53 protein-coding genes, 1 tRNA gene and 1 riboswitch (2 of these 55 cut by a window edge) are annotated in these 54,992 nt (G+C 73.3%); of the genes, 28 read left to right on the top strand and 26 right to left on the bottom strand.

The annotated features are described in order from the left end of the window. From cysS to AB0F03_RS07080, 3 genes are all read left to right on the top strand, one after another. Nucleotides 1–799 carry the 3' portion of a cysteine--tRNA ligase gene (cysS, locus tag AB0F03_RS07090; protein ID WP_361987318.1) on the top strand. 605 nt of this gene lie to the left of the window's left edge, so the window shows 799 of its 1,404 coding nt (coding positions 606–1,404); its start codon lies beyond the left edge, outside the window; the stop codon is at nt 797–799. Between the two features lie 94 nt (nt 800–893). Beyond that, complete coding sequence (gene rlmB, locus AB0F03_RS07085; protein ID WP_361987316.1) at nt 894–1,835, top strand: 23S rRNA (guanosine(2251)-2'-O)-methyltransferase RlmB; 942 nt, start codon at nt 894–896, stop codon at nt 1,833–1,835. A 158-nt stretch (nt 1,836–1,993) separates the two neighbouring features. After that, nucleotides 1,994–3,661, top strand: coding sequence for a DoxX family membrane protein (locus AB0F03_RS07080; protein WP_361987314.1), 1,668 nt, complete (start codon nt 1,994–1,996; stop codon nt 3,659–3,661). Nucleotides 3,662–3,804: 143 nt separating this feature from the next. Here the strand turns inward: AB0F03_RS07080 and AB0F03_RS07075 are convergent, their stop codons facing one another. From AB0F03_RS07075 to msiK, 3 genes are all read right to left on the bottom strand, one after another. Further along, complete coding sequence (locus tag AB0F03_RS07075) at nt 3,805–4,536, bottom strand: nucleotidyltransferase family protein (protein WP_121788140.1); 732 nt, start codon at nt 4,534–4,536, stop codon at nt 3,805–3,807. Between the two features lie 82 nt (nt 4,537–4,618). Further along, nucleotides 4,619–5,083, bottom strand: coding sequence for a hypothetical protein (locus AB0F03_RS07070; RefSeq protein WP_361987312.1), 465 nt, complete (start codon nt 5,081–5,083; stop codon nt 4,619–4,621). A 195-nt stretch (nt 5,084–5,278) separates the two neighbouring features. Continuing rightward, nucleotides 5,279–6,415, bottom strand: a complete 1,137-nt coding sequence (gene msiK, locus AB0F03_RS07065) for a diacetylchitobiose ABC transporter ATP-binding protein MsiK (RefSeq protein ID WP_361987310.1) — start codon at nt 6,413–6,415, stop codon at nt 5,279–5,281. 219 nt (nt 6,416–6,634) lie between these two features. Here msiK and AB0F03_RS07060 point away from each other — a divergent pair. From AB0F03_RS07060 to AB0F03_RS07045, 4 genes are all read left to right on the top strand, one after another. Beyond that, nucleotides 6,635–6,709: transfer RNA gene (locus AB0F03_RS07060), tRNA-Thr, on the top strand. A gap of 130 nt (nt 6,710–6,839) precedes the next feature. Next, nucleotides 6,840–7,493: a rhomboid-like protein gene (locus AB0F03_RS07055; RefSeq protein ID WP_361987308.1), complete on the top strand. Its 654-nt coding sequence runs from the start codon at nt 6,840–6,842 to the stop codon at nt 7,491–7,493. Between the two features lie 10 nt (nt 7,494–7,503). Continuing rightward, a complete protein-coding gene (locus AB0F03_RS07050; RefSeq protein ID WP_361987306.1) occupies nt 7,504–8,910 on the top strand; it encodes an FAD-dependent oxidoreductase in 1,407 nt (468 codons plus the stop codon). 32 nt (nt 8,911–8,942) lie between these two features. Continuing rightward, entirely contained in the window at nt 8,943–9,425 is a 483-nt protein-coding gene (locus AB0F03_RS07045; RefSeq protein WP_361987304.1) for a GNAT family N-acetyltransferase, read from the top strand. A gap of 22 nt (nt 9,426–9,447) precedes the next feature. Here AB0F03_RS07045 and AB0F03_RS07040 read toward each other — a convergent pair whose 3' ends face one another. Both AB0F03_RS07040 and AB0F03_RS07035 read right to left on the bottom strand, forming a co-directional pair. Next, nucleotides 9,448–10,965 (bottom strand): MFS transporter, encoded by a 1,518-nt coding sequence (locus AB0F03_RS07040; protein WP_361987302.1) that lies wholly within the window; start codon nt 10,963–10,965, stop codon nt 9,448–9,450. A 120-nt stretch (nt 10,966–11,085) separates the two neighbouring features. After that, a complete protein-coding gene (locus AB0F03_RS07035) occupies nt 11,086–12,246 on the bottom strand; it encodes an FAD-dependent oxidoreductase (protein WP_361987300.1) in 1,161 nt (386 codons plus the stop codon). Between the two features lie 135 nt (nt 12,247–12,381). On the opposite strand from AB0F03_RS07035, the gene AB0F03_RS07030 reads away from it, so the two are divergent. After that, nucleotides 12,382–13,086: a pentapeptide repeat-containing protein gene (locus AB0F03_RS07030; RefSeq protein WP_361987298.1), complete on the top strand. Its 705-nt coding sequence runs from the start codon at nt 12,382–12,384 to the stop codon at nt 13,084–13,086. Between the two features lie 9 nt (nt 13,087–13,095). Here AB0F03_RS07030 and AB0F03_RS07025 read toward each other — a convergent pair whose 3' ends face one another. Beyond that, the gene (locus tag AB0F03_RS07025; protein ID WP_361987297.1) at nt 13,096–13,596 is read right to left on the bottom strand and encodes a hypothetical protein; all 501 of its coding nucleotides are present in this window, start codon (nt 13,594–13,596) and stop codon (nt 13,096–13,098) included. Between the two features lie 71 nt (nt 13,597–13,667). Between AB0F03_RS07025 and AB0F03_RS07020 the strand changes: the two genes are divergently transcribed. Further along, nucleotides 13,668–15,059, top strand: a complete 1,392-nt coding sequence (locus tag AB0F03_RS07020; protein ID WP_361987295.1) for a M1 family metallopeptidase — start codon at nt 13,668–13,670, stop codon at nt 15,057–15,059. Between the two features lie 69 nt (nt 15,060–15,128). On the opposite strand, the gene AB0F03_RS07015 is transcribed toward AB0F03_RS07020, so the two are convergent. Continuing rightward, nucleotides 15,129–15,704 (bottom strand): TerD family protein, encoded by a 576-nt coding sequence (locus AB0F03_RS07015; protein ID WP_361987293.1) that lies wholly within the window; start codon nt 15,702–15,704, stop codon nt 15,129–15,131. A 177-nt stretch (nt 15,705–15,881) separates the two neighbouring features. Here AB0F03_RS07015 and arfB point away from each other — a divergent pair, with 177 nt between their 5' ends. Beyond that, nucleotides 15,882–16,319 (top strand): alternative ribosome rescue aminoacyl-tRNA hydrolase ArfB, encoded by a 438-nt coding sequence (arfB, locus tag AB0F03_RS07010; RefSeq protein WP_361987291.1) that lies wholly within the window; start codon nt 15,882–15,884, stop codon nt 16,317–16,319. A 40-nt stretch (nt 16,320–16,359) separates the two neighbouring features. Here arfB and AB0F03_RS07005 read toward each other — a convergent pair whose 3' ends face one another. Together AB0F03_RS07005 and AB0F03_RS07000 are read right to left on the bottom strand one after the other, a co-directional pair. After that, on the bottom strand, nt 16,360–16,818 hold the full coding sequence (locus AB0F03_RS07005) for a GNAT family N-acetyltransferase (RefSeq protein ID WP_361987289.1): 459 nt from the start codon (nt 16,816–16,818) through the stop codon (nt 16,360–16,362). Between the two features lie 64 nt (nt 16,819–16,882). Then, nucleotides 16,883–17,452 (bottom strand): flavin reductase family protein, encoded by a 570-nt coding sequence (locus AB0F03_RS07000; RefSeq protein WP_361987523.1) that lies wholly within the window; start codon nt 17,450–17,452, stop codon nt 16,883–16,885. 397 nt (nt 17,453–17,849) lie between these two features. Here AB0F03_RS07000 and cdgB point away from each other — a divergent pair, with 397 nt between their 5' ends. Both cdgB and AB0F03_RS06990 read left to right on the top strand, forming a co-directional pair. Further along, nucleotides 17,850–19,508, top strand: a complete 1,659-nt coding sequence (gene cdgB, locus AB0F03_RS06995; RefSeq protein ID WP_361987287.1) for a diguanylate cyclase CdgB — start codon at nt 17,850–17,852, stop codon at nt 19,506–19,508. Nucleotides 19,509–19,627: 119 nt separating this feature from the next. Continuing rightward, nucleotides 19,628–20,581 carry a carbohydrate-binding protein gene (locus AB0F03_RS06990; RefSeq protein WP_361987285.1) on the top strand — a complete coding sequence of 318 codons (954 nt, stop codon included), beginning with the start codon at nt 19,628–19,630 and terminating at the stop codon, nt 20,579–20,581. A 31-nt stretch (nt 20,582–20,612) separates the two neighbouring features. Here AB0F03_RS06990 and AB0F03_RS06985 read toward each other — a convergent pair whose 3' ends face one another. From AB0F03_RS06985 to AB0F03_RS06975, 3 genes are all read right to left on the bottom strand, one after another. Continuing rightward, nucleotides 20,613–21,542 (bottom strand): 1-phosphofructokinase family hexose kinase, encoded by a 930-nt coding sequence (locus tag AB0F03_RS06985; RefSeq protein WP_361987283.1) that lies wholly within the window; start codon nt 21,540–21,542, stop codon nt 20,613–20,615. Between the two features lie 114 nt (nt 21,543–21,656). Next, complete coding sequence (gene nagA, locus AB0F03_RS06980) at nt 21,657–22,784, bottom strand: N-acetylglucosamine-6-phosphate deacetylase (RefSeq protein ID WP_361987521.1); 1,128 nt, start codon at nt 22,782–22,784, stop codon at nt 21,657–21,659. Between the two features lie 110 nt (nt 22,785–22,894). After that, a complete protein-coding gene (locus tag AB0F03_RS06975) occupies nt 22,895–23,842 on the bottom strand; it encodes an ROK family protein (protein ID WP_361987519.1) in 948 nt (315 codons plus the stop codon). Nucleotides 23,843–23,975: 133 nt separating this feature from the next. On the opposite strand from AB0F03_RS06975, the gene AB0F03_RS06970 reads away from it, so the two are divergent. Genes AB0F03_RS06970 through otsB form a run of 3 tightly spaced genes read left to right on the top strand, consistent with a single transcriptional unit; the run spans nt 23,976 to nt 26,382 of the window. Then, entirely contained in the window at nt 23,976–25,229 is a 1,254-nt protein-coding gene (locus AB0F03_RS06970) for an extracellular solute-binding protein (protein ID WP_361987281.1), read from the top strand. 35 nt (nt 25,230–25,264) lie between these two features. After that, on the top strand, nt 25,265–25,489 hold the full coding sequence (locus AB0F03_RS06965; protein WP_361987279.1) for a DUF3263 domain-containing protein: 225 nt from the start codon (nt 25,265–25,267) through the stop codon (nt 25,487–25,489). A gap of 35 nt (nt 25,490–25,524) precedes the next feature. Continuing rightward, nucleotides 25,525–26,382, top strand: coding sequence for a trehalose-phosphatase (otsB, locus tag AB0F03_RS06960; RefSeq protein WP_361987277.1), 858 nt, complete (start codon nt 25,525–25,527; stop codon nt 26,380–26,382). 636 nt (nt 26,383–27,018) lie between these two features. Here the strand turns inward: otsB and AB0F03_RS06955 are convergent. Both AB0F03_RS06955 and AB0F03_RS06950 read right to left on the bottom strand, forming a co-directional pair. Then, nucleotides 27,019–28,464 carry a trehalose-6-phosphate synthase gene (locus tag AB0F03_RS06955; RefSeq protein WP_361987275.1) on the bottom strand — a complete coding sequence of 482 codons (1,446 nt, stop codon included), beginning with the start codon at nt 28,462–28,464 and terminating at the stop codon, nt 27,019–27,021. 74 nt (nt 28,465–28,538) lie between these two features. Then, complete coding sequence (locus tag AB0F03_RS06950; RefSeq protein WP_361987273.1) at nt 28,539–29,483, bottom strand: glucosyl-3-phosphoglycerate synthase; 945 nt, start codon at nt 29,481–29,483, stop codon at nt 28,539–28,541. A gap of 156 nt (nt 29,484–29,639) precedes the next feature. After that, nucleotides 29,640–29,796, top strand: a riboswitch (SAM riboswitch). Nucleotides 29,797–29,813: 17 nt separating this feature from the next. Here AB0F03_RS06950 and thrC point away from each other — a divergent pair. The 5 genes from thrC (at nt 29,814) to AB0F03_RS06925 (ending at nt 35,348) form a co-directional block, all read left to right on the top strand. Beyond that, complete coding sequence (gene thrC / locus AB0F03_RS06945; RefSeq protein WP_361987271.1) at nt 29,814–31,097, top strand: threonine synthase; 1,284 nt, start codon at nt 29,814–29,816, stop codon at nt 31,095–31,097. Then, on the top strand, nt 31,094–31,369 hold the full coding sequence (locus AB0F03_RS06940) for a MoaD/ThiS family protein (protein WP_361987270.1): 276 nt from the start codon (nt 31,094–31,096) through the stop codon (nt 31,367–31,369). Before thrC ends, AB0F03_RS06940 begins: the two co-directional genes overlap by 4 nt. 440 nt (nt 31,370–31,809) lie before the next feature. Then, nucleotides 31,810–32,013 carry a cold-shock protein gene (locus AB0F03_RS06935; protein ID WP_004929928.1) on the top strand — a complete coding sequence of 68 codons (204 nt, stop codon included), beginning with the start codon at nt 31,810–31,812 and terminating at the stop codon, nt 32,011–32,013. Nucleotides 32,014–32,368: 355 nt separating this feature from the next. Further along, entirely contained in the window at nt 32,369–33,991 is a 1,623-nt protein-coding gene (groL, locus tag AB0F03_RS06930; RefSeq protein WP_361987268.1) for a chaperonin GroEL, read from the top strand. Nucleotides 33,992–34,226: 235 nt separating this feature from the next. Continuing rightward, entirely contained in the window at nt 34,227–35,348 is a 1,122-nt protein-coding gene (locus AB0F03_RS06925; protein ID WP_361987266.1) for an NADH:flavin oxidoreductase, read from the top strand. Between the two features lie 27 nt (nt 35,349–35,375). Here AB0F03_RS06925 and AB0F03_RS06920 read toward each other — a convergent pair whose 3' ends face one another. The 4 genes from AB0F03_RS06920 to AB0F03_RS06905 all read right to left on the bottom strand — a co-directional run bounded on the left by AB0F03_RS06920 (nt 35,376) and on the right by AB0F03_RS06905 (nt 39,650). Next, the gene (locus AB0F03_RS06920) at nt 35,376–35,945 is read right to left on the bottom strand and encodes a hypothetical protein (protein WP_361987264.1); all 570 of its coding nucleotides are present in this window, start codon (nt 35,943–35,945) and stop codon (nt 35,376–35,378) included. Between the two features lie 201 nt (nt 35,946–36,146). After that, nucleotides 36,147–37,682 carry a PTS transporter subunit EIIC gene (locus AB0F03_RS06915; protein ID WP_361987262.1) on the bottom strand — a complete coding sequence of 512 codons (1,536 nt, stop codon included), beginning with the start codon at nt 37,680–37,682 and terminating at the stop codon, nt 36,147–36,149. Between the two features lie 16 nt (nt 37,683–37,698). Next, entirely contained in the window at nt 37,699–38,622 is a 924-nt protein-coding gene (gene murQ / locus AB0F03_RS06910; RefSeq protein WP_361987260.1) for an N-acetylmuramic acid 6-phosphate etherase, read from the bottom strand. Nucleotides 38,623–38,744: 122 nt separating this feature from the next. Beyond that, nucleotides 38,745–39,650 carry a MurR/RpiR family transcriptional regulator gene (locus tag AB0F03_RS06905; RefSeq protein ID WP_361987258.1) on the bottom strand — a complete coding sequence of 302 codons (906 nt, stop codon included), beginning with the start codon at nt 39,648–39,650 and terminating at the stop codon, nt 38,745–38,747. 55 nt (nt 39,651–39,705) lie between these two features. Here AB0F03_RS06905 and AB0F03_RS06900 point away from each other — a divergent pair, with 55 nt between their 5' ends. Together AB0F03_RS06900 and AB0F03_RS06895 are read left to right on the top strand one after the other, a co-directional pair. Next, nucleotides 39,706–40,089, top strand: coding sequence for a hypothetical protein (locus AB0F03_RS06900; protein WP_361987256.1), 384 nt, complete (start codon nt 39,706–39,708; stop codon nt 40,087–40,089). 7 nt (nt 40,090–40,096) lie between these two features. Beyond that, on the top strand, nt 40,097–40,372 hold the full coding sequence (locus tag AB0F03_RS06895; protein ID WP_361987254.1) for a DUF4031 domain-containing protein: 276 nt from the start codon (nt 40,097–40,099) through the stop codon (nt 40,370–40,372). Here the strand turns inward: AB0F03_RS06895 and AB0F03_RS06890 are convergent. Both AB0F03_RS06890 and AB0F03_RS06885 read right to left on the bottom strand, forming a co-directional pair. After that, nucleotides 40,354–41,445 (bottom strand): GNAT family N-acetyltransferase, encoded by a 1,092-nt coding sequence (locus AB0F03_RS06890; protein ID WP_361987517.1) that lies wholly within the window; start codon nt 41,443–41,445, stop codon nt 40,354–40,356. The genes AB0F03_RS06895 and AB0F03_RS06890 overlap by 19 nt on opposite strands. 36 nt (nt 41,446–41,481) lie before the next feature. Then, complete coding sequence (locus AB0F03_RS06885) at nt 41,482–42,126, bottom strand: hypothetical protein (protein WP_361987252.1); 645 nt, start codon at nt 42,124–42,126, stop codon at nt 41,482–41,484. 124 nt (nt 42,127–42,250) lie between these two features. Between AB0F03_RS06885 and AB0F03_RS06880 the strand changes: the two genes are divergently transcribed. Then, the gene (locus AB0F03_RS06880) at nt 42,251–42,991 is read left to right on the top strand and encodes a copper homeostasis protein CutC (protein ID WP_361987250.1); all 741 of its coding nucleotides are present in this window, start codon (nt 42,251–42,253) and stop codon (nt 42,989–42,991) included. A gap of 12 nt (nt 42,992–43,003) precedes the next feature. Here the strand turns inward: AB0F03_RS06880 and AB0F03_RS06875 are convergent, their stop codons facing one another. Further along, a complete protein-coding gene (locus AB0F03_RS06875; RefSeq protein ID WP_361987248.1) occupies nt 43,004–45,037 on the bottom strand; it encodes a UvrD-helicase domain-containing protein in 2,034 nt (677 codons plus the stop codon). Nucleotides 45,038–45,379: 342 nt separating this feature from the next. On the opposite strand from AB0F03_RS06875, the gene AB0F03_RS06870 reads away from it, so the two are divergent. Then, entirely contained in the window at nt 45,380–46,483 is a 1,104-nt protein-coding gene (locus tag AB0F03_RS06870) for a glycosyltransferase 87 family protein (protein WP_361987515.1), read from the top strand. Beyond that, a complete protein-coding gene (locus tag AB0F03_RS06865) occupies nt 46,455–46,790 on the top strand; it encodes a hypothetical protein (RefSeq protein WP_361987246.1) in 336 nt (111 codons plus the stop codon). Before AB0F03_RS06870 ends, AB0F03_RS06865 begins: the two co-directional genes overlap by 29 nt. A gap of 30 nt (nt 46,791–46,820) precedes the next feature. Here the strand turns inward: AB0F03_RS06865 and AB0F03_RS06860 are convergent, their stop codons facing one another. Continuing rightward, complete coding sequence (locus AB0F03_RS06860) at nt 46,821–48,470, bottom strand: DNA repair helicase XPB (protein WP_361987244.1); 1,650 nt, start codon at nt 48,468–48,470, stop codon at nt 46,821–46,823. Between the two features lie 100 nt (nt 48,471–48,570). Beyond that, entirely contained in the window at nt 48,571–51,246 is a 2,676-nt protein-coding gene (locus AB0F03_RS06855; RefSeq protein WP_361987242.1) for a helicase C-terminal domain-containing protein, read from the bottom strand. 98 nt (nt 51,247–51,344) lie between these two features. Here AB0F03_RS06855 and AB0F03_RS06850 point away from each other — a divergent pair, with 98 nt between their 5' ends. After that, nucleotides 51,345–52,349, top strand: a complete 1,005-nt coding sequence (locus AB0F03_RS06850; RefSeq protein WP_361987240.1) for a hypothetical protein — start codon at nt 51,345–51,347, stop codon at nt 52,347–52,349. A 117-nt stretch (nt 52,350–52,466) separates the two neighbouring features. Beyond that, entirely contained in the window at nt 52,467–53,090 is a 624-nt protein-coding gene (locus AB0F03_RS06845) for an HAD family hydrolase (RefSeq protein ID WP_361987238.1), read from the top strand. Here AB0F03_RS06845 and AB0F03_RS06840 read toward each other — a convergent pair. Then, the gene (locus AB0F03_RS06840; RefSeq protein ID WP_356817893.1) at nt 53,066–53,317 is read right to left on the bottom strand and encodes a hypothetical protein; all 252 of its coding nucleotides are present in this window, start codon (nt 53,315–53,317) and stop codon (nt 53,066–53,068) included. The genes AB0F03_RS06845 and AB0F03_RS06840 overlap by 25 nt on opposite strands. 163 nt (nt 53,318–53,480) lie before the next feature. On the opposite strand from AB0F03_RS06840, the gene AB0F03_RS06835 reads away from it, so the two are divergent. Continuing rightward, the gene (locus AB0F03_RS06835) at nt 53,481–53,864 is read left to right on the top strand and encodes a cold-shock protein (RefSeq protein WP_361987236.1); all 384 of its coding nucleotides are present in this window, start codon (nt 53,481–53,483) and stop codon (nt 53,862–53,864) included. Between the two features lie 13 nt (nt 53,865–53,877). Here AB0F03_RS06835 and AB0F03_RS06830 read toward each other — a convergent pair whose 3' ends face one another. After that, nucleotides 53,878–54,756, bottom strand: a complete 879-nt coding sequence (locus tag AB0F03_RS06830; protein WP_361987234.1) for a 1,4-dihydroxy-6-naphthoate synthase — start codon at nt 54,754–54,756, stop codon at nt 53,878–53,880. After that, on the bottom strand, nt 54,746–54,992 hold the 3' portion of the coding sequence (locus AB0F03_RS06825) for a futalosine hydrolase (protein WP_361987513.1). 497 nt of this gene lie beyond the right edge of the window; 247 of the gene's 744 nt are visible here — the last part of the coding sequence; its start codon lies off the right edge, out of view — the gene reads right to left on this strand; the stop codon is at nt 54,746–54,748. The genes AB0F03_RS06830 and AB0F03_RS06825 overlap by 11 nt, the downstream gene beginning before the upstream one ends.

Raw genomic sequence — 54,992 nt, 5'->3', positions numbered from 1 at the left:
CGGCTGGCACCTGGAGTGCTCGGCGATGGCCCACAAGTACCTGGGCAGCGCGTTCGACATCCACGGCGGCGGCCTGGACCTGATCTTCCCGCACCACGAGAACGAGATCGCCCAGGCCAAGGCCTACGGCGACGAGTTCGCCCGGTACTGGGTGCACAACGCCTGGGTCACCATGGCCGGCGACAAGATGTCCAAGTCGCTCGGCAACAGCGTCCTGGTCAGCGAGATGGTCAAGCAGTGGCGCCCCATCGTGCTGCGGTACTACCTGGGCACCCCCCACTACCGCTCGATGATCGAGTACAGCGAGGAGTCGCTGCGCGAGGCCGAGTCGGCGTTCGCACGGATCGAGGGCTTCGTGCAGCGCGTGGTGGAGAAGGCCGGGGGAGCCGTCGAGCCCGCCGCCGAGGTGCCGCCCGCCTTCGCCGAGGCGATGGACGACGACCTGGGCGTGCCGCAGGCCCTCGCCGTCGTGCACACCACCGTCCGGCAGGGCAACAGCGCGCTGGCCGCCGACGACAAGGAGGCCGCCGTCGCGCGGCTCGCCGAGGTGCGGGCCATGCTCGGCGTCCTCGGCCTGGACCCGCTCGACGCGCAGTGGGCGGGCGACGGCGGCGACCGGGGCGAGGACCTGCACGGCGTGGTCGACAGTCTCGTACGGCTCGTCCTCGACCAGCGCGAGTCCGCCCGCACCCGCAAGGACTGGGCCACCGCCGACGCGATCCGCGACCAGCTCAACCAGTCGGGCCTCGTCATCGAGGACAGCCCCCAGGGCCCCCGCTGGAGCCTGGCCCCGCGCTGACCGCCGGCCCGGCCCTTGATCGATTGTGCCGCCCGGCCTTCCGGGCGGCACACTGCACAGACGTACACACACTTCCGTAGAGAACAGGTAGATCATGGCCGCGAACAACCGTCGCATGTCCGGCAAGAAGGGCGCGCAGGTCGGCAGTGGCGGCCAGCGGCGCAAGGGCCTGGAGGGCCGGGGGCCGACCCCGCCCGCCGAGATGCGCAAGGGCCACAAGAAGAACCGCGTCGCCAACGCGAAGGCGAAGCAGGCCGTGCGCCGCCCCGTGGTCCGGGGCCGCGGCGGGAAGTCCGCCTCCGAGCTGGTCGTCGGCCGCAACCCGGTCTTCGAGGCGCTCCGCGAGGGCGTCCCCGCCAACACGCTCTACGTCCAGCAGTTCATCGACAACGACGAGCGCGTCCGCGAGGCCCTCCAGCTCGCCGCCGAGCGCGGCAACATCAACCTGATGGAGGCCCCGCGCCCCGAGCTGGACCGCATGACCAACGGCCTCAACCACCAGGGCATGGTCCTCCAGGTCCCGCCGTACGAGTACGCGCACCCGGACGACCTGCTCGACGCCGCGGCCGGCAACGGCGAGGACCCGCTCGTCGTCGCTCTCGACGGCGTGACCGACCCGCGCAACCTCGGTGCGGTCGTCCGCTCCGCCTCCGCCTTCGGCGGCCACGGCGTGATCGTCCCGGAGCGCCGTTCGGCCGGCATGACCGCCGGTGCCTGGAAGACCTCCGCCGGTACGGCCGCCCGCACACCGGTCGCCCGCGCCACCAACCTGACCCGCATGCTCGAGTCGTACAAGAAGGCCGGCGTGACGGTGGTCGGTCTGGCGGCGGACGGCGAGGTGGAGGTCGGTGACCTGGAGGCCCTGGGCGGTCCGGTCGTCATCGTCGTCGGCAGCGAGGGCAAGGGCCTGTCCCGCCTGGTCGGCGAGACGTGCGACCACCGGGTGCGCATCGCCATGCCGGGTGGTGCCGAGTCCCTCAACGCCGGCGTGGCCGCGGGCATCGTGCTCTACGAGGCGGCCCGCAGGCGCAGCTGAGAGCAGCCCGGACGGGAGCGGAGTGCGAACGCCCGTCCGGAAGCTCGCCCCCGTGGGGTAATTCCGGCGCCCCCGGGGCGTGACGGGCGGCTCTTGACGGGGTCCGGACACTTCCGGGCGTGTCAAGGCAGTGTCCTAACGCCACATCACTCGGTTAGATGAGTGTGGACACCAGAACACCCCGCCTACCCACGGGGGACCGCTCGTCGCATGTGGACGACGCTCCCGCGCTGAGCATGGTGAAGGTGCCGAGCGATCCGGCGCAGGTCATCGTCAATCACGCCAGCTTCCGCGTGCAGCTGGGCGCGTCGGCGAAACGCAGCCAATCCCCCCGGATCGCCCGGCACCTGAGCGCCGGCCAGGACGCGTCCCGGATGCCCGCCGTGGGCACGGCGGGCCACGCGGGCGCCACCGGCCGCCGCCGTCCCGTCGTGTGGAGCGGCAGGTCCGCCCCCGACGACACCGGCGCCCACCGGCTCCTCCAGGCCGTGCGGGGCAGCAGCGTCCGCCACACCGACGAGTCGGTGGCCGGCGCCACCCGGGTCATCCCGCGCGTCCAGACCGGGTACGCCGACACGTACGACACCCTGGACCGGACCGTCGAGACCCCCGTCGTCGGCCACCAGCGCACCGCGGCCGAGGCCGACGGCACCCGCCTCCTGCCGCACATGCGCTCGGTGACCAGCGCCTACGACGAGCAGACCTACCCCGACACCGGGTACGGGCCGTACGACGCGTACCCGGACGACACGGACGGCGGCGCCTCGCGCGCCGCCAAGCGCCACGGCGACGACCCGGCCCGGCACGCCTACTACCCCGGCCGCCGGCTCAACCTCGGCGTCGTCCTGCTCCCGCTGCGCATCTTCCTCGGCTTCATCTCGCTCTACGCCGGCATGGGCAAGCTCTGCGACCCCGTCTACTTCGACGGCGGCAAGCGCGGCTCCATGGTCACCTGGCTCAACACCCTGCACCCCTGGGCCGTCGCCGAACCCCTGCGCCAGCTGGCCCTGCACCACCCCGTCGGCTCCGGCCTGGTCATCGCCTTCCTCCAGGTCGTCGTCGGCGTCCTGACCGTCCTCGGCTGCTGGCAGCGCGTGGCCGCCGTCTTCGGCGCCCTGCTCTCCGCCGCCCTGCTCGTCACGGTCAGCTGGAAGACGGTCCCCGCCTACGACGCGCCCGACATCATCTACCTCGCCGCGTGGTCCCCGCTGATCATCGCCGGCGCCCCCGTCTACTCCGTCGACGGCCGCCTCGCGGGCAGCGCCTGGCGCCGGCTCGGCCCCCGCGCGGACATCTGGGACCTGCGCCGCTACGTCCTGCGCCGTGGCGCGGTGCTCACCGCCGTCAGCGTCGGCCTCACCCTCCTGGTCGGCTCCGTGCTGGGCGGCGCGGTCCGCGACTCCAGCCGCGTGGTCGTCCCCGGCCCCGGCGAGGCGCCCCGCAACCAGCTCCCCGGCTCCCCGCTCCCGCAGAAGCCCGGCGAGCGGCACCGGAAGGCCCCGTCGGCCACCAGCACCCCCACGGGCGGCGCCACGGCCGGCGCGGTGCCCTCCGGCGCGGCCACGACTCCGGGTACGAGCAGCCGCGACACCGGCGCCACCACCACGACGCCCAGCCAGACGCAGGGCACGACCGGCCAGGTCCCGCCCCGCCGGATCACGCCCAGGGGCGGCGGTGCCCCCAGTACGACGGCGGGCCCGACCAGCACGGGCGGCACAGGCGGCACCACCTCGACGGGCGGCACCACGTCGACCGGCGGCACGACCGGCTCGGGCGGCAGCTCGACCTCGGGCAAGCCGGGCCTGGTGGGCGGCCTGCTGGGCTGACACCCGCGACACGGAGAAGGGCCCCGTACCGAGGACGGTACGGGGCCCTTCTCCGTGCGGCCGGTCAGATGGCTCAGGGTGCGGTCGGTCAGGTGCTCAGGCGGTCGTGAGGCCGGCGGCGCACCCGGCGCCCCGGCCCCCGGCTACCGTCCCAGCGCCGCCAGCTCCTTGGCGGCCTCCGTGAGGTCCTTGGCCGTGTCGATGGCCCGCCAGTAGGCCCCGTGCGGAATGGTGAAACCCGCGAGCCGCTTCTCCCGGGCCAGCCGCGGGAACGTGGTCCGCTCGTGGTCCCCGCGCTCGGGAAGCATCGCGGAGAACTCGGGGGAGAAGACGTACACGCCCGCGTTGATCTCGAACGTCGACGGCGGAGCCTCGATGAAGTCGGTGATGTGCCCGAACCCGTCGGTCTTCACCGCGCCCCAGGGGATCCGCGGACGGGCCAGCGCCAGCGTGGCCACCGCGTCCCGCTCCGTGTGGAAGTCGGCCATGTCGCGCAGGGAGAACCGCGTCCAGATGTCCCCGTTCGTGGCGTACCAGGGCCGTTCGGGGTGGGGGAGGCGCGCGGCCGCGTACCTCAGGCCGCCGCCGCGGCCGAGCGGCTCGCTCTCCACGACGGTGGTGACGGAGACGGGCAGGTCGGCCGAGTCCAGCCACTTCTCCAGGACGTCGGCGAGGTGGCCGCACGAGACGACCACGTCCGTGACGCCTTCCTCGGCGAGCCAGGTGAGCTGATGGCCGATGATCGGCGTGCCCGTGCCGGGGATCTCGACCATCGGCTTGGGCCGGTCGTCGGTGTACGGGCGCAGCCGGGAGCCCTGGCCACCGGCCAGGACCACGGCTTGAGTGGGGCGCGACGCGGCGCTCGGATGGGTCATGACGGCACTGTACGTGGCGCCCCACCGCCGGGTGCGGGCGGCAACACGCTCGAGGGGAGCGCTGCCGGGTGCCCGCCGGTGCTCAGCTGTGCGCGGCCAGGACGCCGGAGGCGAAGGCCGTGTCACACACCGGGCGGGCGTAGGACTGGGCACGCGAGGCGCCGTAGATGCCCACCGCGGCCCTGCCGAGGGCGCGGGCGATGGAGGAGCAGTGCCGGGCCAGCGCCGGATGTCCGTTGACGGCCTGCTGGAGGTGCATGAGGACGACCCCAGGGTTCTTCTCCTGGAGTTCGGTCATCAGGTGGTCGCGGAGCACGTCCTGCGGCGCCTGGGCGGCGGCCTTCCTGACGGTGACCGCGGCCGACGAGACGTCGGAGGCGGCCAGCACCGAACTGGAGGGGCTCCCCGTCCAGTTGACCCGGGTGACCGCGAGGGTTCCGGAGAGCACCAGGAAGACGGGCAGGACGAGGGCGAGTGTGCGGCCGATCCGGCGGGCAGGGCCGCCCCGGTGGCCGCGTCGCGTCTGTGGAGTGGTGGAGTGCTTCACGCGTGTGAGGTTAGCGCCCGGTAGTGACATGGCGACAATCAGTCACTCTTATGGGGGATGAGATGCCGCCGCTTCCGGGGTAACGGGTTGACGCCCGCCGCCCGGAATGACCACTGCGCCGGGGTATCGCCCCCCGCACGCGGCAGGGGCCCCGCACGCCGTGCGCGCGGGGCCCCTGCCGTACGAGTGGTGCCGTCAGTCGGTCAGCCGCTCACCGGTGGACGTGGAGAACACGTGGATCTCGCCCGGCCGCGGCACGACGTGCAGCGTGGCGCCCTTGTCCGGCACCTGGCGTCCGTTGACGCGGACGACCAGGTCCTTGACCTCGCCGCCGACCTCGGCGGTGCCGTAGACGTAGCCGTCGGCGCCCAGCTCCTCGACGACGTTCACGGAGACGGCCAGACCGGCCGGCGCGTCCGCGCTGTCCTTCGTCAGGGCCGTGGCGGCGCCGCCGCCCAGCTCGACCACGTCGAAGTGCTCGGGACGGACGCCGACGGTCACCGTGCGGTCACCCTTGTCGGAGGCGGCCTTCAGCGCGTCCCGGTTGACGGGGACCACGCTGTTGCCGAACTTCACGCCGCCGTCGGTGATCGGCACCTCGACCAGGTTCATGGCGGGCGAGCCGATGAAGCCGGCGACGAAGAGGTTCGCGGGCTTGTCGTACATGTTCCGCGGCGAGTCGACCTGCTGGAGCAGACCGTCCTTGAGGACCGCCACGCGGTCGCCCATCGTCATGGCCTCGACCTGGTCGTGGGTGACGTACACGGTGGTGATGCCGAGGCGGCGCTGGAGGGAGGCGATCTGCGTACGGGTGGAGACGCGGAGCTTGGCGTCCAGGTTGGACAGCGGCTCGTCCATGAGGAAGACCTGCGGCTCACGCACGATCGCGCGGCCCATGGCGACACGCTGGCGCTGACCGCCGGAGAGCGCCTTCGGCTTGCGGTCCAGGTACTCGCTGAGGTCGAGGATCTTCGCGGCCTCCTCGACCTTCTGCCGGATCTCCGCCTTGTTGACACCGGCGATCTTGAGCGCGAAGCCCATGTTGTCGGCGACCGTCATGTGCGGGTACAGGGCGTAGTTCTGGAACACCATGGCGATGTCCCGGTCCTTGGGCGGCAGGTGCGTGACGTCGCGGTCACCGATGCGGATGGCGCCGCCGTTGACGTCCTCCAGACCCGCGAGCATCCGCAGGGAGGTGGACTTGCCGCAACCCGACGGGCCGACCAGGACGAGGAACTCGCCGTCCTCGATCGCGATCTCCAGCGAGTCGACGGCGGGCTTGGTGGAACCCGGGTAGATCCGGGTCGCCTTGTCGAACGTGACAGTGGCCATGGTGAATGGACCCCTTCTACCGGCAGGAACGTGCCGGACGATCCGTTGTAGGAAGGTGGTTGGTGTGGTCCACGTGAGTGAACCGGATCGAGACGGTACCCGGCGTTCACTCGCTCTGTCAGTACCCGCGCCCCTGTGAACTTCGGGAAAATTCCCCGTGGAGCCGCTCCGGGACCTGGGTACACTGCACTGGCACGGCGCCGCCACGCGCGCGTGCAGGCCTCCTTAGCTCAGTCCGGCCAGAGCAACGCACTTGTAATGCGTAGGTCGTCGGTTCGAATCCGACAGGGGGCTCCGACAGTCCAGGCGGCCTTTCCCGCCTGGGCTTTTCTCGTGTCCGGCCGGTGGGGCCGGGAGGTGTGCCGGGGATCGCCGGGGATGTCGATCACGTGCCGGGCGATGCCGGCTGTGGCTGAATCGGTGCATGCGATGTCGGCGGGGTGTGCGCAAGGTGCGGGCGTACGTCCGCGGTGCTCCCGGCACGTACGTGTGGCTGGGGATCCTGTTCGTCACGACGGTCGTCCTGCACCACATGCCGCCGGAGTTCGAGCAGCACTTCCTGCGGCACCGGTCGACGAACCTGCACGAGCTGGCGCGCAGTCCGGTGCGGGTGCTGGTGGTGAGCGCGCTGTGGATCGAGGGCGGGAACTGGGTGCCGTACCTCTTCCTGTACACGGTGTTCCACGCGCCGGCCGAGCGGTGGCTGGGGACGGTCCGCTGGCTGGCGGTCTGTGTGCTCGCGCACGTCCTGGCCTCGCTGGTCAGCGAGGGGGTGCTGCTGAAGGCGATCCGGGAGGGCATCGCTCCGCGCTCGGCGTTCGACACCCTGGACATCGGGGTGAGCTATGCGCTGGCGGGGGTGATCGCGGTGCTCGGGTACCGGATCGCGGTGCCCTGGCGCTACGGGTACCTGGTGGCGGTGCTGGCCGTGTTCGGGCTGCCGCTGGCGGCCGCCCCGACGTTCACCGATTTCGGTCACTTCGTGGCGGCGCTGATCGGGCTCGCCTGCTATCCGCTGGTCAGGGGCCGTGGAAAAGCATGGAATCCGAAGGAGACACTGGCCGGGCTCAGGGGTTAACGTCCCGGCCATGAGCAGCTCGGCGAGCAGTGTCGTGAACGGCGGGATCTCCTTCTGGTACGCGGACGACGGTCTTCCGGCGGTACGGGAGCCGCTGTCCCAGGACGCCTCCGCGGACGTCGTCATCGTCGGCGGCGGATACACGGGCCTGTGGACGGCGTACTACCTGAAGAAGGCGGCCCCCTTCCTGCGGATCACCGTCCTGGAGCAGAAGTTCTGCGGCTACGGCGCCTCCGGCCGCAACGGCGGCTGGCTCTACAACGGCATCGCGGGCCGGGACCGGTACGCGAAGCTGCACGGCCGGGAGGCCGCCGTGCGCTTGCAGAAGGCGATGAACCACACCGTGGCCGAGGTCGTCGCGGTGGCCGGCGCCGAGGGCATCGACGCCGACGTGCACCGGGGCGGCGTCCTGGAGGTGGCGACCACACCGGCCCAGCTGGCGCGGCTGCGGGCCTTCCACGAGCACGAGCTGGCGTACGGCGAGACGGACCGGGAGCTGTACGGCGCCCGGGAGACGGCCGCGCGGATCCGGGTCGCGGACGCGGTCGGCTCGGCCTGGACGCCGCACGGGGCCCGGCTGCACCCGGTGAAACTGGCCAAGGGGCTCGCCGCGGCGGTGGAGGCGCTCGGCGTGACCATCCACGAGTCGACACCGGTGACGGAGATCCGGCCCAAGCACGCCGTGACCCCGTACGGCACCGTCCGCGCCCCCTACGTCCTGCGCTGCACCGAGGGCTTCACGGCCTCCCTCAAGGGCCAGCGGCGGACCTGGCTGCCGATGAACTCGTCCATGATCGCCACCGAGCCGCTGACGGCGGAGCAGTGGGCGGCGATCGGCTGGGACGGCCGGGAGACCCTCGGCGACATGGCCCACGCCTACATGTACGCCCAGCGCACCGCCGACGGCCGGATCGCGCTCGGCGGGCGCGGGGTGCCGTACCGCTTCGGCTCGCGCACCGACAACGACGGCCGCACCCAGGAGGCGACCGTCGAGGCCCTGCGGGAGATCCTCACCCGCTTCTTCCCCTCCCTTGCGGGCACGCGGGTGGCCCACGCCTGGTCGGGGGTGCTGGGCGTCCCGCGCGACTGGTGCGCCACCGTCACCCTGGACCGCTCCACCGGCCTCGGCTGGGCGGGCGGATACGTCGGCTCCGGCGTCGCCACCGCCAACCTGGCCGCCCGTACCCTGCGCGACCTGGTCCAGCAGGACTCCGGCCAGGGCGGCCGCACCGAACTGACGGACCTGCCCTGGGTGAACCACAAGGTCCGCCGATGGGAGCCGGAACCCTTCCGCTGGCTCGGCGTCCAGGGCATGTACGCCACCTACCGCGCCGCCGACCAGCGCGAACGCCTCCGTCCCGGGACGGAGTCCTCCCGCCTGGCCAAGGTGGCGGACCGGGTGGCGGGACGGCACTGAGACCCGGGCGACCGGCCGGTTAACCTCCCCCCATGATTCGCACCGCGACCCCCGCCGACGTCCCCGTCATCCACGCCCTCGTCCGTGAACTGGCCGAGTACGAGAAGGCGCTGGAGGAGGTGCGGGCCGATGCCGGGCAGTTGCGGGAGGCGCTGTTCGGGGAGCGGCCGGCCGCCTTCGCGCACCTGGCCGTGGACGACGTGAGCGGGGAGCCGGTCGGTTTCGCGCTGTGGTTCCTGAACTTCTCCACATGGCGCGGGGTGCACGGCATCTACCTGGAGGACCTGTACGTCCGTCCCTCCGCGCGCGGCGCCGGGCACGGCCGGGCCCTGCTGGCCGAGCTGGCGCGCATCTGCGTGGAGCGCGGCTACGAGCGGCTGGAGTGGGCGGTGCTGAACTGGAACCGGCCCGCGATCGGCTTCTACGAGGCGCTCGGCGCCCGCCCGCAGGACGAGTGGACGGTGTACCGGCTCACGGACGGGGCGCTGGCGGGACTCGCCGGGTCCGGCCGCTGAGCCGCGCTGCCGGCCAGGCCGGTCAGGGCACCGACTCCGGTACCGGCGCGTCGGCCGGTGTCCCGTACCCGGGCGCCCCGGCCGTCACCATGAGGCCCGCCACCAGGCCCGCCAGGAACATGACGACGGCCGCCCACCCGATGGCGACCGTGTAGCCGTGCACCACGCCCGCCGGGACGACGGTGGCCCGGCCGGCCGGGCTGCGCAGATGCGCGGCGATGTAGCCGGCGCTGCTGGTGGTGGCGACCGTGTTGAGCAGCGCCGTACCGATGGAGCCGCCGACCTGCTGCGAGGTGTTGACAGTCGCGGAGGTCACGCCGGCGTCGCGGGGTGCGACGCCGGCGGTGGCGGTGGCGAACACCGGCATGAAGGTCAGGCCCATGCCGAGGCCCAGCAGCAGCAGGGCGGGGAGGATCTCGCCGGTGTACGTGGAGTGGACGGTCATCCGGGTCAGGAGCAGCAGGCCGGCGGCGGCGAGCAGCATGCCCGGCACCATGAGCAGGCGTGGTGCCACGCGGTGCAGCAGGCGCGCGGAGATCTGGGTGGATCCGGTGATGATCGCGGCGGTCAGCGGCAGGAAGGCCAGCCCGGCCCGCACGGGCGAGTAGCCGAGGATGTCCTGGAGGTAGTAGGTCATGAACAGGAACAGCCCGAACATGCCGATCACCGCGAGCATCATGGTGAGGAAGCAGCCCGCGCGGTCGCGGTCCCGGATGATGTGCAGCGGCAGGAGCGGGCTGGGCGCCCGGGCCTGCCACCGGACGAACGCGGTGAGCAGGAGGACACCGGCCGCGAACAGGGCGAGGACCAGCGGGTCGGTCCAGCCGCGCGGTTCGGCCTCGCTGAAGCCGTAGACGATCGCCACCAGTCCGCCGCAGCCGAGGACGGCACCGGGTACGTCGAGGCGGACGCCGGCGTGGCCGGGACGGTCGTGGAGCAGGGCCAGGGCCCCGAGGACGGCGGCGATCGCGATGGGCACGTTGACGTACAGGCACCAGCGCCAGTTCAGGTACTCGGTGAGCAGGCCGCCGACGATGAACCCGATCGCGGAGCCGCTGCCGGCGAGGGCGCCGTAGATGCCGAACGCCTTGCCGCGCTCGCGCGGGTCGGTGAACGTCGTGGTCAGCAGGGACAGCGCGGACGGGGCGAGGAGGGCGGCGAAGGCGCCCTGGAGCGCGCGGGCGCCGAAGAGCGTGCCGGAGCCGGTGGCCGCGCCGCCGAGCGCCGAGGCGACGGCGAAGCCGACGAGCCCGATGACGAAGCTGCGTTTGCGGCCGATGAGGTCCGCGATCCGGCCGCCGAGCAGGAGCAGTCCGCCGAAGGCGAGGGTGTAGGCGGTGATCACCCACTGCCGGTTGCCGTCGGACATGTGCAGGGCGTGCTGGGCGGAGGGCAGCGCGATGTTCACGATCGTCGCGTCGAGGACGACCATGAGCTGCGCGAGGGCGATGACGACGAGCCCCCACCAGCGGTGCGGATCGGCTCCGTCCGCCGGGGTGACCGGCGCCGCCGGGGGCTCACCCGTGCGGCCGGCACTCATCTCGCCAGGACACCACGGATCGGGAGGGGCCGCACCCGGGTGAGGGCGGCGGCCCCGGCTTCTCCTCGGTGACGGCCTGCCCGGACCTGCTCGGGCCTGTTCATGCCTGTCCGGGCCTGCTCAGGCCTTCTTGAGGTCGCGGGCGGGCCGGCCGAGGATCAGGGACACCGCGGTCACCGCGCTGTTGAAGGACACCTCCGACAGCACGCCCGGGGCGGCCACCTGGTCGCCCGCGAGGTAGACCCCGTCGCCGCGGTCCACGGCGGGCCGGTCCCGCCAGGTGCGGCCCGGCGGGTCCACGGCTCCCGTACGGCCGTCCGCCAGGGCCACCCGCCGCCAGGTCACCCGCTCCCGCCAGCCCCGGAACGCCAGGTCGAGCAGGTGTCCGGCGCGGGCGAGCCCGTCGGCCCGGGTCTCGCCGGGCCCGACCGGGAACTGGCCCTGGAGCAGCTGTTCCCCGGCCGGGGCGAGGGCCGGGTCCCGCGCCGTGAACCGCTCCAGCCGGCCGGGCGCGTCCAGGTCGCCCACGGCGCAGGCGTCCCCGCGCCGGGTGCGCAGGGCGAGGTCGAGCAGGACGGTACGGCCGCTGGGCCAGGTCAGCGCGGGGTCGCGCAGCAGGCGCCGGGCGGCGGGCAGGGAGGTGGCGACGACGACGGGGGAGCCGCCCGGCAGGTCGTCCAGCCGGGCCCCGGTCTCGATCCGCACGCCCATGTTCCAGGCCCGCGCCGCCATCCGGTCGACGACCGCGCCCCAACCGCCGCGCGGGTGGTGCGCCTCCGGTGGCAGCGCGGTGGCCCGGCGCAGGCGCTCCTGCACGAACGCGGCCGACAGGCTGCCCGGGTCGTGGTGGAACAGGATCGCCGCCGCGTGGTGGGCGGCGGCCCGGGCGCCCTCCTCGCCGGCGATCCGGGTGGCCCAGCCGAGGAAGTCGGCGTCGACGGGGGCCGGGCCGAGCCGGGGCCGCAGCAGCTTGAGCAGCGCGAAGGGCGGGGTGCGGCGCAGGACGCCGTGGTGGCGCAGCCGCAGCCGGGTGGCCTCCAGGGGCGGCAGGGCGGCGAGGGGGCCGGTCAGCTCCCGCTGCCGCAGCCAGGCCCAGTGCGGGCCGCCGGCGTGGAAGGAGTGCGGTCCCTCGCCGGTCCGGTACGGTCCCGCCGCGGTGCGGGCCCGGCCGCCCAGCATGTGGTGGGCCTCGTACACGGTGACCCTGGCGCCTGCCTCGGCCGCGGTGATCGCGGCGGTGAGTCCGGCGAAGCCGCCGCCGATGACGGTGATGCGGTGCATGGGGTCTCCCCGGGTCGGTTCACCTGATCCGCCTGTACGACGGCCCGGCCCGGCGGAACGTGACATCGGCGCCGGCCGCCGCCCGGTGGCCGTCCGGTCCGGGCGGTTGTCAGTGGCGGGGTGCAGCATGGGGGCATGGTGAGACGAGCGGCGGGCGGCGGGCCGGCGGAGCGGGCAGGGGTACGGGCAGCGGTGCGCGGCGCGCGGCGGCCGGAGGTGCGGCTGCCGGCCCTGGAGCCGTGGGCCGGGCCGGAGTTGGAGCCGAACGGTGACTATGACGGGCTGGAGTTCCGGGACCTGGACCTGGCCGGGCAGGACGGCAGGGGCGCCCGGTTCATGGACTGCGCGCTGACGGGCTGCGTGGTGGACGGCACGGCGCTGGGCCGGGCCCGCGTGCTGGACTCGGTGCTGACCGGGCTGCGGGGTGTCGGCACGCAGTTCGCCGAGGCCACGTTCCGCGACGTGGAGCTGGCCGACCCGCGCCTGGGCGGCACCCAGCTGCACGGCGCGGTGCTGGAACGGGTCGTGATCCGCGGCGGCAAGATCGACTACCTGAACCTGCGCGAGGCCCGGCTGAAGGACGTCGTCTTCGAGTCCTGTGTGCTGGTCGAGCCGGACTTCGCCGGTGCGCGGCTGGAGCGGGTGGAGTTCACCGACTGCGCGCTGCGGGGCGCCGACTTCGGTGGCGCGACCCTGACGGACGTGGACCTGCGCGGCGCCGCCCCCCTGGACGTGGCCCGCGGCCTGGACCGCCTCTCGGGGGCGGTCATCAGCACCGGTCAGCTGCTGGACCTGGCTCCGGCGCTGGCGGCGGGTCTGGGGATCCGGGTCGAGGGCTGAGCCGCAGGGTCACGGCACCCGCGGGAAGCGGGCCTGGAGGGTCCAGACGGCCGGGTTCTCCGCCAGGTCCTCGTGGAGGTCGGTGAGGTCCGCGATCAGGTCGTGCAGGAAGTCGCGGGCCTCGCGCCTGAGTTCGGTGTGCGCGAAGGTCAGCGGGGACTCCTCGGCCGGCTGCCAGTCGGAGGTGATCTCCACCCAGCCGAAGCGGCGCTCGAAGAGCAGCGCGTCGCTGGACTCGGTGAAGTCCAGTTCGGCCCGCTGCGGGCGGGCGGCGCGGGAGCCCATCGGGTCCCGGTCCAGCCGCTCCACGATGTCGCACAGCGCCCACGCGAAGTCCAGCACCGGCACCCATCCCCAGGCTGTGGACAGCTCCCGGTCCGCCTCGGTGTCCGCGAGGTACACGTCCCCGCAGAACAGGTCGTGCCGCAGCGCGTGGACGTCCGCGCGGCGGTAGTCGGTCTGCGGCGGGTCCGGGAACCGGTTGGAGAGGGCGTAGCCGATGTCGAGCACGGAAGAGATGGTGTCACGGCGCTCCGCCCGAGCCGGTTCGCGGTGTGCTCCGCCCCTCTAGGATCACTGACATGTCCAGATCCGTGCGTTGTGTCCCGGCCGTCGCCGCCCTGCTTCTCCTCGCCGTCACCGGCACCGCGTGCGACGGCGGCACCCAGGGCACCGCGGGCGGATCCGGCGTGCACGACCCGTACTTCCCCCAGGCCGGCAACGGCGGCTACGACGTCGGCCACTACGCCCTCACGCTGGACTACACCCCGGACACCCGCCATCTCACCGGCACGGCCGTCATCACCGCCCGGGCCACCCAGGACCTGTCCGCGTTCGACCTCGACCTGGCCGGGCTGCACGTCGACTCGGTCACCGTCGAGGGCAGGGGGGCCCGCTGGAGCCGCGGCGGCCAGGAACTCACCGTCCGCCCGCACGACGGCCTCAGCGAGGGTGAGACGTTCCGCACGACCGTGCGCTACTCGGGCACCCCGCGCACCCTCACCGACCCCGACGGCTCCGAGGAGGGCTGGCTGCCCACCGCCGACGGCGCCCTCGGCCTCGGCGAACCGGTCGGCTCCATGGCCTGGTTCCCCGGCAACCACCACCCCGCCGACAAGGCGTCCTACGACATCACCGTCACCGTGCCGAAGGGCCTCCAGGCCGTGTCCAACGGCGAGCTGACGGACCGGAGTACGAAGGGCGGCCGTACGGCCTACCACTGGCACACCGCCCAGCCCATGGCCGGCTACCTCGCCACCGTCGCGATCGGCCACTACGACATCACCCGCGCCACCGGCCCGCACGGCCTGCCCGTCGTCACCGCGGTCGATCCCGCCCAGGCCGGGGCGAGCGCCAAGGTGCTCGCGAAGATCCCGGACATCATCGCGTGGGAGGAGTACAACTTCGGGCCGTACCCCTTCTCCTCCACCGGCGCGATCGTCGACCGCCCGGACGACGCCGGGTACGCCCTGGAGACCCAGACGCGCCCCGTCTTCCCCGGCGCCCCCGACACCTCCACCCTCGTGCACGAACTCGCCCACCAGTGGTACGGCGACTCGGTCACCCCCGCGTCCTGGCGGGACATGTGGCTCAACGAGGGCTTCGCCACCTACGCGCAGTGGCTGTACGACGAGGACCACGGCGGCCCCAGCACCCGGAAGACCTTCACCCGCCTCTACGACGGGGACCACGAGGAGATCTGGGCCTTCCCCCCGGCGAAGCCGTCCAGCGCCGCGCACATCTCCGACAGCCCCGTCTACCAGCGCGGCGCGATGGTCCTGGAGAAGATCCGCCGCACGACCGGCGACGACACCTTCTACGACATCATCCAGGGCTGGGCCGCCGCACACCGCCACGGCACCGCGAGCACCGCCCAGTTCACCGCGTACGTGGAGAAGAAGGCCCCGGACAAGGACTTCGGCGAGATCTGGAAGGACTGGCTGTACGGGGACGGCAAGCCGCGCCACCCCTGAGCGCGCGGCGCCGGCGGCGTGCGCCCGGGAAGGGCGACGCCACCGGTCCCGGCGGACACGCGGAGGGCGTCAGACGTTCACGCCGAAGTCCTGGGCGATGCCCACCAGGCCCGAGGCGTAACCCTGGCCCACCGCACGGAACTTCCACTCCGCGCCGTTGCGGTACAGCTCGCCGAAGACCATGGCCGTCTCGGTGGCCGCGTCCTCCGAGAGGTCGTAGCGCGCGATCTCGGTGCCGCCGGCCTGGTTGACGATGCGGATGTAGGCGTTGCGGACCTGGCCGAAGTTCTGGCCGCGGTTCTCGGCGTCGTAGATGGAGACCGGGAAGACGATCTTGTCGATGTCGGCCGGGAGCGCGGCCAGGTTGACGTTGATCGCCTCGTCGTCGCCGGAGCCCTCGCCCGTGCGGTTGTCGCCCGTGTGGACGATGGAGCTGTCCGGGGTCTGCTTGTTGTTGAAGAAGACGAAGTGGGCGTCCGAGTAGACCTTGCCCTCTCCGTTGACCGCGATCGCGGAGGCGTCCAGGTCGAAATCCGTGCCGGTGGTGGTGCGGACGTCCCAGCCGAGGCCCACGGTGACGGCCGTCAGGCCCGGAGCCTCCTTGGTGAGCGAGACGTTGCCACCCTTGGACAGGCTTACTGCCATGTTGGGAGTCCCTTCCCTAGTTAACCGTGCAGACATGCACATCTGTGCCGACGAAGCTACCGACGAAGCTACCGTCACCCGGAACAACGTCGAGGGGTGTCCCGGTGGTTCCGGATCCCTTTACCTTTTTTACCGAACCGGAAATCCAGGTGACGTGCACCCTGCGGGACCGGGAACATGGCATACATGTCCGGGCCCTATCTCATCCGCGGCTCGGTCTCGCTTCCCGAGGCCGAGCTGACGTGGCGTTTCTCCAGGTCCTCCGGGCCCGGCGGCCAGCACGTCAACACCAGCGACTCGCAAGTGGAGCTGCGCTTCGACCTGGCCGCGACCGAGGCGCTGCCCGCCGTGTGGAAGGAGCGGGCGCTCCAGCGGCTCGCCGGCCGCCTCGTCGACGGGGTGCTGTCCGTACGGGCCTCCGAGCACCGCTCCCAGTGGCGCAACCGCGAGACCGCCGCCGTACGCCTGGCCGCCCTCCTCGCCGAGGCCACCGCGCCGCCGCCGAAACCCCGCAGGGCGACGCGCGTCCCGCGCGGCATCAACGAACGCCGGCTGCGGGAGAAGAAGCAGCGCGCCCAGACCAAGCGCGGCCGCACGGGCCGGGACTGGGGCTAGCCGGGCCCCCTGCCCCGCCGGCCGGATGCCACCGGGACGGTCACAGTGCCAGGACGCCCACCGTCTGGCCCCCGCTCGTCTCCCCGGTCCTCCGGAAGCCCAGGCGGAGGTAGAAGTCCTCGGGGCCCGTCGGGCCGGGGTGCCAGCTGACGTGGAGTTCCCTTCCGCCGCGGCGGCGGATCTCCGCGGCCACCGCGTCGACGGCGAAGCGGCCGTACCCGCGGCCCTGGGCGTCCGCCGCGATGTTCAGCCGCCACAGCCCGGAGCGGTGCACGCTGCCGTCGCCGTGCCAGTCGATGCCGAAGAAGGCCATCAGGAAGCCGACCGCGCGGTCGCCGTCGACGATCAGGCGGGGCCACGCGACACCGGCGGGATGGACGTACGCCTCGGCGAGGGAGGTGACGACGGGGCTGACGGCGTGTTCCTGCCCGGGGTGGACGCGGATACCCACGGCGGTGTCGAAGTTCTCCGGTGTCACTTCTTCAAGACGCGGTGTCATCCCCGCACCCTAGGCATTCCCCTTTCCCCCGGGCCATGGAATTCACGGCGGCGCAATACCCGGCTCAGTCCAGTTGCCGGTATCGGCCGCGGAAGTACAGCAGCGGGCCGCCCTCCGTGCTGGGCACTTGCGCGGTGAGGACCCGGCCGACGACCAGCGTGTGGTCCCCGGCGGCCACCCGCTGCTCGGAACGGCACTCCAGGGTGGCCAGCGCGCCCCCGACCAGCGGGGCGCCGGTGACCTCGCCGCGGACGCAGGGGATGTCCTCGAAGAGCAGCCGGTCGCTGATGCGGCCCTTCATGGCGAAGCGGCCCGCGACGTGCCGCTGGTTCTCGGCGAGGACCGACACCGCCCACAGCGGCTGCTCGGCGAGCAGATCGTCCATGCGGGAGCCCTCGCGCAGGCTGACCAGGACCAGCGGCGGGTCGAGGGAGACCGACATGAAGGCGGTGGCGGTCATGCCGACGTCCTCCATGCCCGGCGCGTCGGGGTCGTCAGGGTCGAGCGGCGGTTCCTGCGCGGTGACCAGCACTACGCCCGCGGCCAGCCGGGACATCGCGGCCCGGAACTCGTCGTTGCTCACCCCCTCAGCATGCCCGGGAGGCAGGGGGGTGATGGGGGAGGGAGTCTTCAGCACGCCGGAAACGCTAGTGGCCCCGCCGCGCCGGGCGCATCGGCCCTCCGCCCGAGCCGGGTCCTAGGACCAGCGGCGCACACGGGCGTGCACCGGCCGTGCACCGGCCGTGCACGGCGCGTGCACGGGTCGTGCATGATGGCAGCGCGACCGCACACTCCGTGTTCGGGATACGCACGGGAGAAACGCAGAAACTCCACTCAATTGTTCACGTTCTTCTGTGACTTGAGTCACAGGAGGCAGTAATTGTTGACCCTGTGTACCGAGTGGGCAGCGCGCTGTGATTCAGTGGCGGGAAGCCGTACGCGTACACGTCGGAGCCAACGCGAGAACCATCGTAAGGAAGCGCCGAAGACAAACCCTTGATTCGCTGCGAGGTCTCGGGGGGAGGGCGAGCATGGAGGCCGAGTCGGAGCCGTATGTCCGTCTTGCGTCCCTGCGACAGCTGCACCAGGTCATGGCCGACATGAACACGGCACGCAGCCTGGCGGACACGTTGCAGACCGTCGCGGACGGTGTCGTGGGCGCCCTGGGGTACGAGATGGCGGCCGTCAACCTGGTGCGCCCCGACGGCGGGGACCTCGTCGTCGCCGCCTTCTCCGGGAACTCCGCCGCCGAGGCCCTGATCACCGGCCGGGCCGGCTCCCGGGAGTCCTGGGACCGGCGGCTGGGCATGGGCGAACGCTGGGGCGACCTCGTGTTCATACCGCACACCGAGGGCTGGGTCCTCGACGACGACGACGTCCCCCAGTGGTACACCGACGGACCCGCGCCGCGCTTCGAGGACGAGTGGCACCCCTCCGACCGGCTCTTCGCACCCATGTACACCCCGGGCGTGCAGGGCGGCTCCTGCGGCGACCTGCTCGGTGTCATATCCGTCGACCGCCCGCGCAACGGCCGCCGTCCCGGCGCCTGGGGCCGCGAGGCGTTGCAGATGTACGCCTTCCAGGCCGCCATCGCGATCAGCAACGCGCGCCTGCGGGCCAACATGCAGCGCGCCCTGGTCCGCCTGGAGCGCGAGCAGCAGGCCCTGCGCGCCAGCGAGGAGTCCTTCCGGCAGGCCTTCGAGTACGCCCCCTCGGGCATGGCCATCGCCGAGATGGGCGGCGACCAGCACGGCCGCATCCTGCGCACCAACGACGCCCTGTGCCGGCTGCTGGGCCGGCCGGCCTCCGCGATGCGCCGCTACTCCTTCGCCGACCTCGTCCACCCCGAGGACATCGGCACCCTGCTGCGCACCTCCGCCGAGGGCGGGCGGGCGGAACTGCGGCTCGGCCGGCGGGACGGCACGTACGTGTGGGTGTCCCTGCGCAACAGCGTCGTCGCGGACGCCGCCGACGGCCCCCGCTTCCTGCTCAGCCACGTCGAGGACATAGAGGAACGCAAGCGCCGCGAGCTCCAGCTCGCCCACCGCGCCTCCCACGACTCGCTGACCGGCCTGCCGAACTCCGCCGAGCTGCGCTCGCGCCTGGCGGCCCGGCTCTGCCGGCGGCCCGCGCAGGCGGGCGCCCTGGAGTCCCTGGACGCGGCCTACGGCCACCCGGCCTTCGACGCGCCGGCCGGACACGGCTTCGACTTCGCGCCGGGTGCGGAGGCGTACGACGCCTACGACCACCATGTGCACACCGCCGCCCCCGAGGAGGGCCGCGACGACGGCACCAAGGGCCTCGCGGTCCTCTTCTGCGACCTCGACGGCTTCAAGTCGATCAACGACCGCTTCGGGCACAACGCGGGTGACGCGGTCCTCATCGAGGTGGCCCGGCGGCTGAGCAACGGCGTCCGGGACGGTGACACGGTCGCCCGGCTCGGCGGCGACGAGTTCGTGATCCTCGCCGACGGCCTCGGCCTGGCCGACGCCCAGGACCTCGCCGTACGGCTGCGCAACGAGATCATCCAGCCGATCCGCGCCGAGGGCCGGGCGGTCCGGGTGGGCGCGAGCTTCGGCATCGGCTGGGCGCACTGCGGCATGACGGCGGACGAGGTGCTGAAGTCCGCTGACGAGCGGATGTACGTAGAGAAACGATCTCGTCCCAAACAACATCGCCGCGCCGGATGACCCGCAGGTCAGCGCGTTGATGCGGTCCGGGTCACCCGTTCGGGCGAGTCAGAGCGGGTAGGCTCGCCATTCCGAACCCGTACCGCATACGCCCGCACCTGTTGAGGAGTACCCAAGGGATGACGCCCGGCGACAACGGCGCGAGCCCGCCCGAGGACGACGACCCGTTCGGCTACCTGTACGCAGACGGCCAGGCCCGGGGAGCCCAGCCGCCCTCCGGCGGCGGTTACGGCTATCCGAACTCGGTCAGCAGGGTCCGCGCGGTCGGCGAGCGCACCTACGGCCAGCAGGTGTCGTACGGCCAGCCGCCGCAGGCCGCGTACGGTCAGGGCGCGCCGCAGCAGGGCCCCCACGGTCAGCCGAGCGCCCACTACCAGGCCCCCGAGACGCTGCCCGGCGGCGCACCGGCCGGCCGCCCGCCGGCGCCGCCCACGTCCGGCCGGCGCGGCCCGAACACCAAGGGCCTGCTGATCGGCGCGGTCGCGGTGGTCGCCGCGGTCGTCATCGGCATCGGCATCGCGATGATCAACGGCCACACGGACGACGACAAGTCCGGCGACCGGGCGGGAACGTCCCCCCATCAGTCGCAGTCCCACTCCCCGAGCCCGACGGGCAGCGGGAAACCGACCGCGGGCGAGCTGCCGAAGGTGGACGGCGCCGACAAGAGCCTCCAGCTGGCCGGCGGTGCCGCCGGAGCCTCGGACGTCTCCGGGGCCCGGTCCGCGGACGGCAGCTACGTGGGCGGGCTGAACCAGGTCGGTGCCTCGGTGACCTGGACGGTCAGCGACATCCCCGAGGACGGCCCGTACACCCTCTTCGTGAACTACAGCGCCACCGGCGAGGACCAGTCGATGACGGTCACCGTCAACGGCAAGCCCTTCGGCGGCAAGCTGGGCCTGAAGAACTGGCGCAGCGCCCCCGACGGTGCCTTCGACAAGGGCTGGACCAATTCCTACGTGTGGCCGACCCTCCAGAAGGGGTCCAACACGATCGCCGTCTCCTGCCAGCCCGGTGACAAGTGCAACATCCTGATCGACCAGATGTGGATCAAGAAGGGCCGGGTCACGAGCTGAGCCGGTACCGCCCGGCGGTACGCCGCCGCGCCTAGGCCGCGCTGAACTCCCCCGTCACCGCCACCCGTTGCAGCAGTTCCGCGTAGAGCGTGGGGTCGTAGTCGCCCGCTGTGGGTGCGTGGACCGTTGCGGTCGCGAGGGCTACCGCTCGGGTCAGGCGGGCCGGCCAGGGGAGGTTCTCCACCAGGCCCGAGAGCAGGCCGGCCACCGCCGCGTCGCCCGCGCCGGTCGGGTTGCCGTGGACGCGGGCGGGCGGGGCGGCACGCCAGCGGCCCTCGGGGGTGACGGCGAGCAGGCCGTCCGCGCCGAGGGAGGCCACGACCGCGCGGGCGCCCCGTCTGCGGGCGTCCTGGGTGGCGCGTGACGGCTCGTGGGATCCGGTGAGCTCGGCCAGTTCGTCGGCGTTGGGCTTGATGACGTCGGGGCGCGCGGCGACGCCGCGGCGCAGCGGCTCGCCGCCGGTGTCCAGCAGGACGGGCACACCGAGGGCGCGCGCGGTCCGTACGAGCGTCGCGTACGCCCCCACCGGCACCCCCGGCGGCAGGCTGCCGCACAGCGCCACCGCCGCGGCCCCGGCCAGCAGTTCCTCGTAGCGGTCCAGGAAGGTGCCCCACTCGGCCGGGGCGATCTGCGGGCCCGGTTCGTTGAGCTGGGTGGTGTCGCCGGACCGCTCGTCCACGACCGCGACGGTGCGCCGGGTCGCCCCGGCGACCGGCACCAGCGCGTCCACCGGCCCGGGCGTGTCCGCGAGCCGTTCCCGCAGCACCTGTCCGGTGGGGCCGCCCGCGAACCCGGTGACCGTCACCTCGTGCCCGAGCGCGGCCAGCACCCGGGCCACGTTCACGCCCTTGCCGCCGGGCCGCTCTACGACCTCCGAGACCCGGTGCGAGGTGTGCGGGCGCAGCGACGGCACCCGATAGGTGAGGTCGAGAGCGGTGTTCAGCGTGACCGTGAGGATCACCCGGGCCGACCTCCCTCGATGTCCCTGCGCGGTTTCCGGGGACACGATCATGCCAAACAGACGGCGGCCGGCCCAGTGCGCGGGCGCCGGCCGTCTCCCCGACGGGGTTGCGGATCAGGGCAGTTGGGGAGCTACCACCCATTCGCCCCGGCGCATGACGCCCTTCACGTGGAAGCCGGCGTCCAGCAGGACCAGGTCGGCGTCCTTGCCGGGCTCCAGGGAGCCGATGCGGTCGGAGAGGCCCAGCAGCCGGGCCGGGTTGGCGGACAGGGCGGTGACCGCGTCCTCCACCGGCAGCCGGTCGACGGTGACCGCCCGCCGGAACGCGCGGTCCAGGGTGAGGGTCGAACCGGCGATCGAGCCGCCGTGCACGAGCCGGGCCACGCCGTCGCTGACCTCGACCTCCATGGGGCCCAGCATGTAGCGGCCGTCGCCGATGCCGGCCGCGTCCATGGCGTCGGTGATGAACGCGACCCGGTCGGCACCGGCGTGCCGGAAGGCCAGCTCCAGCGCGGCGGGGTGCAGGTGCGTGCCGTCGTTGATCAGCTCCACCGTGACCCGCTCGTCCTCCAGCAGGGCGGCGATGGGGCCGGGGGTGCGGTGGTTCAGGCCGGGCATGGCGTTGAAGAGGTGGGTGGCGACCGTGGCCCCCGCGTCGATGGCCTCCACCGTCTGCTCGTAACTGGCGTCCGTGTGGCCGATCGCCGCGATCACCCCGTGCTCGGCGAGCAGCCGTACGGAGTCGATGCCGCCCGGCAATTCGGTGGCGAGGGTGACCATCTTGGCCTTGCCGCGCGCCGCGTCGATCAGTTTGCGGACGTCCGCCGGGTCGGGGTCGCGCAGCAGGTCCTCGGCGTGCGCGCCCTTGCGGCACGGCGCGATGAAGGGTCCCTCGAAGTGGATGCCGGCGATCTCGCCCTGCTCGGCCAGTTCGCTGAGCAGGCCGGCCTGGCGGGCGAGCAGGTCCATCTCGTCGGTGACCATGGAGGCGACGAGGGTGGTGGTGCCGTGCCGCCGGTGGGTGTGGACGGCGGTGAGGATCTCCTCGGCGGTGCCGGAGAAGGCGGCGCCGCCGCCGCCGTGGTTGTGGATGTCGACGAAGCCGGGCACCAGCCAGTGGCCGGTGACGTCGATGACCCGGGCGCCGGCCGGGGCGGTGGCGGTGATGCGGGTGCCGTCCACGGCCAGCCGGCCGTCGCGCACGGTTCCGGTGGGGAGCACCACGTGTGCGCCGGTGAGCACCTGCGGGTCCGCCGTGGCTGAGCGCGCCCCGCGGCCGGGCCGCGCGTCCCCGCCGTCCCGCGTCCCCCGCGGGGCGCTGTCCGGGGCCGGAGTTTCCCGCTCGGTTGCCATCAGGTGCTTACCTCCGGAGTCGTGGGAGTGGTGGTCGTCAGCAGGTCCCGGGCGAGCAGGCCGGCGCCCAGGCAGCCGGCGCTGTCGCCGAGGGCGGCGGGGACGATGGTGGGCAGTTTCTGGAAGGTGACCCGCTGCCGGACGGCGTCCCGCAGCGGCTGGAACAACACTTCCCCCGCTTCGGCGAGCCCGCCACCGATGATCATGGTGCGGGGGTTCAGCAGGGTGAGCGCGGTGACCAGACCGTCGGCGAGCGCGTCCACCGCCTCCTGCCAGACCCGGACGGCGTTCGGGTCGCCGGACACGACGGCCCGGGCGCAGTCCGCGGCGTCCGCGTCCGGGTTCCCGCAGGCGGCGGCCCATGCCGCGCTGACGGCGGACGCGGAGGCGTAGCGCTCCAGGCAGCCGTACTGCCCGCAGGGGCAGGCGACGCCCTGGGGGCGTACGCGGATGTGGCCGATCTCGCCCGCGAAGCCGTCCGCGCCGGCCTCCACTCGGCCGTCGATGCCGATGGCGCCGGCGATCCCGGTGCCGAGCGGCACGAACAGGAACCGGTCCGCGCCCCGGCCCGCGCCGATGCGGCCCTCGGCGAGCCCGCCGGTGCGCACGTCGTGGCCGAGGGCGACGGGCATCCCGAGCCGGTCGGTGAGCAGGGCCCGCAGGGGTACGTCCTTCCAGCCGAGGTTGGCGGAGTAGACGGCGGTGCCCCGGGCGTCGTCGACGATGCCGGGGACGGCGATACCGGCCGCGGCGGCCGGTGCGCCGTAGTGCTCGACACCGTGGGCGCGCAGGTCGGCGGCGAAGGCGAGGATGCCTTCGATCACCGCCTCCGTGCCGCGCTCGCGGCCGGTGGCGCGGCGGGCGCGGTGCAGCAGGGCGCCGTCGTCACCGATGAGGGCGGCCTTCATTCCGGTACCGCCCACGTCGAGGGCGATGACATGTCTCACCACGGGCCCTAGTGTGACCCTCCCACCCGAGAAAGGTCTAGTCCACTCACGTGGTGTAGACCTTACGTGTCCATATATCGAACGGTCAGACAGCAGGGTTGGGGCTTTGAGGGTGCGTCGGCGTACAGCAGGAATGATCGCGGTGGTGTCCGCACTGGGCATGACGGCGGTTCTCGGCGGCTGCGGGAGCACGGGCTCCTCCGACGTGACGCTCAGACTCGTCGCCGCCGACTACGGCGACTCGGCCGCCAACAGCTCCAAGAAGTACTGGAACGACCTGGCCCAGGAGTACGAGGCGCACCACTCCGGCGTGAAGGTCGAGGTCAGCGTCTACTCGTGGAACGACGTCGACCGCAAGGTCAAGGAGATGGTCGACGCCGGCCACGCCCCCGACCTCGCCCAGATCGGCGCCTACGCCGACTACGCCGCGGCCGGCAAGCTCTACCAGGTCTCCGACCTGCTCTCCATCCGCACCCAGGCCGACCTGCTCTCCCAGCTCTCCGACGCCGGCGAGTGGAAGCACACCCAGTACGGCATACCGTTCGCCGCCTCCACCCGGGTCCTCTTCTACAACAAGACCCTGTTCGCCCAGGCCGGCATCACCCCGCCCACCACCTGGGACCAGCTGGCCGCCGACGCCCGGGCCCTGAAGGACAAGGGCGTGAAGTACCCCTACGCCCTGCCGCTCGGCCCCGAGGAGGCCCAGGCCGAGACCATGCAGTGGCTGCTCAGCGGCGGCAGCGGCTACACCGACGACGTCGGCACCTACACCCTCGACTCCGCGCAGAACATGGAGACGTTCGCCTGGCTCAAGGACGAGCTGGTCGGCAAGGGCCTGACCGGCCCCGTCGCCCCCGGCAAACTCAACCGCGCCGACGCCTTCGCCGCGTTCGCCGACGGCCAGGTCGGCATGCTCAACGGACACCCCACGCTGATCCAGCAGGCCGGCCGCAAGGGCGTGAAGTTCGGCACGGTGCCGATGCCGGGCCGCACCGGCAAGGCCCGGGCCTCCATGGGCGTCGCCGACTGGATGATGGGCTTCCGGCAGAACGGGCACGCCGAGCAGATCGGCGACTTCCTCGACTACGTGTACAGCGAGAAGAACGTCCTCGCCTTCTCCCGCATGTACGGGCTGCTGCCGGTCACCGGCTCCGCCTCCACCGCCATGAGCACGTCCGGCAAGGCCTCCGACAAGGTTCTGCGCCCCTTCCTGGACCAGTTGCCCACGTCCCAGCTGTACCCCGTCGGCAAGACCTCCTGGGCGTCGGTCAGCGCGGCCGTGAAGCAGAACATCGGGCAGGCCGTCGCCCCCGGCGGCAGCCCCTCCGCCGTCCTGACCGGCCTCCAGTCCACGGCCACGGCGGCCGACAGCGGCACCGCCGGCTAGCCCGGCTGTCGGTGCCCGGCGCTACGGTGGCTCCCATGGAACTGGGCAGCCGCGAGAAGGCCATCCTCGCGCTGGAGCGCCGGGCGTTCCCCGGGCCCGGCGCGAAGGAACGGGCGATCCGCGAGGAGCTGGATCTGTCCCCCGTCCGCTACTACCAGCTCCTCAACGCCCTCCTGGACGACGCCCGGGCCCTGGCCCACGACCCGGTCACCGTCAACCGGCTGCGCCGCATCCGGCGGACGCGGCGCGCCGAACGCTGAGGAGTGGACCGGCCTTCCGTGGATAGGGTCGCCGTATGGGCACCCATACGACGGACTCCCTGCACCCGCTGCCGCTCCCGATCACCCAGGCCGGCCGGGACGGGCTCGCCGCGCTGCTCGCCCGGCCCCGTGACGCCGTGATCGGGCTGGACTTCGACGGCACACTCGCCCCGATCGTCGCCGACCCCGAACAGGCCCGCGCCCACCCCGGGGCCGTGCCCGCGCTGGCCGCGCTCGCCCCCGAGGTGGCCTCCGTCGCCGTGATCACCGGCCGGCCGCCCGAGGTGGCGGTCCGGTACGGCGGCTTCGCGGACGTCCCCGGCCTGGAGCACCTCACCGTCCTCGGCCACTACGGCGCCGAACGCTGGGAGGCGGCCACGGGCAAGGTCACCGCGCCGCCCCCGCACCCGGGCGTGGCCGCGGCCCGCGCCGAGCTGCCCGGCCTGCTGGAGCGCGCCGGCGCCGGGCCGGGCACGTGGATCGAGGACAAGGGCCGGGCGCTCGCGGTCCACACCCGGCGCGCCGCCGACCCGCAGGCCGCGTTCGAGGCCCTGCGCGGTCCCCTCGCCGGCCTCGCCACCCGGCACGGCCTGATCGTCGAACCCGGCCGCCTGGTCCTGGAACTGCGCCCGCCGGGCATGGACAAGGGCGTGGCCCTCCTGGACCACGCCCGCGCCACCCGGGCCGGCTGCGTCGTCTACGCCGGCGACGACCTGGGCGACCTGCCCGCCTTCGCCGCGGTCGACGAACTCCGCGCGGCCGGCACGCCCGGCCTGCTGGTGTGCAGCGGCAGCACGGAGGTCACCGAACTCGCGGACCGCGCCGACCTGGTGGTGGCCGGCCCGGAAGGCGTCGTGGAACTGCTGCGGGCACTGGCGGCCCAACTGAACTGAAGCCCCGTCCGACCGGACAGCTCCCCGGGCCCCCGACTCCCCGGAGCCCGGCCGGGTCCGGTGTGCCGGGTGCCGGACACCGGCGGTCAGCTCCACAGGCCGTCGGCCCCCAGGGCCGGTCGGGTCCGGTGTGCCGGGTGTCGGCGGTCCGCTCCGCAGGCCGCCGGCCGGTCGCGCCCGGGGCGCCGGGTGCGGGACGGACCGCTCCCCCGGAGTACGGGTGCCGACGGGTCGCTTCGCGGGGCACTGGCCGCCCAGCGCGGTGGGGGCTGCCCGGGTGTCGGGTGCCGGCTGACCAGTTCCCCGGGGCACCGGCCGGGCTCGGGGCGCCGGGTGCGGGACGGACAGCTCCCCGGGGTACGGGTGCCGGCCGGTCGTTTCGCGGGGCACTGGCTGCGCAGGGCTCGGTGGGGGCTGCCCGGGTGTCGGGTGCCGGCTGACCAGTTTCCCGGGGCACCGGCCGACCGGTTCGGGGCGCCGGGTGTCGGCGGTCGGTCCCCGGGGCACCGGTTGGGGCCGATCGGCTCCCCAGGGCGCCGGCTCCCCGGCCCTCGCCGGGGGAGCCGGCGGGGCCGGGTGTTGGTCGGGTGTGGGGGAGCCGGTGCCGGGAGGTGTCGGGTGGCCGGTGTCGGCCGGTCAGTCGCGCAGGGCGTCCAGCTGGTCCAGGAACCAGCGTGCCGGCGGCAGCGCGGTCGCCGCCGCGGCCAGCCGCTTGGACCGTTCCGCCCGCTCGGCCACGGGCAGGCCCAGGGCCGTGTGCAGCGCCTCGGCCGTTCCCCCGATGTCGTACGGGTTCACCACGATCGAGTCCTCGCCCAGCTCCTCGTACGCCCCGGCCTCCCGGGAGAGCACCAGCGCGCAGCCCTCGTCGGAGACCACCGGGACCTCCTTGGCGACCAGGTTCATGCCGTCGCGGATCGGGTTCACCAGGGCCACGTCGGCCAGCCGGTAGGCGGCCAGGGAACGGGCGAAGTCGTCCTTCACGTGCAGGACGACCGGGGTCCAGCCCGCCGTGCCGTACCGCTCGTTGATGTCGTCCGCGACCCGCCGCACCTCGGCGGTGTACTCGCGGTACACGGCGAGGTCCTGCCGGGACGGGTACGCGAACGCCACGTGGACGACCTTCTCCCGCCATTCGGGGTGGTCGTCGAGCAGCTGCCGGTAGGCCAGCATCCCGCGGACGATGTTCTTGGACAGTTCGGTGCGGTCCACCCGGACGATCGTCCTGCGCGCCGTCCCGTCGGGGCCCCGGCCGATCTCCTCGCGCAGTGCCGTCATCCGTTCGGCCACGTCGTCCTGGTGGGCCCGCCCGCGCAGGAAGTCCGCGTCCGCGCCCAGACCGTGCACCCCGATCCGGGTGCCGGCGGCGGCGTCGGGCCCGAGGGCCACCTGACAGCAGGCGGTGAAGGCGTCCGCCCACCGCTGGGTGAGGAACGCCGCGCGGTCCGCGCCCAGGATGCCGCCGAGCAGCTCGGCGGCGATGTCGTCGGGCAGCAGGCGGAAGTAGTCCGGCGGTGCCCACGGGGTGTGCGAGAAGTGGCCGATGCGCAGGTCGGGGCGGAGTTCGCGGAGCATGCGCGGGGCGAGGGCCAGGTGGTAGTCCTGGATCAGCACCGCCGCGCCCTCGGCGGCCTCCTCGGCGAGCGCCTCGGCGAACGCCTGGTTGTAGGCCCGGTACGACGCCCACTGCCGCCGGAACTCCGCGTCGAAGACCGGCTCCATCGGGGTCTGGTACAGCATGTGGTGGATGAACCAGAGCACCGAGTTGGCGATGTCGTTGTAGGCCTCGGCGTGCACGGCCGCGTCGATGTCGAGCATCCGCACCCGCTGCCCGCCGGTGTCCCCGGCCGGCAGCAGCGCGCCGTCCGCGCGCCGTACGGCCTCGCGGTCGCCGCCGCCGAGCGCGGCGCACACCCACACGGAGTCCGCGTCGGACCCGATGGCCGACAGCCCGGAGACGAGCCCGCCGCCGCCCCGCCTGGCGTGCAGCGATCCCTCCTCGTCGATCTGATACGAAACCGGGCCGCGATTGGACGCGACCAGCACCTGAGCCTTTTCAGCAGCGCCGTGCGTGGAAGCCATACGCCTCAACCTAGCCCGGCCCACAAACGCTCAAACGTGCGGTCCGCCCACGAAGGGGGCCGTATACGGACTGTTCACGCCACCTTGCGCTCGGCGTACTCGGCGATCTCCACCATGGGCGGCCGTTCCTCGGTGTCCACCGAGTAGGTGCGCGGCTCGAACCCGTTCTCGCCCCGCTCGAACTGGGTCAGCGCGGGCCGGACCAGATGGCCGCGGGCCAGCCGGAGCTGGGCGGTGCGGTAGATCGCGGCGGCCATCCGGCCCAGGGCCTGCCCGTCCTGGTGGCGGTGCAGGCGCACGCCCACGTCGACCTGGGCGAGCGCGTCCAGGCCGGCCAGGTGCAGCGCGTCCACCAGCATCCCCAGTTCCACGCCGTAGCCGACGGGGAACGGCAGTTGCTCCAGCAGGGTGCGGCGGGCCGCGTACTCGCCGCCCAGCGGCTGCACGAAACCGGCCAGCTGCGGCCAGTGCATGTTCAGCAGCGGCCGGGCCATGAGTTCGGTGACCCGGCCGCCCTGTCCGGCCGCGCCGCCGAGCGGGCGGTCGTACATCGCCTTGACCAGGTCGACGCCGGGGTCGGTGAGCAGCGGGCCGACGATCCCGGTGACGAAGTCGGAGGAGAACTCGCGCAGGTCCGCGTCGATGAAGCAGACGATGTCCCCGCCGGTCACCAGCAGCGAGCGCCACAGCACCTCGCCCTTGCCGGGGACGGCGGGGATGCGGGGCAGGATGGCGTCGCGGTGGACGACCCGGGCGCCGGCGCGCGCGGCGACCTGCGCGGTGCGGTCGGTGGAGCCGGAGTCGACGACGACGATCTCGTCGACCAGCGGTATCTGCTCCACGAGGTCGTGGCGGATGACCGCGACGATGTCGCCGACCGTCTCCTCCTCGTTGAGCGCGGGCAGCACGACGCTGATCGTCTGGCCCGTGCGCTGCTTGGCGGCCAGGATCCGGTGGGGCGGGCGGTCGGTCACGGACCAGGAGCGGTCGGCCAGCCAGCGCTCGACTTCTTCCAGCACGGTCTGTGGTTCCTCACTGTCACGACCACACGCACACGGTGTGATCCATCTCGCGGTACGGACGACTATCTCAACTGTCCTGGCCTTCGGTTACAGTCTTGAACAACGCCGGTGACCATCGCATGTCGGGGGTCGCTCGCGTCCACAACCACATATTGCTCATCCAGAGGGGCAGAGGGACACGGCCCGATGAAGCCCCGGCAACCCTCCAGTCGGTTCTCGTAGATCAGTTCTGATCGTCTTCGCGAGGCTCCCGGCTAGGGAAGGTGCCAAATCCGTCTCACGGCGAAGTGCGTCGTGAGGAAGATGAGGAGAAAGGGCCTCGCCTCCATGGCTGTGCAGACAGTTGCAAGCACCGGCAGTTCCACCGTCGACCTCGGTCCCGCCACGGCCCTGAGCTGTCGCGAGTGCGGTCACCGGGTGCCGCTCGGCCCGGTCTTCGCCTGCGAGGAGTGTTTCGGTCCGCTGGAGATCGCCTACGACTTCTCCGCCCACGACACCGAAGAGCTGCGCCGCCGTATCGAGGCGGGCCCCGCGAACATCTGGCGCTACGCCCCGCTGCTGCCGGTCCCCGCGGACGTCGCCGGCAAGCCCAACCTGAACCCGGGCTGGACCGAGCTGGTCAGGGCGGACAACCTGGCGCGCGAGCTGGGCGTGACCGGCGGGCTGTACGTGAAGGACGACTCCGGGAACCCGACGCACTCCTTCAAGGACCGGGTCGTCGCCCAGGCCCTGGAGGCCGCCCGCGCCTTCGGCTTCACCACCCTGTCCTGCTCCTCCACGGGCAACCTGGCCGGTGCCGTCGGCGCCGCCGCCGCCCGGGCCGGCCTGCGCTCCTGCGTGTTCATCCCGCACGACCTGGAGCAGGCCAAGGTCGTCATGGCCGCCGTATACGGCGGTGAACTGGTCGGCATCGAGGGCAACTACGACGACGTGAACCGCTTCTGCTCCGAGCTGATCGGCGACTCGGCCGGCGAGGGCTGGGGCTTCGTCAACGTCAACCTGCGGCCGTACTACGCGGAGGGCTCCAAGACCCTGGCGTACGAGATCTGCGAGCAGCTCGGCTGGCGGCTGCCCGACCAGATCGTGGTCCCGATCGCCTCCGGCTCCCAGCTCACGAAGATCGACAAGGGTCTCCGGGAGCTGATCGAACTCGGTCTCGTCGAGGACCGGCCGTACCGGATCTTCGGCGCGCAGGCCGAGGGCTGCTCGCCGGTGTCCACCGCCTTCAAGGCCGGGCACGACGTCGTACGGCCGCAGAAGCCGAACACGATCGCCAAGTCGCTCGCCATCGGCAACCCGGCCGACGGCCCGTACGTGCTGGACATCGCGCGCCGCACCGGTGGTGCCGTGGAGGACGTCACCGACCAGCAGGTGGTGGACGCGATCAAGCTGCTCGCGCGGACCGAGGGCATCTTCGCGGAGACCGCCGGCGGTGTCACCGTGGGCGTCACCCGCAAGCTGATCGAGAACGGTGTGCTGGACCCGGCGAAGACCACGGTCGTCCTGAACACCGGTGACGGCCTGAAGACCCTGGACGCGGTGGCCGGGACCGGTCTCACCGCCACCATCCGCCCGACCCTGGACTCCTTCCGAGAGGCTGGCCTCGCATGAGCGTGACCGTTCGCATCCCCACCATCCTGCGCACCTACACCGGCGGTTCGGCCGAGGTCGCCGCCGAGGGCGCGACCCTCGCCGACGTCATCGCCGACCTGGAGAAGAACCACGCCGGGATCGCCGCCCGGGTGCTGGACGACCAGGGCAAGCTGCGCCGGTTCGTGAACGTGTACGTCAACGACGACGACGTCCGCTTCGAGCAGGGCCTCGAGACCGCCACGCCGGACGGTGCGGGAGTGTCGATCATTCCGGCGGTCGCCGGCGGCTGATCCGCCGCATCATTACCTTCGGTAACGCCGGTTACATATCGTTCATGTGATTGCCCCCTCCGTAAGAGAAGCGGAGGGGGCAATTCTGTGTGATTGAGCGCGGTAGAGTTGGGGAACACGGTCGCGGTCCTCGGGTCGGCGGCCCCTCAATTCATGCCGCACGCCCGATAAGAAACAGCCAAAGTGCTGGGGTGTTCCGCGGCATTTGTTCCCTTTGCGGGGCCCGACTTGCCCTGAAGTCGGATGAATTCTCGCCACATTCCGGACCGCCCGCGTCCAGATTTCTCGTCCGATTGACCTGTTGCAGACGGCAGTTGGACAGATACATTCAGCCGCGGTCGACGCGTTCCGGCGCACGCCCCCGGCCAGTGGGGGGTGAGGTCTGACCCGGGTCCGCGAAGTGTGGATCTGTGCAAGGGCCAGTAATAGGGGAGTTAGGCATGGCTCAGGGCACCGTCAAGTGGTTCAACGCGGAGAAGGGGTACGGCTTCATCGCGGTCGACGGTGGTGCGGACGTCTTCGTCCATTACAGCGCCATTCAGATGGACGGCTACCGCACCCTGGAAGAGGGCCAGCGGGTGGAGTTCGAGATCTCGCAGGGCCAGAAGGGCCCGCAGGCCGACATGGTTCGCCTCAGCGCCTGAACGTTTCTCGTTGGCGAAGGGCCCGCACCGGCACAGGGTGCGGGCCCTTCGCCGTGCCCGGATCCGCGCCGGTCCGGGGCGGGGTCCGCGTCCGGTCCGCGCCCGCGCGCGCGTGCCGGCGGGTGTTCGCGGGGGGCTGACGGAGGGCTCTCACCCCCCGAGGCGCTTGCACTCGACCATGCCGAGTGCTAATCATTGGCGTTAGCACTCTGAAGGTGAGAGTGACAACGAAGGACCGGGTCGGTGAGGCCCGCAGGCCAAGTGGGGCAAGGAACCACGCGGCCGGCGAGCCGTCCGTCGCGGGCGCGGGCGCGGTCCGAAGGAATCACCCCCAGTCCTGGAGGGACCACTTCACATGGCCAAGATCATCGCGTTCGACGAGGAGGCGCGGCGCGGCCTCGAGCGCGGCATGAACCAGCTCGCGGACGCCGTGAAGGTGACGCTCGGCCCCAAGGGCCGCAACGTCGTCCTCGAGAAGAAGTGGGGCGCCCCCACGATCACCAACGATGGTGTCTCCATCGCCAAGGAGATCGAGCTCGAGGACCCGTACGAGAAGATCGGCGCCGAGCTGGTCAAGGAAGTCGCCAAGAAGACGGACGACGTCGCCGGTGACGGTACGACCACCGCGACCGTTCTCGCCCAGGCCCTGGTCAAGGAAGGCCTGCGCAACGTCGCCGCCGGCGCCAACCCCATGGCCCTGAAGCGCGGTATCGAGAAGGCCGTCGAGGCCGTCTCCGCCGCCCTGCTGGAGCAGGCGAAGGACGTCGAGACCAAGGAGCAGATCGCCTCCACCGCGTCCATCTCCGCCGCCGACACCCAGATCGGCGAGCTCATCGCCGAGGCCATGGACAAGGTCGGCAAGGAAGGCGTCATCACCGTCGAGGAGAGCAACACCTTCGGTCTGGAGCTCGAGCTCACCGAGGGCATGCGCTTCGACAAGGGCTACATCTCCGCCTACTTCGCGACCGACATGGAGCGCATGGAGTCGGTGCTCGAGGACCCCTACATCCTCATCGCCAACTCCAAGATCTCCTCGGTCAAGGACCTGCTCCCGCTCCTGGAGAAGGTCATGCAGTCGGGCAAGCCGCTGCTGATCATCGCCGAGGACGTCGAGGGCGAGGCCCTGTCGACCCTGGTCGTCAACAAGATCCGCGGCACCTTCAAGTCCGTCGCCGTCAAGGCCCCGGGCTTCGGCGACCGCCGCAAGGCCATGCTCGGCGACATCGCCATCCTCACGGGCGGCGAGGTGATCTCCGAGGAGGTCGGCCTCAAGCTGGAGAACGCGACCCTGGACCTCCTGGGCCGCGCCCGCAAGGTCGTCATCACCAAGGACGAGACCACCATCGTCGACGGTGCGGGCTCCTCCGAGCAGGTCAACGGCCGGGTCAACCAGATCCGCGCCGAGATCGAGAACAGCGACTCGGACTACGACCGCGAGAAGCTCCAGGAGCGCCTGGCGAAGCTCGCCGGCGGTGTCGCGGTCATCAAGGCCGGTGCCGCCACCGAGGTGGAGCTCAAGGAGCGCAAGCACCGCATCGAGGACGCCGTCCGCAACGCCAAGGCGGCCGTCGAGGAGGGCATCGTCGCCGGTGGTGGCGTGGCCCTGCTCCAGGCCTCCCAGGTCTTCGAGAAGCTGGAGCTCGAGGGTGACGAGGCGACCGGCGCCAACGCCGTGCGCATCGCGCTCGAGGCCCCGCTGAAGCAGATCGCCGTGAACGCCGGCCTCGAGGGCGGTGTCGTGGTGGAGAAGGTGCGCAACCTCACCCCGGGCCACGGCCTGAACGCCGCGACCGGTGAGTACGTCGACCTGGTCGCCGAGGGCATCATCGACCCGGCCAAGGTGACGCGTTCCGCGCTCCAGAACGCCGCGTCGATCGCCGCGCTGTTCCTCACCACCGAGGCCGTCATCGCCGACAAGCCGGAGAAGAACGCCGCGCCGGCCGGCGGCGGCATGCCGGGCGGTGACATGGACTTCTGATCGGCCTCCGGCTGATCGCCTGTCCTTCCGACCGAGGGCGGTACCCCCTGCTGAGGCAGGAGGTGCCGCCCTCGGGCGTTTCCCCCCGCGGGCGCGCGGTGTGTGACCGGGGTCACGGAGGCGGCGCGGTGCGGGTGGAATGCGGGGACGCGCGTGCGGAGTTCATTCAGTAGGTGCAACATTGCGTGCGCACATACCGCATGGTCTACCGAGCGAATTCCCGAGGAGCCCCTACGTGACCGCCACGACCCCCGCCTCCCGCACGGCCCGGATCCTGTCCCGGCCGATCGCCCTCAACGGCCTCACCGTCCCCAACCGGATCGTGATGGCGCCGATGACCCGCATGTTCTCCCCGGGCGGCGTCCCCGGCGAGGACGTGCGCGCGTACTACGCCCGCCGCGCTGCCGCCGGTGTCGGCCTCATCGTCACCGAGGGCACGTACGTGGGCCACGCGTCGGCCGGCCAGAGCGACCGCGTCCCGCGCTTCCACGGCGAGGAGCAGCTGGCGGGCTGGGCGAAGGTCGCCGAGGACGTGCACGCGGCCGGCGGCACGATCGTCCCGCAGCTGTGGCACATCGGCACCGTCCGCAACCAGGGTGACGCGCCCTTCCCGGACGCCCCCTCCCACGGCCCCTCCGGCCTGCGCATCAACGGCACCGCGGACGCCACCCCCATGACCCAGGCCGACATCGACGCCGTCATCGGCGCGTTCGCCCGGGCGGCGGCGGACGCCGAGCGCATCGGCTTCGACGGCGTGGAGATCCACGGCGCCCACGGCTACCTCCTCGACCAGTTCTTCTGGGCGCACACCAACCGCCGTACCGACGGCTACGGCGGCGACCCGGCGTCCCGGGCGCGGTTCGCGGCGGAGATCGTCGCCGCCGTCCGCGACGCCGTCTCCCCGGAGTTCCCCGTCATCTTCCGCTACTCGCAGTGGAAGCAGGAGGCGTACGACGCCCGGCTCGCCGAGACCCCCGAGGAGCTGGAGGCCATCCTCACCCCGCTCGCGGAGGCGGGTGTCGACGCGTTCCACGCCTCCACCCGTCGCTACTGGCTCCCCGAGTTCGACGGCTCGGACCTGAACCTGGCCGGCTGGACCAAGAAGCTCACCGGCAAGCCGGTCATCACCGTCGGCTCGGTCGGCCTCGACGGCGACTTCGTGCACGCCTTCCAGGGCGAGGGCTCCCCGGTCCAGGGCCTCGACAACCTCCTGGACCGCCTGGAGGCCGACGAGTTCGACATGGTCGCCGTCGGCCGCGCGCTGCTCCAGGACCCGGAGTGGGCCGCGAAGGTGCTCGCCGACCGCTTCGACGAGCTGGCGCCGTACGACGCGGCGGCGGTCAAGACCCTGAGCTGACCCGGACGCCGGCCGGTCGCCGGCCCGCTACAGATTGCCCATGGGCTCGATGTCGACCCGGAGCGGCGTTCCCCACACCCGCAGCACCTCGTAGTCGGTGAACTCGTGCACGAGCCGGTACGCCATGGCCGGCCGGGAGCCGCGCCGCTGGGCGGCGAGGTACGCCTCGGCCTCGCGGAGGTCCCGCCGGGGCGTGCCGCACAGCTGCCACTCCTGGCCGTTCCACCGCTCCGGCAGCCACCGCTGCTGGGGCTGTGGCCGGTCGCCGCGGACGCCGTAGCGGGAGGGGGCCGACGGCACCGGCTCGCCTGGCCGGGTCCTGCCCTGGAACTCCGAGCGGCGGGCGGCCCGGCGCCGGGTCTCGCACAGCAGACACAGGTCGGGGGCGCTCTCGTCGACCGGCCCCTGCGGATGCTCGGGGCACCGGGTGGCGGGCGCGCCGGCCGTGACGCTGTCGTCCAGCAGGTCGAGGGCGCGCCGCAGATCGCTCTTGATCTCGTGCAGCCGGGCGTCGGGCGTGTCGGCGGTCAGGGCCTCTCCGTGCTCCCCGAGCAGCCGCAGGGCCCGTCCGAGGGCGGTGAGCTGGGCATGGTTCATGTCGATCGGTCGCCTCCTCCCCACCATGGTGCCCTGCCCCACGGAACACCGGCCCGCACGGGCGACGCCTGCGGCTTGTGCACGCGCCCCGAAGGCGTACGGCGCCGACTCGGACGCGCGCAGGAACCCGCCCGCCGCGTGGCGCCCGGTGGGCGGCCGCGGCGCCGGCCCCTGGGCCCGGCCGCGCCTCCGCCGGGTGGGTCAGGTGCCGGGGGCCGGGGCGGTGGCGGTCGTGGGGGTGGATGCTGAGGTGCCGGTGCCGGTGTCGGTGCTGTCGGTGGCGGGGCGGAAGGTGGCGTAGGTGGCCAGGAAGCCCACCAGGTAGCCGGTGAGGAGGCCGCCCGCGTAGACCGCGGCCAGCTGGGCCGGGCCGCGGTTCCCGGCCAGCAGCGGGAACAGGGCCCAGCCCGACGGGCCGATCGCCGTGGCGCCCACCCGGGTGCCCAGCATGGCGAAGAAGCCGATGAACGCCCCGCCCGCCGCCCCGCCCGCGCAGGCGGTCAGGAACGGCCGACCGAGCGGCAGGGAGACGCCGTAGATGAGGGGCTCGCCGACCCCCAGCAGGCCCGCCGGGAGCGCCGACCTGATGGTCGTCCGCAGCGGGACGTCGTGGCGGAGGCGGACGTAGACCGCGAGGGCCGCGCCCACCTGGCCGGCGCCCGCCATCGCGAGCAGCGGCAGCAGGGCCGTGTAGCCCTGCTGTTCGATGAGGGTGGCGTGCAGCGGGATCAGGGCCTGGTGCAGGCCCAGCAGGACCAGCGGGAGGAACAGGCCGCCCAGGAGCAGCCCGGCGAGGGCCCCGGTGGTGTCGAGCAGCCAGGTCGCGGCCGTGCCGATCGCCGTCGCCACCGTGCCGGCCGCGTACATCAGGCCGTACAGCGTCACCAGGCCGGCGACGAGGACCGTCACGGTCGGGGTCAGCAGCACGTCGAGCGCGCCCGGGACCCGGCCCCGGCACCACTTCTCCACCCGTGTGGCCAGGAACGCCGCCGCGAGCGCGCCGAGCACCCCGCCCTGCCCGGGCGCCAGGTGCACACCGAACGCCGTCACCTTCGCCACGCCCGGGTACACCACGACCGCCGCGACCGCCCCGCCCAGCACGGGCGTGCCGCCGAACTCCTTCGCCGTGTTGTAGCCGACGAACACCGGGATCAGCGCCATGAACGCGGAGGCGATCGAGGTCAGGGCGGGGGTGAGCGCGGGCAGCAGGCCGGCGTTCAGCAGCAGGCCGTTGAGCCCGGCCAGGATGCCGCAGCCGATGAGGGCGGGGATCAGCGGGACGAAGACGTGGGCGACGCGGCGCAGGGCGGTGCGGACGGGGCCGGCGTCGCGGTGTCGGTCGGCCTCCGCGGCCCGGGTGCCCCGGCCGGCAGCGGCCTCGGGGCCGGCGCCGCGGAGCCGGAGGAGGTCCTCGGGGGCCCGGGCGTCCCGGCCGGCCACCGCCCCGGCCACCGCCCCGTCGGCGGCGCCGGCGGCCGGCGGTCCGGCCAGCAGCGTCCGCACCTCGGCCGTGACCGCGTCGACCACCCCGGGCCCGAGCACGATCTGCCACACGTCCCCGCCGTCCACCACCCCGAGCACGCCGGGCAGGGCCCGCAGGGCCTCCTCGTCCCCGGCCGCCGGGTCGGCGAGGGTCAGCCGCAGGCGGGTCATGCAGTGGGTCACGGAGACGACGTTGGCCGGACCGCCCACCCGGGCGAGGACGGCGGTCGCGGTGGAGACGGGGTCGTTGCGCACGCCCCGAGCGTGCGGGTCAACGGGGGGCGTGCGCCAGCGCGGCGCGCAGATGGCCGTCACACTCCTCCAGAAGGCGGGCGGCCGTCGGGCCGTCGACTCCGGCGAGCAGGGCCAGGATCGCGTGCTTGACCTCGCCACCGGTCTGGGCGAGGGCCTTCTCGATCTCCTCGTCGCCCGCTCCGGTGGCGAGCGCGACGATCCGGCGGGAGCGGGCCCGCAGTTTGTCGTTCGAGGCGCGCACGTCGACCATCAGGTTCCCGTACGTCTTGCCGAGCCGGATCATCGTGATGGTCGACAGCATGTTGAGCACGAGCTTCTGGGCCGTGCCCGCCTTCAGCCGCGTGGAGCCGGTGACCAGCTCCGGGCCCACGACGACCTCGATGCCGTGCTCGGCGGCGGCGGCCAGCGCGCTGTGCTCGTTGCAGGCCAGGCCGACGGTCAGGGCGCCCAGTGCGCGGGCGTGCTCGACGGCGCCGACCGCGTAGGGGGTGCGGCCGGAGGCGGAGACGCCGACCACGCTGTCCTCGGCGTTCAGCTTCAGCGCGTCGAGGTCCCTGCGGGCGAGTTCCCCGGAGTCCTCGGCGCCCTCCACGGAGGTCACCAGGGCGTCGGGGCCGCCCGCGATGAGGCCGACGACCTGGGCGGGATCGGTGTTGAAGGTGGGCGGGCACTCGGAGGCGTCCAGCACGCCCAGCCGGCCGGCGGTCCCGGCTCCGGCGTAGACGAGCCGTCCGCCGCGGGCCATGCGGGCGGCGACGGCGTCGACGGCGGCGGCGATCCGCGGCAGCTGGGTGGCGACGGCGGCGGGCACGCCCGCGTCCTCGCCGTTCATCAGCCGGGCGATCTCCAGGGTGGGCAGCCGGTCGATGTCGGCCAGCTCGGGCCGGAAGGCCTCGGTGGTCAGGGAAGCCAGTTCGGTGCGCAGGTCATGAGAGGTCATGGGGGGTGGCTCTCTCCGGGGGCTCTTTCGACAGGGGGGACAGTGAACCGCTCCGGGGCGCGGGGAGCTGCGCGACAAGCCCAGTGAGCCCGCGGATCCCCGCGAACGGTCCGTCCTACGTTCTAGCGCGAAGCGCTGCGGTGGCGGTGGGCCAGTGCCTCGTACGACGCGGCCAGCGCGGGCGCCGCCGTCTCGTACGTCCGCTGGGCGACGCCCACGAACAGGCAGTCCACGACCAGGAGTTGACTTGTCCGGGAGGACATCGCGGCCGGCCGCAGCTCCGACTCCCGCGAGGTGGACGTGGTCAGCACCAGGTCGGCGTACTGGGTGACGGGGGAGTCGGGCCGGCCGGTGACGGCGACGGTCGTCGCCCCGTGCTCGAAGGCGGCCCGGAGCGGTTCGATGACGTCCCCGGTGGACCCGGAGTGCGTGATGGCGATGGCCACGTCTCCCGGGCGGAGCTGCACCGCGTTGGTCACGGCGAGGTGCGGGTCGCTGTGCGCGTGGGCTATGAGCCCTATCCGCAGCAGCTTCTGGGTGAGGTCCTGGGCGACGAGCCCGGAGGCTCCTATGCCGTACACGTCGGTGCGCCGGGCGCCGGTGAGCGCGGTGACGGCCGCGCCCAGCTGGCCGGTGTCGAGTCCGGCGGCGGTGTCGGCGAGGGTCTGCTGTTCCTCGTAGGCCAGCTTGGCGACGACGTCGGCGATCGGGTCGTCCACCGCGATGTCGGTGGTGATGGCGGGCGCGCGGCCCGACTGCTGCTGGGCGGCGAAGCCGGCGAGGGCGAGGCGCAGGTCGCGGTAGCCGGGGTAGCCGAGCAGCCGGGCGGTGCGCACGACGGTGGCCTCGCTGGTGCCGGTGAGCCCGGCGAGGCCGGTGACCGTGAGGGCGGCGCAGCCGGCCGGGTCGCTCGCGACGGCCTCGGCGACGCGCTGCATGGAGCGGGTCATGGAGGGGGCGAGGGTGCGCACCTTGGCGGCGAGAGAGCCGCCCGGACTGCCGAAACTTTCCTTCAGGTCCTGGGTCACACCTGAAAGATATTTTCGGTTCCGTGCCGGGGTCAAGACTGCGCACAATGGGTGCATGGATCCCATCAGCCCCCTGGAACAGGCGTTGCACGCGGCCCGCGCCCTGGTACTCGCGGACCTGGTCGCGGGCGGGGCCGCGGAGCCGGACGTGGTCTCGCTGGTGGAGGACTCCGTCGTGCAGCGGCGCTGGTGGGTCGAGCAGTGGCCGGAGGGCGCCGGCTACGTCGCCGGGCTGGTCGCGCAGGACGTGCAGGACGCGCTGCTGGACCGGTACGGCCGCTGGCCGCTGTGCCCGGTGTGCGGGGGCGGCGACCCCCACGCCCTGGAGGTGGAGCCGGAACTGGGCCCCGATCCGCACTGGGTGTGCCATCAGGCGGGCGTGAAGGTCGCCCCGGTGGGCTCACTCGGCTCGGCCGCGGGCGGGACGGCGTCCTCGTGAGGCGCCGATGACCGTCTACATCGACCCGCCGGCCTGGCCCGGACACGGGCGCATGTGGTCGCATCTGGTGAGCGATGTGTCCTACGACGAACTGCACCGGTTCGCCGAGGGGCTGGGCGTCCCGCGGCGGGCCTTCGAGCGGGACCACTACGACCTGCCGTCGCACCGGTACGCGGACGCGGTGGCCGCCGGGGCGGTGGAGGTGCGCAGCCGCGAGGTGGTGCGCCTGCTGCGGGCGTCCGGGCTGCGCCGGCCGAAGGGGCTTCAGGCGCGGCGCACGTAGAGCCGGAGGCCGCTGTCCATGCCGTACTCCTCGTGGGCGGTCCGCTCCTCGTCCACGGTCGCCCGGACGAACCCGGCCCGGGTCGCCACCTGTTGCGAGGAGACGTTGTCCGGCTCGATCGTCGCGATGACCGTGTCGACGTCGTCCCGGGCCAGTGCCCACTCGGTCAGGGCGCGCACGGCCTCGGTCGCGTAGCCGTCGCCGCGGGCGCCCTCGATCAGGTCGTAGCCGATCTCCACCCGGCGCTCGTCGTCGGGGGCGCCGTGGAAGCAGACACCGCCGACCGCGCGGCCGTCCTGCTGCCGGACGAGGGCGAAGACGCCGAACTCCGGTCGGTGGACGCCTGTTTCGTAGGACTTCATCAGATACGAGCAGGCCTGCCGGGTGCCGTCGTGCGGGCCGTCCCCGAGCCAGTCCAGGCCGCCCCTGCCGCCGAGGCGCACGTCGTCGGCGACGGCGGGGCGGATACCGGTGAGGAGGAGGCGCTCGGTGGGGAGGACCAGGTTGTTGTACAGGGTCCAGTCGGTGATCCGGGCGCGGCCGGGCAGTTCACCGCGGCCGGTCGCCCACAGCAGGGTCGGCCACGGCTCGGGGCCGGGCTGGACGTGGGGGAACAGCCAGGCGAGGACGGCCGCGGCGAGGTCCGGGTCGGGTTCGTGGGCGAGGCCGAGGCCCCCGGCGATGTCGTGCGTGTGCAGCAGCGTCTCGTTGACGGCCATCGCCGCGAAACCCTCGCGGTCGGCGGTGCCGAAGGGCTGGGGATGGAAGGCGCGGACCCCGGGCGGCGCGCTGCGGACGGTGGCCGCCACCAGGGCGCCGGTCGCCTCGATCACCTGGAGCAGTCCGGCGTTGTCGGTGCCCTCGGGGAGGGTGATGGCCAGCGGGAAGCGGTCCTGGGCGCGGCTGGCGAGACGGCTCGCGTAGTGGGTGAAGGCCTGGGCGATGTGGAAGGCCGTCGTACGGCAGCTCCACTCCATGCCGGCCGCGCGGACCGCGTCCCAGTCCCGGTCCAGTGCCGCGCGCAGTGTCGCCGTGCAGTGCGCGACGGCCGCCTCCACCTGGTCCCCGCTCATCATCCGCATGCGCGCACAGTACGGCGGGGGCCGTTCTCAGGGCGACAGCATTTCCAGCTCGCCGGCGAGGTTGTGGCGGGCGGTGGCCTCCCAGTGTTCCTGGCCGTACGGCGTGCGGAACAGGCGCGGCAGCTCCAGGAGTTGGCGCAGGACCGCCGAGCGGCCCGTGCGGAAGGCGGCGTCGGGGACGAAGTGGTACTCCTCGCGGATCCGGGCGGTGTAGGCGGCGTACGCCGACGGGGGCGCGGCCAGGACCGCCAGGTCGGCGTCGCACAGCACCTGGCCGTCGCGGTCGGAGGCGGCCGGGTCGTGCGTGACGGTGAGCCGGACCAGCCGGGCCACCTCGGCGGTCTTCGCGCCGGACAGGCCGGTCTCGGGCAGCGCGCGCTCGGCCAGCCGCGCGGACCGCTCCTCGTTCTCGGACCGTTCGGGCAGGTAGACGGCGTCGTGGAACCAGGCGGCCAGGCGGACCACGTCCGGGTCGGCGGCGCAGGGCGCCAGGGTGTCGACGTGGTCGAGCACCTCGGTGAGGTGGGCCACCGTGTGGTAGCGGCGCTGCGGTTCCTGCCAGCGGATGAGCAGGTTGTCGGCGTACGGCGTGGGGTCGGGGCCGTCGCCGGGGGCGCGGGCGGCTTCCAGGGCGCGGGCGAAACGGAGGCGGAGGGCGTCGAGATCGGCCATGGACGGCATTCTGCCGCGCCGCCCGTCCACCGGCGCCCGGGTTCCGTTTCGGGTGAGGGACGTGCCCGTTCCGGCGTACGCTTTGAATGGACTAGACCTGTAGTGGCGGAGGGAATGGGGTGCCATGAGCAAGCGTGCAGTCCTGGAGGTGATCGCCCTCGACACCGAGGACGCGGTCGCCGCCCAGGCCGGAGGCGCGGACCGGCTGGAGCTGGTCACCGAGATGGCGGCCGACGGGCTCACCCCCTCGCCCGCCACCGTCGCCGCGATCCGCGCCGCCGTCGACATCGACCTGCGCGTGATGCTCCGCCTCGCGGACGGCTTCGCCGCCGGTGACGTGACACGGCTGGCCGGGGTCGCCGGCGAGCTGCGGGCGGCCGGCGCCGACCAGTTCGTGCTGGGCTTCCTGGACGCGGCCGGCGGTGTCGACCTGGCCGCGGTGGAGCGGGTCGTGGGCGCGCTCGACGGCTGCCCCTGGACGTTCCACCGGGCGATCGACCGGGCCGCCGACCGCGACGCCCTGCGCAAACACCTCGCCGACCTGCCCGGCCTGGACACCTACCTCACCGCCGGCTCCGCCACCGGCGTGGACGACGGCCTGCCCACCCTGCTCGCCGAGGAGGCACGCGGGGGTGAACCCGGCTACGCGCAGCAGATCCTGGTGGGCGGCGGCCTCCGGCTCGACCACGTGCCCCGGCTCCGGGCCGGCGGCCTCGCGGCGTTCCACATCGGCGGCGCGGCCCGCCCCGACGGCTGGCAGGGGCCGGTCTCGGCGGACGCGGTCACCCGCTGGCGCACGACCCTGGACGCCGACGCCGACGCCGACGCCGACGCCGACGCCGACGCTGACGCCTACGCCGACTAGCCGTATCGCGCGCTACCCGGCGAGCTGGGCGGGCAGGGGGTGCGCGTGGGTGACGATCAGGCCCGACACGGCGCGGGTCAGCGCCACGTACAGCCGGCGCAGGCCCGTGCGTTCGTCCGGTTCGCCGTCCACCACGGCCCGCGGCTCGTCCAGGACCACGTAGTCGTACTCCAGGCCCTTGGCGAGGGAGGCCGGGACGAGGGTCAGCCGGGTCTCCCGGGTCGTCTCCTGGCCCGGCCCGAGGTATCCGATGCCGGCCGCGGTCAGCGCCTCGGCCAGCTCCGGGATCCGGGCGTCGGCCGCGATCAGGCCGGTCGAGCCCTCGTTGCACAGCAGCTCGGCGCAGGCGGCGACGACACCGGCCGGCTCCGCGACCGTACGGATCTCGAAGAGGCCCGGGTTCTCCCGGACGGAGGCGACCGGGGTGAGGCCGGGCGCGATGTGGGGCAGCAGCCGGGAGGCGTACGTGATGACGTCCGTCGGCACGCGGAAACCGGCCGTCAGCTCCTCGACGACCCCGTCCGGCTTGCCGAGGTGGCCCAGCGCCTCCGCCCAGCTCCGGGTCGCCCACGGGGTCGTGCCCTGCGCGAGGTCGCCCAGGACGGTCGCGCTGCCGGTGGTGCAGCGGCGGCCGACCGCGCGGTACTGCATCGGGGACAGGTCCTGCGCCTCGTCCAGGACGACGTGGCCGAGCGAGGACGTGCGCTGGATCAGGTCGGTCGCCTCGTCGATCAGCACGGCGTCCGCCGCCGACCACCTGGCCGCCTTCACGCTCCGCACCGGCCTGTCCCACAGGATCGTCCGCTGCTCGTCCCCGTCCAGGAGCCCGGCGGCGTGTTCGGCGAGGAACTCCGGGTCGGTCAGCAGCCGCAGCACCAGCTTCGCCGGGTCGACGGCCGGCCAGACGGTCTTCACGGCCGCCTTCACCGCGGCGTTGCGGGCGACCGCGTCCTGCACCCGGTCGTCCGGGGCCTCCCCGGCCCGCTCCATCTGCACGAGCACCGCGTGCGCGATGCGCTGCGGCAGGGCCTCGCGGGCGGCCCCGTAGCGGATGTCCCGCGCCAGCAGCTCGCGGACGATGTCCTCCAGCTCGTACGCCGGGACCCGCCGGCGCCGGGAGCCGCGCACCACCACGACCGGCTCGGCCGGCATGGTCACGTGGGAGTACAGGGCCCGGCGCAGCACCTCGGCCATCCGGGCGTCGCCCTTGACGACGGCGGCGGGCGCGTCGTCGGTGCCGCGCACCTCCACATGGGCGACGAGGTCGTCGACGGTGGCCTGCTGCACGGCCAGCTCGCCCAGGGCGGGCAGCACCTGTTCGATGTAGTGCAGGAAGGACCGGTTCGGTCCGATGACGAGGGTGCCGGTGCGGGCCAGCCGCTCGCGGTGGGCGTAGAGCAGGTAGGCCACCCGGTGCAGGCCGACGGCCGTCTTGCCGGTCCCCGGCCCTCCCTGCACGCAGACCGTGCCGCCGAGCCCGCTGCGGACGATCTCGTCCTGCTCGGGCTGGATGGTGGCGACGATGTCCCGCATCGGGCCGACGCGCGGCCGTTCGATCTCCTGCTGGAGCAGCTTGCTGGTGGGGCCGTCCTCCGTCGGGCCGGCCGGGTCACCGAGGTGCTCGTCCTCGTACGCCGTGAGGTCCCCGCCCGTGTAGCCGAAGCGGCGGCGCAGCCCGACGTCCATGGGGTCCTTGCGGGACGCCCGGTAGAACGGCTGCGAGACCGGTGCGCGCCAGTCGATGACCATGGGGTCGCCGTGGGCGTCGTGCACGTGCCGCCGCCCGATGTAGAAGCGTCCGCCCGTCTCCCACCGCTGTTCCTGGTAGTCGAGGCGGCCGAAGAACAGCGGGGTGCCGCTGAGGTCGGCCAGTGCCTTGACGCGCGCCTCGATCTGCCGGGCGAGCACTTCGGCGTTGACCCAGTTCGCGGTGACGTCCCGGATGTCCAGGGCCTCCGCGTCCTCGCGCATGGCGCGCAGGGCGGCACGGGACGCGGCGAGGTGGGCGCGTTCGCGGGCGAGGGGGTCGTCGGTGGGCGTGGACAAGGGGGTGCCTCCGGTGGGCCTGCTGCGTGGGCTGTGACGATGCCGTCCGGTTTCCGGCCGGGCGGCGGCGCTCCGTGGCGGAGGCGGGCAAGAGCGGAGATTGTAGAGGGGCCGTCGGGTGGGGGCCACCGAATATCGGTGCCGCATGTCGGTGCCGCGGGGATTCACGGCACGCGCGGCACCGAAGATCGACATAAAGTCATATCCGTGCGGAAACGGACGGTGACGCCTCTCCCCCCGGCCCCTGCCCCTCCCGCGTCCGTCCTGCCTGTCCTGCCCGTGCTCCTCCTGGTGCTCTCCCTCGGCTGCTTCACCGCCCTGTGCGTGGCGCAGCGGGCCCCGATGGCCGACCTGCTGGTGTACCGGGCCGAGGGCGCCGCCGCGGCGCACGGCGGCGACCTGTACGGCTTCACGGTCACCGAGTGGCGGCTCCCGGCGACCTACCCGCCCTTCGCGGCACTCCTCTTCGTCCCCGTCGCCTGGCTCCCCCTGCCCGTCCTGAAGGCGGCCTCCCTGGCGGGCGACGCGGTTCTGCTCGCCGGCCTGGTCGCCCTCTCCGCCCGCCTGGCGTCCCGCCCGCTGTCCCCGGCCCGGTTGTGCACGGCCACCGCCGCCGCGCTCTGGCTGGAACCGGTGTTCCAGACGGTCCTGTTCGGCCAGGTCAACCTGGCCGTCGTCTGCCTGACCCTGTGGGACCTGACCCGGCCGCCCGGCGCCCGCACCCGGGGCCTGGCCCTCGGCCTGGCGGCCGGCGTCAAACTCACCCCGGTCCTCTTCCTGGTCTACCTGCTGCTGCGCGGACGCCGGCGGCAGGCGGCCACGGCGGCGGCCGGTCTCGCCGCCACCGTCCTGCTCGGCTTCCTGCTGCTCCCCGCGGCGAGCGCCGACTTCTGGACCCGGCGGCTGTACGAGACCGGCCGGGTCGGCAAGGCGTGGATCGTGGACAACCAGTCCCTGCGGGGGCTGGTCGCGCGGGCCCTGCACGACCCCGCGCCGGGTCTCGCCTGGGCGCTGCCGGCGGCGGCGGTCGCGGTGGCGGGCCTCGCGCTGGCCCGCCGTGCCCGCCGGGAGAGCCACGGCGTCCTGCTGACCGCGTTCACGGCCCTGCTGGTCTGCCCGGTCAGCTGGACCCACCACTGGGTGTGGTGCGTGCCGCTGCTCGCGGTGCTGCTGGCGGAGGGCCGCACCCGTACGGCCGTGCTGGTGGCCCTCGTCTTCACCGCCCGCACGATGTGGCTGGTCCCCCACGCGGGCGGCCTGGACCTGGAACTGCCGTGGTGGCAGCAGCCGTTGGCAGCACCGTACGCCCTGCTGCCGTTCCTCCTGCCGTTCCTCCTGCCGTTCGGACGGGCCGGCTCGTGTGACAGCATGATCAACCGTTGTCCGAACCTCACGACCGAGCAAACGGGGAAATCGCATGCCGTTCTCGACGCTTCCGATCCGTAAGGCGGTGGGCGCTCTGACCGCCGCCACCGCCCTGGCCCTGGGCGCCACCGTCCTGGCCGCGCCCGGCGCCTTCGCCGTGGACTCGTCCGGGTGCACCAAGAACATCAAGGACGCCACCTACCCGGTCGTCCAGTGGGACCACGCCGACATGCACACCGGCCCCGGCTACACCTACAAGGTGAAGAAGTCCGTCTTCGCGGGCAGCAAGGTGCGCGTGTACTGCACCGCGTACAAGAAGGGCGTCACCTGGTACTACGGCAAGTCCGGCACGACCAAGGGCTGGATGGACAGCTACGCGTTCTTCTAGACCGACCGGCCGCCCCGGCGGCCCTTCCGGTCAGGCCTGGCCCTCCGCCAGGATCTCGTCCGCGTCCATGATCCGGTACGCGTACCCCTGCTCCGCCAGGAACCGCTGGCGGTGGGCGGCGAAGTCCTGGTCGAGGGTGTCGCGTGCGACGACCGAGTAGAAGTGCGCCTGGTGGCCGTCGGCCTTGGGGCGCAGCACCCGGCCGAGCCGCTGGGCCTCCTCCTGCCGGGAGCCGAACGTCCCCGACACCTGGACGGCGACCGTGGCCTCCGGCAGGTCGATGGAGAAGTTGGCGACCTTCGACACCACCAGCACGCTGATCTCGCCCTGGCGGAAGGCGTCGAAGAGCTTCTCCCGCTGCGCGTTGGAGGTCTCGCCCTTGATGACGGGCGCGTTCAGGTGCTCGCCCAGCTCGTCCAGCTGGTCGATGTACTGGCCGATGACCAGGATCTGCTGCCCCGCGAACCGGCGGACGATCGCCTCCGTGACCTTCCGCTTGGTGGCGGTGGTCGCGCAGAAGCGGTACTTCTCCTCCGCCTCGGCGGTGGCGTACGCCAGCCGCTCGGTGTCGGTGAGGTTGACGCGGACCTCGACGCAGTCGGCGGGCGCGATGTAGCCCTGCGCCTCGATCTCCTTCCAGGGCGCGTCGAACCGCTTCGGCCCGATCAGCGAGAACACGTCCGACTCGCGGCCGTCCTCGCGGACCAGCGTCGCCGTCAGACCCAGGCGCCGCCGCGCCTGGAGGTCGGCGGTGAACTTGAAGACGGGCGCGGGCAGCAGGTGCACCTCGTCGTAGACGATCAGCCCCCAGTCCCGGGAGTCGAACAGCTCCAGGTGCGGGTAGACGCCCTTCCGCCGGGTCGTGAGGACCTGGTAGGTGGCGATGGTGACGGGACGGATCTCCTTGCGCGTCCCGCTGTACTCGCCGATCTCCTCCTCGGTCAGCGACGTCCGCTTCACCAGCTCGTGCTTCCACTGCCGGGCCGAGACGGTGTTGGTGACGAGGATCAGGGTGGTGGACCGGGCCTGGGCCATCGCCCCGGCCCCGACCAGCGTCTTGCCCGCGCCGCAGGGCAGCACCACGACGCCGCTGCCACCGTGCCAGAAGTTCTCCACGGCCTGCTTCTGGTACGGCCGCAGCGCCCAGTCGTCCTCCAGGAGGTCGATGGGGTGCGCCTCACCGTCGACGTACCCGGCGAGGTCCTCGGCCGGCCAGCCCAGCTTCAGCAGCGTCTGCTTGATCTGCCCGCGCTCCGAGGGGTGCACGGCCACGGTGTCCGCGTCGATACGGTTGCCGACCAGCGGGGCGATCCGCTTGGACTTCAGCACCTCCTCCAGCACCGGGCGGTCGGTGGTGGTGAGGACGAGGCCGTGCGCGGGGTGCTTGCTCAGGGTGAGGCGGCCGTAGCGGTCCATCGTCTCGGCGATGTCGACGAGCAGCGCGTGCGGCACCGGGTACCGGCTGTACTCCACGAGGGCGTCCACGACCTGCTCGGCGTCGTGGCCGGCGGCGCGCGCGTTCCACAGGCCGAGCGGGGTCACCCGGTAGGTGTGGATGTGCTCGGGTGCCCGCTCCAGCTCGGCGAAGGGCGCGATGGCACGCCGGCAGTCCCCGGCCCGCTCGTGGTCGACCTCCAGGAGCAGGGTCTTGTCGGACTGGACGATCAGTGGACCGTTCACGCGCGGCACACCCTTTCCGCAATAGCCAAACGTCCAGTGTGCCTCATCCAGCGGGGTTCCCCCCAGGTTCCCGGGGGCCGATGGCGTCACCGGGGCGGTCTCACTCCTCCGCCAGCTCGGCGACCCCCGTGATCCGGTGCAGCGGATACGTCCGCACCTCGTCCGCCGTGTGGTCGTACGCCGTCACGAAGCCGCCCTCGACACGGATCGGCGCGATGACCCGCTGGCTGGCGGCGCCCTCGGCGTTGACGTAGCCGATCCACACGGAGTCGCCGGTCAGGACGGCGGCCTGCATGGTGGCCAGGGTGTCGGCGGAGGACGTGCGGGGCAGCTCGCCGCCCGCGGGGGACCCGTCGACGGCCTTGCGCGGGGTGGTGGCGGCCAGGTCACCGGCCCGGATCGCGCGGACCGCCGCCGCGAGGAGCGTGGCGTCGGGCGGCGGCGGCCCCTCCGGCACCGGCTCGGGCGCGGCACGCGGCGGGGTGCGGTGGGCATGGGCGCGGGCGATCAGCACGTCGCCCTCGGCGGACTCGGCGGCGGGCGCGTACCCCATGCCGCGCAGCCCCTCCAGCAGCGTCACCGGGTCGTTCTGGGAGGCCAGCACGGTCGGGGCGAGACGGCGCAGGCGCAGGCCGGCGGCGCGCCGGTCGGCGAGGATCTCGTTCAGCAGGGCGTCGTCGTCGCAGCGGACGTACGCGGAGGCCGCGCCGACCCGCAGGTGGCCGTGTCTGCGGGCCACGTCGTCGATGAGGTAGGCGAGCGGCTGCGGGACCGGGGTGCGGGAGTGCTCGGCGAGGAAGGCGTGCAGGTCGGCGGCGGTCCGGCCGGCGTCCAGGGCGCGGCGCACGGACGCCGGGGTGAACCGGTACACGGTCGCGCCGCCCTTGGACTCCACGTCCGCGAGCACCCCCAGCACGTCCGCGAGCGGGCGGCGCAGCGGGCCGGGGGCGACCGCGGTCAGGTCCGCCTGGAGCAGCACGTGGTCCAGGGGCTCCGGCAGCAGCGGGGCGAGCAGCCGGGCCGCGGCGGCGGTCGCGACGGCCTGGTCGGTCTCGGAGAGGGGCGCGAGCCGGACGGCGGGCCGGTGGTGGTGCACGGGCAGCTTGTCACCGGGTCCGGCCGGGTCCGCGGCGGCGGCAGCGGACGCGCCGGAAGCGGACGCACCACCGGGTGCGGGGGAGCCGGTCGCCGACGGCCCGGCCTCGGGCGCGGCGGGCCGGGCGGCACCGGAGCGGGCGCCGGAACCGGCGGGGGGTGCGCCGAGCAGCGCGCGGCCGTGCGCCGACAGGGCGCCCCGCCCGGTCACGCCCAGCAGCTCGGCCTCCGTCAGGGTCCAGCGGGCGAGCCGGGAACGCAGGTCCTCCTCGCCGCCGTCCTTCCCCCACGCGCCGCCGCGCTCGCGCGGGGCGGTGCCCACGGGGCCGCGCAGCGGGTGCTCCCAGCGCAGCCGGGACAGCACCGACTCGGCGTCCGGGGCCGCGCCCTGCGGCAGCGCCGCCAGCAGGGCCAGCACCCGGTGCCGCACCTCGGGCGCGGCGGACCGGTCCAGGCCCGGGCCGAGCGCCGACAGCGTGCGGTCCTTGGCGTCCCGGCCGCCGATCAGCCCCGGGGTGCGGGTGGCCGTCAGCCAGGCCCGGGCGAGCCGGCCCCAGCGTTCGGCGGGAGGCGTCTCCAGCCACTCGTCGTAGGCGGGCGTGGCCGCGTACCGCTCGTCGGCCTCGCCGTCGGAGGCGATCAGACCGGCCGCGTGGGCCAGTTCGACCCAGAACGCGGCGACCGGCTCCGACACGTCCAGGGCGACGGCGGTCCGCTTCAGGTCACGGACGCTCAGCCCGCCCGCCCGCAGCACCGCCGGCCCGCCCTCGTCCCAGTCCTTCAGCAGCTCCTCGACGGTGGCCAGGGCGGTGTACGCCTGCCCGGCGGCCGTCGCGTCCACCACCTGCGGGCTGTGCGCCGCGGCCGGCACCACCGCGGGCGGCAGCGGCTCGGGCGTGCGGTGGGCACGGCCCTCCCGCAGATGCAGGGCCACCTCGCGGGGCAGGACGACCGTGCCGGGAGCCGTCGGCAGCAGCAGCCCACGGTCCAGCAGCCAGCGCAGATGCGCGGCCGGATCCGCGGTGACCTGCCCGTACGGCGGCCCCCACACCAGCCGGGACAGCACCTCACGGGCGGCCTCCGGCGCCCCGGCGAGCAGCTTCGCCATCTTCTTGCGATGGGTGAACAGCCCGGCCAGCGCGGTCACCGCGGACACCGAGTCATGCGTCGACGCCAGCCCCGCCGTCGTCACGATCTCCTGGATGCGGCCCGGCGACATGCCCGAGGTGGCCTCCTGCACGGTCGGGCCGAGCCCGGTCGGCGACGGATGCTGCGGGGACGGCGCGAGCAGCTCGCGGGCGGTCCGCACCAGCCGCAGCCGGACGTCGTCGCCCCACACCAGCGCCTGCTCGCGCAGGGTGCCCAGAGCCCGCGGCAGCGCGGCGGCCACCGCCTCGTCCACGGCGTCCCCCGCCATCAGCCCCAGCAGCGTGTCGTACGACGCCGGGTCCGGGGCCACCGCCAGTGCCTCCGCCGTCTGCAACGCGAACCGGTCAAGCCGCTCCAGCGCGCGCAGCACCGAGGCCCGCGTACCGGCGCGGGTGGCGAGCTGGGTCAGGTCGGTGGGGACGGGGGTGATGAGGTCCGGGCGGCTGCGCAGCAGCGCGGCCAGGGAGGCGTCGTCCCTGGCGCGGAGCGCTTCCGCGAGGGACCGAGGGACTGAGTGGGCCTCGGGGCTCATCCGGCCAACGGTAGCGGACTTCCCCGTGCCGGGGGCGCCGGGAAAGAAGCGGTACGGTCCTCACGGGGTTTCAGTCGGCGTCACCCCGGAGGGGTTTCGTGGGGATCGAGAGCGACCAGGTCGTCTACGAGTATCTGAGCCGCGTCGGGGACATCGCGCAGCGACGGCAGCTGCCGTCCGCCACCCGCATGCGGCTCGTGTCGGAGCTGCGCAACGAGATCGACAGGTCGCGGGCGAGGACGACGGTGGACTCGCCCGCCGCCGTCCGCCGCATCCTGGAGCGCCTGGGCACCCCCGACGAGGTCGTCTCGGCGGCGGACGGCACCGCCGGGGGGCCGCAGCCGCCCAGCACCGCCGTCCCGGCCCAGCCCGCGGACCGGGAGCGGGCGCCGGGCCCGGGGCCGGTGGAGTCGGCGCGGGGCCGGTGGGGGCGGGCCGTACCGCGTCCGCGCGCCGCCGAGCCGGCCCCGCCCGCCGCGTCCTCCCCGCCGCATCTCGCGCCCGCGCACGAGCTCGGGGACGGGGTGGCGATGCCCGACTGGTGGCGGATGAGCGCCGGTGGCCCGTCGGCGGACCTCGATCCGGTGCCGGGGTTCGTCGGCGGGGTGGAGATCCCGGAGCTGCTCAGACGGCCGCCGGAGGTCGAGGCGGCCGGTGCTCGCAAGGCCGAGGCGGTGGCGGAGTCCGGCGGGGACGGGGACGGGGAAGGGACCGAAGCCGGCGTCGTGGCCGGGACCGGCCGGCGCCGCCGCCTTCCCCGGCCCGCGGCCGGCTGGTCCAACCCGTTGTTGCTGCTGGGGGCCGCCGCGCTGGTCGCCGGTGCCGTGCTCGGCAACTGGATCCCGCTGCTGCTGGGCTGGCTGATCGCCTACGGCTCCCGGCGGCTGACGCCCGCGGAGACGAAATGGGCGGTGCTGGTGCTGCCCGGTACGGCGGTCGCGGCCGGGCTGGTGTGGCTGTGGGGGCGCACCGAGGGCCGGTGGGGGCAGCCGATCGCCCAGGGCCACATGAACGACGCCGTCGGGGAGACGTGGCCGTGGGTGGTCAGGGGAGCGGCGGTGGCCACGGCGCTGTACCTGGCGTGGCGCTCACAGCGGAAGTGACTCCGCCGGTTCGGCGGTGGGACCCGGGTGCGGGTGGGTCGGGGTCGCTCGCGCAGTTCCCCGCGCCCCTTTTCGGGCGCTGTCGTCGAGCGTGGCGGAACCGGCACAATACGGCGTATGGCTTCCTCACTGACCGTCGGGTTCGACCTGGACATGACCCTCATCGACTCGCGGCCGGGCATCCGTGCCTGTTACCTGGCGCTGTCGGAACGGACGGGGACGTTCATCGACGCCGATCTGGCGGTGACCCGGCTGGGGCCGCCGCTCGCCGAGGAGCTGATCCACTGGTTCCCGGCCGATCAGGTGCCGGTGATGGCCGATCTGTACCGGGAGATGTACCCGTCGAGGGCCATCACCGCGACGCCGGCCATGGACGGGGCCCGGGAGGCCATCGACGCGGTCCGCGCGGCGGGCGGCCGGACGATGGTGGTGACGGCGAAGTACGAGCCGAACGCCAAACTGCACCTGGCCCACCTCGGCATCGAGCCGGACGTGGTCGTCGGTGACCTGTGGGCCGAGCAGAAGGCGCTGGCGCTGCGCGAGCACGGCGCGGGCGTGTACGTCGGCGACCACGTCGGCGACGTGCGCGGGGCCCGCACGGCGGGGGCGTTGTCGGTGGCCGTGGCGACCGGCCCGTGCCCGGCCGAGGAACTGCGCGCGGCCGGGGCGGACGTCGTCCTGGACGACCTGTCGGCGTTCCCGGCGTGGCTCGCCGGCTACCGGGAGGCGTCCCTCGCCTGACGCCGTCCCGCGGCGACGGACCGCAGGACACCGGCGCCGGCGACGAGGAATCCGACGGCCATGAGCATGCTCAAACCGAACATGTACGTCGGGAAAGGCGTCGCGCCGAGCAGCATCGGTGCCACCGTGACCAGGGTGGCCACCGCCCCGACGAAGAAGACGACGGCACCGGCGCGGATCAGTCCGTCACCGGGCGCGGTGGAATTCGGTTGGGTTTTGTCACGCACCGGACCAGGGTAGTTCCTGGCGCGACAGAACAGCCGAGGGCCGTCTTGTCACCGGCCCGAAGACCATTAGCCTTGGTAGCGGCGGGTCACGGTCGACCCGCTCTGTGCTATCAAGAGCCGTTTCCGAAGCATTCCCCCAACGAGTACGAGGACGAGGACAGACGTGCCTACCGGCAAGGTCAAGTGGTTCAACAGCGAGAAGGGCTTCGGCTTCCTCTCCCGCGACGACGGCGGTGACGTCTTCGTTCATTCCTCTGTTCTCCCCGCCGGAGTCGATGTGCTCAAGCCGGGCCAGCGCGTGGAGTTCGGGGTGGTCGCCGGCCAGCGCGGCGACCAGGCGCTGTCGGTCATCGTGCTCGACCCGACGCCGTCGGTCGCCGCCGCCCAGCGCAAGAAGCCGGACGAGCTGGCCTCGATCGTGCAGGACCTGACGACTGTCCTGGAGAACATCACGCCGCAGCTGGAGAAGGGCCGTTACCCCGACAAGGTCTCCGGCAAGAAGATCGCCGGCCTGCTCCGTGCGGTCGCCGACCAACTGGACGTCTAGGCAGTCGTCGCCGTCAGGGAAACGCGAGCGCGTCCGGGCCGAGGGGCGGCACCAGTCCCTCGGCCGCCGCACGCGTGAGCAGTCCGCGGACCGCGGCGTAACCGTCCTCGCCGAGGCCGGCGGTGAACTCGTTGACGTACAGCCCGATGTGCTGGTCGGCGACGGCCGGGTCCATCTCCTGGGCGTGCGCCAGGACGTACGGACGGGAGGCCTCCGGGTCGTCCCAGGCGGCCCGCACCGAGGCGCGGACGGACTCGGCGAGCCGGCCGAGCGTCTCGGCGCCCAGCGCGCGCCGGGCGATGATCGCGCCGAGCGGGATCGGCAGCCCGGTGGTCAGCTCCCAGTGCTCGCCCATGTCGGCGAGCTTGTGCAGCCCGTAGTCCCGGTAGGTGAAGCGGGCCTCGTGGATGACCAGTCCGGCGTCCACCTTGCCGTCCCGTACGGCCGGCATGATCTCGTGGAAGGGCAGGACGACGATCTCGCCGACCCCGCCGGGCAGCGTGTCCGCGGCCCACAGGCGGAACAGCAGGTAGGCGGTGGACTTCTCGCTGGGCACCGCGACCGTACGGCCCGTCAGGTCGGCACCGGGCTCGCGGGTGAGGACCAGCGGTCCGCAGCCCCGGCCCAGCGCGCCGCCGCACGGCAGCAGCGCGTACGTGTCGAGGACGTACGGCAGGACGGCGTACGACACCTTCAGCACGTCCGACTCGCCGCGCTCGGCCATGCCGTTGGTGATGTCGATGTCGGCGAAGGTCACGTCCAGCGCGGGGGCGCCGGGGACGCGCCCGTGGGCGAGGGCGTCGAAGACGAAGGTGTCGTTGGGGCACGGCGAGTACGCGATCTTCAACGGCTCGGTGCTCGGCGACACGGTGCTCAGCGGCTCAGTGCTCATGCGGGTTCCAACTCTCCAGTGCGGGCGCCAGCTTCCCGAAGCCCTCGGTGAGGGCGGCGAGGGCGTCGCCGATGCGCCAGGCGGCCCGGTCGCGGGGCCCGACGGCGTTGGAGACGGCGCGGATCTCCAGCACGGGCACCCCGTGCGCGGCGGCGGCCTCGGCCACCCCGAACCCCTCCATGCCCTCGGCGAGCGCACCGGGGTGCCGGGCGCGCAGGGCGGCGGCGCGGGCGGCG

This window comes from Streptomyces sp. NPDC028722, from assembly GCF_040637655.1.
Taxonomy (GTDB): Bacteria; Actinomycetota; Actinomycetes; order Streptomycetales; family Streptomycetaceae; genus Streptomyces.
Note: the sequence above shows the minus strand (reverse complement) of the source record. Positions and strands in the feature narration are given on the sequence as shown.

What these genes read in the sequence shown, in the direction of transcription:
- AB0F03_RS07075 (WP_121788140.1), bottom strand. Translation starts at nt 4,536, where the DNA reads ATGACCCATCCGAGCGCCGCGTCGCGCCCCACTCAAGCCGTGGTCCTG.
- AB0F03_RS06965 (WP_361987279.1), top strand. Translation starts at nt 25,265, where the DNA reads ATGGAACTGGGCAGCCGCGAGAAGGCCATCCTCGCGCTGGAGCGCCGG.
- murQ (WP_361987260.1), bottom strand. Translation starts at nt 38,622, where the DNA reads ATGACCTCTCATGACCTGCGCACCGAACTGGCTTCCCTGACCACCGAG.
- AB0F03_RS07080 (WP_361987314.1), top strand. Translation starts at nt 1,994, where the DNA reads ATGAGTGTGGACACCAGAACACCCCGCCTACCCACGGGGGACCGCTCG.
- AB0F03_RS06940 (WP_361987270.1), top strand. Translation starts at nt 31,094, where the DNA reads ATGAGCGTGACCGTTCGCATCCCCACCATCCTGCGCACCTACACCGGC.
- AB0F03_RS06900 (WP_361987256.1), top strand. Translation starts at nt 39,706, where the DNA reads ATGGATCCCATCAGCCCCCTGGAACAGGCGTTGCACGCGGCCCGCGCC.
- rlmB (WP_361987316.1), top strand. Translation starts at nt 894, where the DNA reads ATGGCCGCGAACAACCGTCGCATGTCCGGCAAGAAGGGCGCGCAGGTC.
- AB0F03_RS07015 (WP_361987293.1), bottom strand. Translation starts at nt 15,704, where the DNA reads ATGGCAGTAAGCCTGTCCAAGGGTGGCAACGTCTCGCTCACCAAGGAG.
- AB0F03_RS06830 (WP_361987234.1), bottom strand. Translation starts at nt 54,756, where the DNA reads ATGAGCACTGAGCCGCTGAGCACCGTGTCGCCGAGCACCGAGCCGTTG.
- cdgB (WP_361987287.1), top strand. Translation starts at nt 17,850, where the DNA reads ATGGAGGCCGAGTCGGAGCCGTATGTCCGTCTTGCGTCCCTGCGACAG.
- AB0F03_RS06855 (WP_361987242.1), bottom strand. Translation starts at nt 51,246, where the DNA reads ATGAGCCCCGAGGCCCACTCAGTCCCTCGGTCCCTCGCGGAAGCGCTC.
- AB0F03_RS07005 (WP_361987289.1), bottom strand. Translation starts at nt 16,818, where the DNA reads ATGACACCGCGTCTTGAAGAAGTGACACCGGAGAACTTCGACACCGCC.
- AB0F03_RS06845 (WP_361987238.1), top strand. Translation starts at nt 52,467, where the DNA reads ATGGCTTCCTCACTGACCGTCGGGTTCGACCTGGACATGACCCTCATC.
- AB0F03_RS06870 (WP_361987515.1), top strand. Translation starts at nt 45,380, where the DNA reads ATGGCCGACCTGCTGGTGTACCGGGCCGAGGGCGCCGCCGCGGCGCAC.
- AB0F03_RS06895 (WP_361987254.1), top strand. Translation starts at nt 40,097, where the DNA reads ATGACCGTCTACATCGACCCGCCGGCCTGGCCCGGACACGGGCGCATG.
- groL (WP_361987268.1), top strand. Translation starts at nt 32,369, where the DNA reads ATGGCCAAGATCATCGCGTTCGACGAGGAGGCGCGGCGCGGCCTCGAG.
- AB0F03_RS06935 (WP_004929928.1), top strand. Translation starts at nt 31,810, where the DNA reads ATGGCTCAGGGCACCGTCAAGTGGTTCAACGCGGAGAAGGGGTACGGC.
- AB0F03_RS06865 (WP_361987246.1), top strand. Translation starts at nt 46,455, where the DNA reads ATGCCGTTCTCGACGCTTCCGATCCGTAAGGCGGTGGGCGCTCTGACC.
- arfB (WP_361987291.1), top strand. Translation starts at nt 15,882, where the DNA reads ATGGCATACATGTCCGGGCCCTATCTCATCCGCGGCTCGGTCTCGCTT.
- AB0F03_RS07035 (WP_361987300.1), bottom strand. Translation starts at nt 12,246, where the DNA reads ATGCACCGCATCACCGTCATCGGCGGCGGCTTCGCCGGACTCACCGCC.
- AB0F03_RS06920 (WP_361987264.1), bottom strand. Translation starts at nt 35,945, where the DNA reads ATGAACCATGCCCAGCTCACCGCCCTCGGACGGGCCCTGCGGCTGCTC.
- AB0F03_RS07045 (WP_361987304.1), top strand. Translation starts at nt 8,943, where the DNA reads ATGATTCGCACCGCGACCCCCGCCGACGTCCCCGTCATCCACGCCCTC.
- msiK (WP_361987310.1), bottom strand. Translation starts at nt 6,415, where the DNA reads ATGGCCACTGTCACGTTCGACAAGGCGACCCGGATCTACCCGGGTTCC.
- AB0F03_RS06890 (WP_361987517.1), bottom strand. Translation starts at nt 41,445, where the DNA reads ATGAGCGGGGACCAGGTGGAGGCGGCCGTCGCGCACTGCACGGCGACA.
- AB0F03_RS06885 (WP_361987252.1), bottom strand. Translation starts at nt 42,126, where the DNA reads ATGGCCGATCTCGACGCCCTCCGCCTCCGTTTCGCCCGCGCCCTGGAA.
- AB0F03_RS07030 (WP_361987298.1), top strand. Translation starts at nt 12,382, where the DNA reads ATGGTGAGACGAGCGGCGGGCGGCGGGCCGGCGGAGCGGGCAGGGGTA.
- AB0F03_RS06955 (WP_361987275.1), bottom strand. Translation starts at nt 28,464, where the DNA reads ATGGCTTCCACGCACGGCGCTGCTGAAAAGGCTCAGGTGCTGGTCGCG.
- AB0F03_RS06970 (WP_361987281.1), top strand. Translation starts at nt 23,976, where the DNA reads ATGATCGCGGTGGTGTCCGCACTGGGCATGACGGCGGTTCTCGGCGGC.
- AB0F03_RS06880 (WP_361987250.1), top strand. Translation starts at nt 42,251, where the DNA reads ATGAGCAAGCGTGCAGTCCTGGAGGTGATCGCCCTCGACACCGAGGAC.
- thrC (WP_361987271.1), top strand. Translation starts at nt 29,814, where the DNA reads ATGGCTGTGCAGACAGTTGCAAGCACCGGCAGTTCCACCGTCGACCTC.
- AB0F03_RS06990 (WP_361987285.1), top strand. Translation starts at nt 19,628, where the DNA reads ATGACGCCCGGCGACAACGGCGCGAGCCCGCCCGAGGACGACGACCCG.
- AB0F03_RS07055 (WP_361987308.1), top strand. Translation starts at nt 6,840, where the DNA reads ATGCGATGTCGGCGGGGTGTGCGCAAGGTGCGGGCGTACGTCCGCGGT.
- otsB (WP_361987277.1), top strand. Translation starts at nt 25,525, where the DNA reads ATGGGCACCCATACGACGGACTCCCTGCACCCGCTGCCGCTCCCGATC.
- AB0F03_RS07040 (WP_361987302.1), bottom strand. Translation starts at nt 10,965, where the DNA reads ATGAGTGCCGGCCGCACGGGTGAGCCCCCGGCGGCGCCGGTCACCCCG.
- AB0F03_RS07020 (WP_361987295.1), top strand. Translation starts at nt 13,668, where the DNA reads ATGTCCAGATCCGTGCGTTGTGTCCCGGCCGTCGCCGCCCTGCTTCTC.
- AB0F03_RS07050 (WP_361987306.1), top strand. Translation starts at nt 7,504, where the DNA reads ATGAGCAGCTCGGCGAGCAGTGTCGTGAACGGCGGGATCTCCTTCTGG.